Consider the following 57,671-nt stretch of genomic DNA (forward strand, 5'->3'; position numbering starts at 1 on the left):
TGTCCGTTAGTTCTTGATCTGATGGTAAATTTTCCGCATTTCACGCAACCGGTCGCGCTTGTTTGACCGTCTGGCGCACACCCATTGGAAGCCTTTAGCCCGAGGCTGGGACGACGATTGACGGGTCGGGAAGCTGCGCGCTCCCGAAATTGCCTCAAACAAAAAGGGGAACCTAAAATGCGCCATTTCGCTGCACTGGGTTGTCTGACGGCTGTCGTTTTGTCCATTCAGGCCGCGCCGCTGCCCGACTCGAACCGGCCGGCACCCGGCACGGAGGCAGCGCGTTCGGCCCGCCTAGTCGACCGTGACGGCGACCGGGTCTCCGATGATCTGCAGGCGCGGATCGCGGCGGCACGGCCAGGTGACCTCGTCCGTGTCGTCGTCACGTTCAGCGGCCCGGGCACTGCGGCCACGGCGCGGCAGGCGGTCGGTGCTTTCACGCTGGACCGCGAATTCAGGATCATCCGCGGATTCTCCGCCACCATGACGACCGCCCAGATAAGGGCGCTGGCGCAGCAGCCTGGCGTGCGGCGGATCGAGGAGGACTTCACCGTTTCGACCAAGCTCAACGCCGCCCGCGCCGACTTCGGCACGGAAGCGGCACGCGCCAGCTTCGGGGTTGACGGCGCCGGCATCAAGGGTTGCATCGTCGACACGGGCGTCGATCCGAACCACGAGCAGCTTGACGCGCGACCGATCCCGTTCTTTGATGTCATCAATGGACGGACCAGTGCATATGATGACCACGGCCACGGCACCCACGTCGCGTCGATCGCCTTCGGCGACGGCACGGGCGGCTCGGGCGCCGCCACCTACAAGGGCGTGGCGCCCGGCGCAGCGATCTACGCGGCCAAGGTGCTCGACCAGTCCGGCTCCGGACTCGAGAGCCAGGTCATCGCCGGCATCGACTGGTGCGTGTCCCAAGGGGTGCGGATCATTTCCATGAGTCTGGGCTCCAGCGCGCCGTCAGACGGACAGGACTCCCTGAGCCAGGCCGTCGATGCAGCGGTGAGCAGCGGTGCTGTCGTGGTGGTGGCGGCCGGAAATTCCGGCGACGAACCAGGGACGGTCGGCTCGCCCGGGGCCGCAGCGCAAGCCATCACCGTGGCGGCATGCGCGGAGTGGTCCGCTCCCGCCGGCGCGCCCAACCATTCGGACGGCATCTACGTGACGCCGTTTTCGAGCCGGGGACCGACGCTGGATAGCCGTGTCAAGCCGGACATCTGTGCACCCGGACTGACCATCACGGCTGCAGAGGCCGGCACGGTCAGCGGTTATGTAACCTACAGTGGCACCTCCATGGCCACGCCGTTCGTCTCCGGCATCGTCGCCCTGGCGCTACAGGCGAATCCGATCCTGTCGCCAGCGGGCCTGCGGCAGAAGCTCGAAGCCACGGCGCAGGACCGCGGCCCCGCCGGCAAGGACAATGATATCGGCGCCGGGCTCCTTGACGGCTACGCCCTGGTGGCCAGCGCCAAGGGGGGCACCAGCTACCAGCCGACCGTCTTTCCGACGTATCGCAGGGTCACCGGCAGCGTGGCGAATCATGGTCAGTGGAGCTACACGTTCTCCATCGCCCAGGCTGACCTCGGTGTTCCCATCGGTGCCATGGTCACCATTAACGGCCAGGCGAAATGCATCCTGCCGCTATTGGGCGGCTGCTTCGCCGCGCAGTGGGATCCCGATCTCGACGCCCGGCTGCTGGACCCCAATGGCGTCGTGCTGTCCGAGAGCCTGTGCATGGCCGGCGTCGAATGCGGTGGCATCGGCCGTCAGGAAACGCTGCACGCACTGCCAACCGTGGCCGGGACGTACACCATCCAGGTGTCCCCGTCCGAGGACAGCGTGAACCTGGGCAAGGGCGGCAGCTTCGCCCTGGACCTGTCGAGCGGCCCTCGAGCCGACATCGCGAGTCTGCCCGTGGTGCACGTGGGCGGCCTGAGCGCCAGCAGCACCGGAAACAAGACGGGATGGACCACCACCGTCACGGTCACGGTGCACGATGCCAGCCACAACCCGGTGCCGAACGCAACCGTGAGCGGAACCTGGAGCGGCGGCTACAGCGGGAGCTCGGCCTGCACAACGGGCGCCGGCGGACAGTGCATGGTCACGAGCGGAACGATCTCCAAGCGAAAGAACAGCGTGACCTTCGCCGTGACCAACATCACCGGCACGCTCACCTACCAGGCCAGCAGCAACGACATGACAAGCGTCACGGCGACAAAGCCGTGATGCGTTCGCGCGCGGCTGCGACCGGCATCGCTTCGATCTCAGCCCTGACCGCGTTCCACAGGTCGTGGCTCAGGTAGCGCGTGATCCGCGGCCGGGTCGGGGGCGCCCCGGCGAGCGAGCGCGAGCGGATTGCCGGCCAGGTAGCCGGCTTCGGTCAGCCACGCGAACACTCGTTAAGGATAGCCAGCGCCTGGCGCACGCAGGGGGGCGCGAGCTTGCCTTGGCTCGTTTCCCAGGGATTGGCCAGAACGATGCCGACTCCTTCACCCGCGCGATTCCTGCCTGGTACGGACCGACATATACGATTGCACCGGATGTCCTGCCGGGCCTTCACTCCCCGGTGACGACTACGATCAACTCCGTCCTGGCAATCTGGTCCGTGGAAGTCGCTCTGCTTCTGGGCATTCTGCTGGTTGTTGCCACCGCTTTCCGCGAACTGCGTGACCGGTTTGCCGCTGGAACCAGGGATGCGGTCGCCGGGGCGTTGCTCGCGTCGGTCAACACCGCTTCGGAGTACGGTTTCGGAGGTGTCGTCGCCGCGTTGCCGGGCTTTGCTGCTGTCATCGGCACGCTCGGGAGTATCCCCAACCCGCTTGTAAAGGTCGCGGTGTCTGTCAGTGCCCTCGCAGGCATGACGGGTTCGGCGTCGGGCGGGATGAGCATAGCCCTCGCTGCGATGTCAGATCTGTTCGTGAAAGGTGCACAAGCCGCGCAAATCTCGCTCGAGGTGCTTCACCGTGTCGTGGCAATGGCGAGCGGAGGCATGGATACGCTGCCGCATAACGGTGCCGTCATCACATTGCTTGCAGTGACCGGTCTGACGCACCGGGAATCCTATCGTGACATCTTTGCGATCACGATGATCAAGACGCTCGCCGTATTCTTCGTGATTGGTCTCTATTACTCATTCGGTGTGGTCTGAGAGAGGACTCACGGCTGTCGCCCGAGGCAGCACGTGCAAGCATGCACGTTCATACTTTCAATGAATCAGGAGCAAACCATGGATCAAAAGGTCGCCCTAGTTACGAATGCCTCTGGCTACGCCGGTCCGCCTGCGGTGGCCGCATTGCTGCAAGCAGGCTTCCGCGTTTTCGTGGAAGACGACACATTCACCGTCCAGGATGGCTGGAACAAGTTCGTCGCCTCGCATCCGGGCGCAGAACTTCTGAGCGCCGAAACGCCTGAGCTCCTGCTCGAGGCATTGTGGCAAAAAGCGGGTCGCGTCGACGCCATCGTCAGCAATGACCATTACCCGGCGATACACCGATCCTCGACCGATGTATCGCTGGATGACCTCCGGCAGACGCTCGAAATGCTCGTGGTCCGGCCGTTCGCACTAGTGAGGGCCGCAATCCCTCATTTCAAGGCCCAGGGCGGCGGGAACGTCGTCATGATCACCTCATGCCGAACGCATCTTCCGATGTATGGCGCGGCAATTCCCGATGCGGCCAGGGCTGGAGCAAATGCCCTGCTTCGTTCTTTCGCCATTGAACTTGCCCCGCTCAATATTGCAGTGAACGCAGTCGCCCCAAACTTCCTTTACAGCGAAGCCTACTACCCGCGCGCCGTTTTCATCGACGCCCCGGCCGGGAGGGAATACGTGAAGTCCGAGGTACCTGTGGGTCGACTTGGTCATCCCGAGGAAATCGGCGATCTGATTCGGTACCTGGCATCAACCCAGTCTCGCTTCCTGACCGGTGCGGTGGTCGATTTCTCCGGTGGATGGCCGGCAGCAAAGGTCCGCCCCGGGAGCTGACACCAACCTTGTACCGTAGCCAGGCCCGCAATCATTTTTTTACAAATCCCGCAGCCAAGCCCGCATACGATGCACCAGCAGGTCAGCGCGCCCGTAAAAAAGCAGGGCTACCATGGCTGGCGACGTGAGGCGCGGTTCAGGCGACGACAGCTTCCCGGCTGCCGGTCAAGCTGCACAATCCGAGCTCCTCGGGCGTAAACTCCGGGCCGCGTATTGCCCCGAATGCCTGAGCCGCAGCCAGCGTCCGGGTCGGCGCTTCGTTCAGGCGGTCTGGGCCTTGCAAGCGGAACGAGACCGGCGACAGGGGGCCGAACAACAGCGCGCGTTCGAGCTCGGGCCAGCGCGCCAGATCGGGCTCCACGCCGATCTGGCGTGCCAGCGAGACCGCAAGATCATGTAGCACTGGCTGTTGCCCGCGCTGCCGCATCGCCCGGCACGCCGCCAGCCCCTGAGCCATCTGTGTCGGCGACGGCATGGGTGCCAGGCCGGCCAGCGTGTAGGCAATCCCATGCGGCCAAGATCGGCGAGGATGCGGCGTGGGGACAGCATACCTGGCTGGAAGCGTAGAGCCGAGATCAGGCTGGGCGTCAACCTCGGAGGCGCCCCCGATGGTGCAGAAATACTTCTGGCTTGCCGCGCGGGTCGCGCCTTATGTCTTGCTGGTCCAGCCGATACGATGCCGCTCCTGCGTAGCTTCGTGTCGCGCATCCTCTTCGCTGTGCAGGTAGGCGCTGGTGGTCGCGATCGAGGCATGGCCAAAATTGTCGCGCACAAAACGCAGGTCGACCTGCTGATCGGTCATGTGCGAGCCGGCGGTGTGGCGCAGCCAGTGCGCCGAGGCGCTCGCCAGGACATCGGCCTGCGCTTTCCATTCGGGCCCGCGCGCGCGCAGGCGCGCGGCTGCCATGGCGAACACTTCCTTCAGCACCAGGTGCAGCGCCCCGCGTGACAGGGCCTTCTCGCGACCCTCGCGACCCGTCTCACGGCCGATCACCGGCAGCACCAGCGGACGCGTTTCCCCAGGCTGCGGGGTCGGCGCCAGGCCGTGGGCGCGACGGTAGCGCGCCAGTTCGGCGACCAGCTCGTCGGAGGCCGGCACCAGCCGGGTCTGGTTGCCCTTGCCGGTCACCTCCAGCCACCAGCGCTCCACGCCCGAGCCGTCGCGCCGACAAAAGAACGCCCCCATGGGGGTGCTCGTTAGTTCCGACGCGCGCAGCCCGCCTAGGTAGAGCACCGTCAGCACCCAGCGGCAGCGCGCCGCATGCAGCCGCTCGCGCTCGGTGCCAACCGGCATCGCCTCGACGGTTTCCTTGACGGTCGCCCACAGCTCGTGGCTCAGGTAGCGCGTGATGCGCGGCTTGGTGGGGGCGCGCCGGCGCCGGGCCAGCGCGAGCGGGTTGCCGGCCAGGTAACCGGCCTCGGTCAGCCAGGCAAAGAGCGCATTCAGGATGACCAGGGCGTGTCGCACGCTGGCGGGCGACAGTGGCCCGGCAAACGGGCGCCAGTCGGGGTGGCTGCGCGCGAGCTTCTTGCTGCCGGTCAGGACCCAGCGCGCGGCCGGCTGGGGGGCGGCCAGGAAGCGTTCATAAACGAGCAGGTCTTCGTGCGTCAGTGAAGACAGTGGCTTGCCCAGTTGCAGCACGGCCCACAGGATCAGTCGCTCGACCTCGCGGCGGTAGGCGGAGAGCGTCGCCGCGCTGTCGGTATAGCGCGCGAGCCAGGCGGTGACGGCGGCGAGGTCGTCGGTCGCGGCAATGCGGGTGGCCGTGGCCGGTGCGCGGTTGCTGCCGGCCGCGCCGGACAGCGCCAACGGCAGCCGCAGCTGCTCCAGTGGCGTGGGCAATGCGGTGAGGAGGCCGGACACAGGCGGGCAGGGCGGATGGGCGGGCGATTCCAAGGTCGGGTCAGCGTGGGAGGCGGTTCGAGCTGTTATTATAGACATAAGCGCAGTTATGTCTAAAGTTATACGGCAAACGTTAGCTATTAAACGTAATACGTAGTAATATATATAGTCACATAACTCGCTTTTTCGCGATGCCGGCTGTCGACCTCGATCTGACCGACGCCACGCTGCAGGCTGATTTGGCCGAGCTGCGCGGGCGCTTTCCCGAGACCCGCGCGCTGTATCGCGAGGTCTGCGGCCTGCTGTTCTTCCGCTATGGCGTCACGCCCACCGCCAACAAGCTCTACAGCCTGGTGCGCAGGGGCAGCATGGGCACGCCCGCCGAGGTGCTGCAGGCGTTCTGGCAGGAATTGCGCGGGCGCACGCGCGTCACCATCGACCATCCCGACTTGCCGGAGGCGTTGAAGGACATCGCGGCCGGGGCGGTCCAGACCATCTGGCAGGCGGCCAACGAGGCCGCCACCGGCGAGCTGGCCACGCTGCGCGCCGAGGCCCGCCATGCGGCCAGCGCCGCCGAGGCCGAGCGTGATGCCGCGCGGACCGAGACCGCGGCGGCCCGGGAGGAGGTGGCCGCAGTCTCGGCGCAGCTGGCCGAGGCGCGCGACGCGCACGCTGCCGTGCAGGCGGAGCTGGCCGCGCAGCGGCAGGCGCACGCGGCGACTCAGGCCCGGTTGGAAGCGGGGCGGGAGGAACTGGACGCCGCCGGGCGGCAGCTGGCGGAGCTGCGCACCCAATTCTCGACCGAGCTCGAGCGCGCCCGCGAGGCGGTGGCCCTCGCGCAAGAACGGGCCGAGGCCAGCGAGCGGCGGAGCCTGCGTGAGCTGGACGCGGAGCGTACCGCGCGCCAGCAGAGCGAGCGCACGGCCGAAGCGTTGCGCGGCGAACTGGTGGCGGCGCGCAGCGAGGCCCGCGACGCGGCCGTGGCGCAGGCCGAAGTCCGCGCCCGGCTCGAAGCCCAGGCCGCGGCGCTCGCCGATCGGCTCGCCAGCGCCGAGCAGGCGCAGCGCAAAGTGGCGCACGACCTGGACGCGGTGCAGGCGGCGTTGGCCGCAGCGCAGCGCCGGGCCGAACGGGCCGAGGCCGAAGCGGCGCTGGCGCGCCAGCTGCTGGCAGAATTGCGGGTGACGCCACCCGGGCGGGGGGACGGTGGTGGCGGGCGGCGGCGCAAGGCCGGCAGCCCGGCGCCGACCGAACAGGCGGCGCCACGCGAAAAACTGGACGACAAGCAGGACGGACAGCAAGAAAATGACAGGCAGGGCGTGCCGACGGCCGCTTCCAACCCGGATGACGGCAGCGACAGCAGTGACGACAGCAACGACAGCGCCAATGACAGAAATCAATGAGCGGGCCGCGGCGATCCGCTGGATCCAGGCGGAGATGGCCGACTACGGGCTGACCATGGAGGAGCTGGCAGCGGCGGGGTGCTTCGATCCGCCGCCCCCTCCGCCGCCGCCGCTACCCGCACCAGCGCCACCGCCAGTGGTGTGCTACCGCAACGCCGCGGGGCAGACTTGGGACGGGCAGGGCGACATGCCCGACTGGCTGCAGCGGGCGGCCAATGCGGGGCAGTCGGTGGAGTTTTACCGGGCCGGATAGGACTTAATATTATCCCCGCTTCAACAGCAGACCGGTCTGGGGCCGTACTCCTTTTGATAGCGGATTCCCCTTATCTTGGCTTGGCCCAAACTACTCGCAGCTTCTTGGTCGTATCGGACAAATATCACAATCTCTTAGCAATATTGTGACAGAATCCCACTGTCGCTGACAGTGACGTCCGTGCTAATTATTTGGAGATCGATGAATGGTAGTCGCTGGTGTCTTTTTGAAGGCAAACCTCGCTCGAATCGTTGCGCTCACCGGTACTCGAGAGTCGCATACATTAGTTGGCAGTCGATTCAATAAACTCGAACTCATCAAAAATCCGTCACAAGATGATGTCGAGGTCTTCGTGCAGGCGCTCAGAGCTTTTTGTGCTGAGCATTAAATAGACAAAATTGTGGTAAATCGTAGGGCAACTTCCGGGCAAGGCGCAGGTGGGGCAGGAACATTTCTGATTGAGGGCGTTCTGCTTGCCACGTCGCCCGCGCCGCTAACCTTTGCCCACAATGCGACCATTGCGGCGACTGAGCGGAGGGAGAATGGACGTAAAACTAACCGCCCCGCTACGGCAGATATTGGTAAGGCGTATGACCTGGCTTACGAGGGGTTGAATTGATCCATGGCTCTTGATATTTCAAATTTGCCACAAGAAGCCATCAGCGCACTAAAGCAATTTCCAGAGTTTGAGATCGCTTCATTCAACGACTCTGGAGCGAACGGATATGTACTTATTGGCCGGCATAGCGTGCTCCAAAAGGAAGTTGCTATAAAGATATATTTCCACGGGGAGAGTGATATTGATCAAGAGCCAACGATTATTGCAAAGATAAATCACGAAAATGTCCTGAAAGTATACGACGCAAGAAAAGTGGGAAAAGATTGCTCATATTTCATGACGCCAGCGGCCAGTGAAGGTGATCTCGCAAATTTCCTAGATACGTATTTTATTTCACTTCCTCTGGCTCATAAGCTGCTATGCCAACTTTTATCTGGAATTGCGGCATTGCATATGAGTCCGAATTTGCTTGTGCATCGGGATTTGAAGCCCGAAAATCTGTTGGTTCATAACGACAATCTCTTGATTGCTGATTTTGGTTCAGTTCGGCGAATCGATGAGAAAACGGGTAGTGCACCGGCATCGAAGCACAGCATTTTGTATAGACCGCCTGAAGCTTTTGGTGAGGACTCATTCTTTAATTTTTCCTCAGATATCTACCAAGCCGGACTTATTGGATTTTTGTTATTTGGTGGGTCCTTGAGCAATGATTTGCTTAGTTATTTGACAAAAAAACAAAAATCGGAGCTTACTGGTATTCAGGGTGGGTATGAGCTATCCATTTATGTGGATTCTTGCATCGAAAAAAAAGTTTCACGCGGAAATTTGGCTGACTTTTCTACTCTTCCTTTTTACATTCCAGCGGCCATTAAGCGCACATTGAGAGCAGCCATTTCTTCCGCCGACAAAAGATATTCCAGTGTCAGCGAATTTCTCGCAGAATTATCTCGATTAAGAGGAAATATGCCAGATTGGTCGACCCGACGTGAGGGTGTTCTGCTTCGCAATTGGAATGGACTAGACTACCGAATTCCGCACGACGAAGTCGCTATATTGAAGTGCAAATCAGGAGCCGAAAAGTATCGCTACGACAAAAGTTATAATTGTGGCAGCTATGCTGAGCTATTCGATCAAATGAAGGAGCGACTCGGGCTGCCATGACCTATTTATGGCACACGCCGGCCCTCGACCTCGATCTGACCGACGCCCCGCTGCAGGCCGACTTGGCCGAGTTGCGCGCGCGTTTTCCTGAGACCCGCACGCTGTACCGCGAGGTCTGCGGCCTGCTGTTCTTCCGCTACGGCGTCACGCCCACCGACAACAAGCTCTACAGCCAGGTGCATGGGCAAGCCCGCCGAGGTGCTGCAGGCGTTCTGGCAGGAGCTGCGGGGACGCACGCGCGTCACCATCGACCATCCCGACTTGCCGGAGACGCTGAGGGACATCGCGGCCGGGGGCGGGGCAGACCATCTGGCAGGCGGCCAACGAGGCAGCCACCACCGAGTTGGCCACGCCGCGCGCCAAACCATCGAGTGGGGTCAGGCGACGCTGGCCGCGGAGCGCCAGGCTCACGCGGCGACGCAGGCGCGGCTGGAGCCGGGGCGGGCGGAACTGGACGCCGCCGGCAGGGAGCTGGCAACTGCGTACGCAATTCTCGACCGAGCTTGAGCGTGCCCGCGAGCAGGTGAGTGGGCTGAATAATCAGCGTAGTGTCGACTTGCGAGATTCCAGCCGTCGCCTTGGCAACTACGCTGATCCATTTGAGGCGGGTTCTCAGCGTTGAAGGGAGGACCGGCCCTCGCTCATGGGAAGTTGGGTGTTCTGTTGCGGAGAGGCGACCGCTACTCATTGAGTGCGGGTCGAACCTCTGGAAATGGGGCGCGGATGTTAAACTGAAGGCAGTCAACCGCCGTCACATGTGCTGTTGACGACACGGCTTGCAGCGCGGATATCAACGGTAGCGGGCAGCGTCAGTATCAACACGCCACATTCCGGAGGAAGTTCGCATCATGGCCAGCGCAGACCAGATCAAAGCGCTCGTAAAATCGCACATCGATCAGGACGATGGGAAGTTCTATTCGATTGCGATGCAGGTGGCTGCCCATGAGGCCAAGGTGGGGCATGGCCGATTCGCCGTAGAGCTGCGGGATATGGTCGACTCGGCCAAACAACGGGCGGCGCGGCCGACGGCAGGTCAAATAGTGCCCATTGCACGCCCGCGTGGCGAGATTGCGAATCTCCTCCATGTGAGCTACCCGTCGAACCGACTGGCGGATATGGTCTTGGATGACGGGGGGCGCGAGCAGTTGCAGCGGATACTGAAAGAGCAGCGCATGCTTACGCGGATCCGCGAGCACGGACTGTCTCCGCGTCGCAAGCTGTTGCTGGTCGGCCCCCCTGGTACGGGGAAGACCATGACCGCTTCGGTCCTTGCCGGCGAACTCGGGTTGCCGCTGTTCCTGGTGCGTCTCGATGCGCTGATTACCAAGTTCATGGGCGAGACGGCCGCCAAGCTCCGGCAGGTATTCGATGCCATCTCGGACGTGCGCGGCGTGTACTTCTTCGACGAATTCGATGCGATTGGTTCCCAGAGAGGCATGCCGAACGACGTCGGGGAAATCCGTCGGGTGCTGAACAGCTTCCTGCAGATGATCGAGCACGATCAGTCAAACAGCCTCATTATCGCTGCCACGAATCATCCGGAGATCCTCGACTACGCGCTGTTCCGCCGCTTCGACGACGTGATCGAATATCACGTCCCCAGCGTAGCGCAATCCGCGTTGTTGTTGCGTTCCCGACTGGGCTCGTTTGCGCCGAAATCCTTGCCGCTCACCGCGCTTGCCGAGACGGCGATGGGGTTGAGCTATGCGGAATTGCGCCGGGCGGTCGACGAAGCGATCAAGGAAGCGCTGATGCACGACGAGCCGAAGATATCGACGGAGGCGCTGGAAGCTGCGCTGGTCGAACGGAAGAAGCTGAACCAGAGACTGAACAATAAGAACTCGCAACCACATGCCGGTCCCGCCGCAAAATAAGCGTCGCCATTTACTGCCCACGGGCACATCCACTTCTTCTCCATTTACTGCACATGCCGCCAATGGCCGCGGTCGGCCTGTCGTTCCCGACTTGCCACGGCAGCAGCATGGACAAACGCTCCAGGCGCAAATCGAACGGCTTCAGGCGGTCGCTGTGGCCGCCCATACCGAACAGGCTGCCCTGGGCCTCTCCAGCGGCCTTGGCGTCCAAATCCAGTTTGCAAGCCAGCCCAATGTTGAGCTTGCAGTGCAGAGCCTCAGCGCCGAGCGCGGCAACCCCCGGAGTCACATCGAGCTTCTGAGCGTACGGCAGGACGGCGAGCAGACTTTTGCCAGCGTGTTCGTCCCCGAGGGGAAGCTCGCGCATTTCGAGGGCTATGTCGCGGATTACCTCGGCGAAAAGAAGAACAAGGCCGGCGGGCCACTCGACCACAAGCCGCTGATCAATACCATTGCCGCCATCCAGCCGATCGAAATCCGCACGCTCTGGACCGACGAGCCCGAGCTCTTGCCAAAAGATCAGGACGAAGGTTTTTGGTGGGAGGCGTGGCTGCCGGTCCGGGGTAACCGAAACGCGGTCATTGGCGATTTCAAGGCGTTGATGCAGCGTGCCGGCTGCCAGGTGCCCGACAAGCAGACCGATTTTCCCGAGCGTACGGTGGTGCTCATGTATGGGAGCCAGAACCAGGTCAAGACCTCGCTGCTCTCCCTGAACTGTGTCGCCGAATTCCGCCGCGCCAAGGAAACGGCCGACTTCTTCGATACGATGGGCGTTGAAGAGCAGCGCGATTGGCAGCAGGATCTAATCCAGCGGACGCATCTCGCTGCCGCCGAGGATGCTCCGCGGCTCTGCCTGCTGGATTCCGGAGTGAACCGCGGTCATGAATTACTGGCTCCCCTAATGGCCGAGGATGACATGTACTCGGTCGAGAAGGATGGTCGGACCGATGACGAGGCGAATCACGGTACGGGCATGGCGGGCCTCGGTGCATATGGCGATCTCACCGAGGCGATCGAGTCGAACGCGCCCATTGCGATTTACCACCGGCTCGAGTCAGTCAGGCTGCTGAAGGAGGCGGGTGCGAACGCTGGCGAGCCTGAGCTTCATGCGCAGCTCTTTGGTGAGGCCGTCTCCCGCCCGGAAATTTCGTACCCGGACCGCAAACGCATCTTCTGTTCGGCCGTCACGGCATCGGACTACCGAGATCGGGGCCGCCCCTCTTCATGGTCGGCCAAGGTCGATAGTCTGGCCGCAGATGCCGACAACGAAGGACAGTTTCCGCGGCTTTTTGTACTGTCGGCAGGCAATACGAACGATATCGATGCGTGGAACGCCTACCCGGACAGCTTGTCGACGAATCTGATCCATGACCCCGGACAAGCCTGGAATGCCTTGACAGTTGGGGCGTGTACCGCCAAGACGACTGCGCATGCAGGCTACGAAGCGATCGCTGAAGAGGGCGGCTTGAGTCCGTATTCGACGACTTCGGCTGCCTGGCAAAGCGCATGGCCATTGAAGCCTGATGTCGTCATGGAGGGTGGCAATGTCGCGCGCGACAATTTTGGTGCCATCGGCATGGACAGCCTGCAGCTGCTGTCCGCCCACCATCTGCCCCGTGAACGAGTCTTCACCACGTTCAACGCGACCAGTGCCGCAGCAGCCCTGTGCGGAAAGCTCGCCTCGGAAATTGCTGCGGAATATCCTCAGATGCGGCCGGAAACCATTCGCGCCCTGATCGTGCATTCGGCGGAATGGACGGAAGGAATGCGCAAGGCGTATCTGCCTGCGGCGCAACCCGGCAAGGCGGCCTATGCGCGTTTGATCAGGCATTGCGGATGGGGCGAGCCGTCATTGGACCGCGCGCTCTGGAGCGCGTCCAATTCGCTGACACTCGTTATTGAGGATGCACTGCGGCCTTATAAAAAGGAGCGCGGTGTCGGTCCCGCTTCGCGGGAGATGAACCTACATGCGCTGCCGTGGCCGCGCGAGGAACTGGAGGCGCTGCAGGGGCTGCCTGTCCAAATGCGGGTTACCCTTTCCTACTTTATCGAGCCCAATCCGTCAGCGCGCGGAAGCGTTTCAAAGTATCACTACCCGTCCCATCGTCTGCGTTTCGACGTGCAGCGCCCGCTCGATGCGACGACGGAAGCGTTTGTGGCACGCGTGAACGCTGCCGTCGAGCGTGACGATGAGGATCCTCTAAACGCTGCGGACGCGGACTGGTATCTGGGTGATCGGCAGCGCCATCGCGGCTCCCTCCATCAGGACGTATGGGAAGGCACGGCTGCGGAACTGGCGAGCCGGGGGGTCCTCGCCGTGTATCCTGCACCGGGATGGTGGAGAACCCGCCCGGGACTGGAACGCTTTGACAGCGTGGCCAATTACAGTCTGATTGTTTCCATCAGGACCGAGCAGAATCAGGTCGACCTCTACAACGCAATCGCAAACCAAATCGCAATAGTAAACCAGGTGTGAGAAGACGACGCGACTTTATCGCTGATTGGCTGCTCGTCCGAGTCAGCCATAAAGGCGTTGAGAAGGCCGGCCAGGTGTTGCGGAAGTTTGTCCGCCGCCTTCTGAGTAACCAATCCCGCAGTAACCAATGTACGCCGGATAGTGCTACCGCTGCCCCAAGCTGTCGAGGAATACCTGTCGCTTCTGGATCGCGATGCCGCGCCGTTGAACCTGCGGTGTCGACGCGCAGATTTTGCAGAATGCAGGTGATCCGGCGGCACTGGCGACGCGTCCTTGTTCCCGAGCACTTGACGCTCGGGTAATTGCACAATGTCATCCAGGTCATACCTCAGGGCTTGCGGAGCGAACGCAGGAACAGGTAGGTCAGAAGTATGCGAGATGGGGTCTTCTGAACAAAGAAGTAAGGCTGCGGCCTGCCTCCGAATCCCCTGAAGAAGCGCTCGACCGGCTCCAGCACCGAACCTTCGAAGTCAAACGTGCGCGCCACGCCAGAGGCAAAGCGGATGGCGTCCCAAATGCACAGGCTGCTAGCGCCGCTGGTGCGCAGCTTCGGGTCCGAGCCGGCCATTAGGTAATAGGCGACTTGTCCGTCCCAGACCAGATAGACGCCTGCATGACGGTAGCCCTGTTTATCCACGGCAATGAAGATCTTGCGGGCCCCTCGCGCCGCGCATGCAGCGTCCAGGCGGCGCACGTAGTCGTCGGTATATGGCAACGGCATGCGTTGCCGGGTGAAGACCTGCCGGTTAAGTTGGATGAACTCATCGATACCGAGGTCGTCGCGCACCTGCAGACCATGGCGGGAGCCCGCTTTACGGATTTCGCCCCTGATGTTGTGCTGCATGCCATTCCAGAGCGCGGCCGTATCCGACAGGTCATCGAGCACGTACGTGTACTTGGTGGTCTGGCGGAATCCCTTCCAGGCAAAGGGCAGCCAATTGGTCTGGCTGGGATCCCAGTGCTGTTGGAAATGGTCGAACCGCGGCAGTTGCCCAATCAGTTCGTCCATCAACTCCTTCTGTTGACCCAGCATCCTCGCCGGCTTTCCCGCCATCGGTGCCAGCCACGGTCCGGCCATCTTGGCCAGCGCTGGCTGGGCGATTACTGAGAACCCATACAGGCGCCGGGGGGCGTAGGGAAGGCTTGCGACCACCTGTCCACCGCGTTCCACCAGGGCAACGCCCCAGTTCCCGGGACCGGCGGTGGCATCCAGCCACCACGCCTGGCTGAACAGGGGAATATTGGCCGTATTGCAAAGCTGACGGTATCGGCGTTGCGCCGCGTCGCCCCCAGTGTCTGTGTCAGGGATCTGCTTGACTGAATCAGCGGGCCCACTTGCGGCTGGTGCATTAGGATCAGCATAAGGTTTGCGCAGATCGTCGAACATATCGGGTGGCTTCCTCGAAAAGTTTCCGGCCCGTCCTCATGCCACGCACCTTAACTTCGGCGAGCGGTAGCCCGCGCCTGAAGCTGAAATGACGATACATTGCATTCCCACGCAGACGACGAGGCGTTGGTGTATTAGGCAACAAAACCATATGTATGAGCTTGCAAGCAGCCAACCATAGGGAGCTCAATATGTCATGGCGAAGAGAGGGCTCAGTGCTCACAACCATACTTAGCCCGGCAAGTTCGGTTTTCCATGGTACGAGTGAAGCCGTGCTTTTGGATGGACCTTGACCCGCAAGGCTTCGCCAAGAAGCAGCTCTGGTTCCCAACTTTGGAGGGGGCGGTCGCCGCAGGCTGGGCGCTGGCCAAGCGATAGAATGCAGAACTGCACATAGATCGACACGACGTAGCCTTTTCCAATAAGGAACGGAATGTCAGAAACAACCAATCAGTCCGGAACCGCTACCTGGTCGTATGAAGAGCTTACGGCAATCACGGAGGAGTCCCTCCGCCTTCTTCTGGAGAAGTCCCACGGGGACATCTCCACTGGTCGCCGGGACGAGTGGGTCGCGTATGGCCTTTATCTTGGGTGGTCAAAGCAGACTGAAGGTCGAAGGAAGCGTGAGGACGATGAGCGGCTGTACAAACTTACCCTGCGATTCAGGGGCGCAGGTTAGACGGACTCCAACCTGGAGACATCGCTGACATAAGCGCTAAGGGTCGCTCCCCCGAAAGGCTTCCAACCTCTGCGACTATATGTCCGAAAATACATCACCCAATTGTGGTATGAATCCGGAAGCATGGGTATACTTGCCTCCGGGTACACATTTCATGTTGTCCCACATCCCGTTGAACCCCCGGTCCCCCGGGGGTTTTTTTCGCGGTATCAGAATGCTGACCGGCCCGAGCGGCTGCGATGAAGTAGTCGCGATTGGCAGCACGGCTGTAGAGGCTTGGCTGGGCTGGATTGACCTTGGTTAGCCTTGGATTTGCGAGTTGCGAGTTATGCAAGGCCCTGATTTATAAAGCGTTATCGGCCACGCACGATGCGCCGAGGTGCCGTTCCGTTGTCTTGCAGACATTTGTGTGTCCTCACGCTGCGTTTCCTAAATGAAACTTAGGATAGTGCTGTGTGTGCCGCGAGCAAGTTACGGCCGGCATCAATGCCATCGGTGCCGTGATCCAGAGTGCAAATCAAGCAGGCGAGGACAGAGCCGGACGCGTGCGCTAGCGTCGGACGTTGGCGTCAGGGACGCAAACAGAGTGAACATATGGCACACCCAAAGCAGCTCACTCCTCGAACATGGAACGGCGCTGAGGGCGCTCCCGGACTGTAGCTAAATTTCACCTGACAGGCTTGGATGGCCGTGATTGGCTTCCGGTAACCTTTGTTTTGCAATTTGCGAGTTGCGCAAGGCGCTGATTTATAAAGCCTTCTAGTTTGTCACCAAAACTCGTTGCGATGGCGGCGGTGATGGGTGCGGCGCTTGCGGCGGTGGGATCGGCAATTCGAGGATGCGCCATTGGCGCAGCGGCTGGGTCAGGTCGTCGGCGAGTAATAGCCTACGATCATGCCATGTCAGATGCCAGCTGCTCTCCATGATATGCTTGTGCTCCCACTTCATGGGCCTGGCTCATGGGGTGATCCAACAGGCGCTCCAGCATGTCCTAGAAACAGGCATAGGGCTCGATCAGCAAGTGAATCTGCGCGTGGTCGCCTCGCGAAACGTCTGGCTTTTCCTGCGAAGCTGACACCAGCTGGCCGGGTTCCCGATAAAGGACGCGAACTTGTCGAATCAAGCATCAAGGCGCTTCAAAGTTCATGTTGCTCTTGGGTCCATCAGCATAGTCGATCGACATTCCCTATTTGAGATCGAGATCCCGAATCGGCGGCGGATACTCGAAAGCCATAATGGCCTCCAGGTTTCCGCTAGCGGTTGTCCTAAACACTTCAATAAGGAAGCGACGCCCGTCGTGATGCACGCCACTAACGTGGTAATAAACACGACCCTTCCACTGCGTCAAGCCGACCTCGAGTGGTAATTTAACACCTAACCGGCGCGCATAGTTGTTCAAACGAGGATCGGAAACTAGATCATTAAGGTTGCCCATGTCGCTCAGCGCTGCGCCAATTGGCGATCCAAAGAATCATAGTTCGATACAAACCGACATGCAAAAATCGATAAATGTCTTTCAGGTTTCAAATCGATCTTGCAATTTCTACATTCGAACTTTTGCAGTCTTTGCATGATTTTCATAACCAGGAGCCACGGGCTGACCAACGAACAGCTGCATATGTCAGCATTTGCGGCCGGCGTTCAGTGAGAGCTTACGAGGCCGTCTTACAGTTCTCCCGCGAAGCAAACGAAATGCCACAGAGGTAGTTTCGCTTGTTCGGACAAAGAGCCGGAGTTTATAAGTGGAAGCGCTGGTGCAGTCAGGCTGCCGCTTTGATTGCTCGCAGCGTGGCGAAGTATGCCTTATCCGGGATCTGGTCTCCAGACTGGAATAGGGTCGTCGTTCGTTGTACCAGGTCACGTAGTTCGCGATAGATCCGCGCGCATTGCTGACCGAGTCGTAGGCTTTCAGATAGACCTCCTCGTATGCTGCGCCAAAGTCGTTCGACGAACACGTTGTCGCGCCAACGGCCCTTGCCGTCCCTCGACAGCTGGATGCCGCGGCCAAGCACGGCGTCGGTGAACTGTGCGGCGGTGAACTGGCTGTCCTGAACGGTGTTGACGATCTCCGGCGTGCCGTATTTGGCAAAGGCCACCTCAAGCGCCTCGACAGCATGGCCACTCTCCAGTGTGAATCGCCAGACCTGACGCCTTCGGCCCCCGCCAAGAAGACACAACTGGGGGCCCGCAGCTTTTTGACTTTGCCGATTCGCTTCACTAGATTCGAATCAAACGATCGAGGAACAAGCATTGATGGCACCGAGCGAGCCCCGAAGTGGCGCTTGGTGTACATTCAGAATGCAGGGAAACAACCATAGGACAACAACCATGACCCCCTGGGAAATTCAAGGTACCGAGCTGATTAACTGCAATTGCTCATACGGTTGCCCTTGCCAGTTCAACGCGCTACCGACCCATGGTTTTTGCGAAGCCATGGGTGCGATTTCGATCAGCAACGGCTTCTATGACGTCGTGCGACTCGACGGCGTCAACATCGCGGTGGTGTTCAAATGGCCGGGTCCGATTCACGAAGGCAAGGGCAAGTGCCAGCCAGTTGTCGACGAACGGGCTAGTCCGGAGCAACGTGATGCCGTTCTGAAAATCATGTCGGGTCAGGATACCGAGCCATTCGCAACGATGTTCTCTGTTTTCGCGTCGACGCTCGAACAGGCTTACGATCCTATCTTCACGACGATCGATTTCGACGTCGATGTTGATGCGAGGCGCGGCCGAATTCATGTCGAGGGGGTATTCGACATCGTGGGAGAGCCGATTCGGAATCCGGTGACGGGCGCCGAGCATCGCGCTCGAATCGATCTGCCGCTCGGCTTCGAATACGAGATTGCCGAAATCGGCTCGGGGACGAGTCGCTCGCAAGGCAATATCGCGCTGAATCTCAATAGCACGTACGCGCAGTTCGCACGACTGCATATGAACAATAAAGGTCTCATCCGGCATCATACTGCCACATGAGCTGCATCGAGAATTTCCTCGGCCGTGAGCGCGTAATCACAGCACTTGGTATTGTTGCTGTTATCGTGTCGTCGTGGTACTACTTGTGGACTGGTGCGGGAACGGGGATGGCTGCACTCGACATGACGGCAGTCGCATTGTTCCCGCATCGGCTGGCAGATGGCGGCAGCATGGAAATGTCGCTAGCGACCGTGGTCGTGATGTGGTGGACGATGATGATCGCAATGATGACGCCCAGCGCTGCACCGCTTATCTTGCTGTATCGGCGCGTCATTCGATATTACGGCGCGCCGGAATCGAGATCACTCGTTCCGTCGATGCTTCTTTTGGCTGGCTATCTGACTGCTTGGCTTGCGTTTTCGATTTGCGCGACATGGCTGCAGATGATCCTGCAGCCCACCGGGCTTATCTCCGCCATGATGTTGTGGTCGAAGAGCGCGGTCCTTTCTGCAATCGTTCTTGCTGCAGCAGGTTTCTATCAGTTCACGCCGCTCAAGCGCGCTTGCCTAAAGCAGTGCCGTTCGCCGGCGAATTTCCTTACTAAGCATTGGCGCTCGGGAGTCGCGGGAAGTTTCCTGCTCGGCATGCGTCACGGGGCGTACTGCGTCGGCTGCTGCTGCTTGCTGATGACGCTGTTATTCGTGGGCGGGGTGATGAACGTCTTGTGGATCGCGGCGCTGTCGCTGATCGTTTTCGTGGAAAAAATCGTGCCGGGCGGCGATCGGCTCGGCCGCGTGCTAGGGGCGGTGTTGATTGCCTGGGCCGGTGTGACGCTGCTGGCATGAATGACTGTAGATTCGCCTCGACAGGTGTCAAGCCAAACAACTATGAGCAAGATTCTGCTTGAATCGACCCTCACTTGCCCGCACTGTGGCTGCGTAAAAAAGGAAGTTATGCCTACGAATGCATGCCAGTTCTATTACGAGTGTGGCCACTGCGGTGCAGTTATGCGGCCGAGGCGGGGTGACTGCTGTGTATTCTGCTCGTACGGAACAGTGAAATGCCCACCGATCCAACAGAAAAAAGGATGCTGCGTCTCGCTTCGCGGGGCGTGAACTGGCTGGAGTTCAGGAATAGGAGTAGATGACCCTTGGTCTGAGAGTGCCACATGGATAGAGAAAGCGCCGCGTGGCCTGTGCTCCCCTGGTTCACATAATGACAATGACTCCAGGAATCGCAGGAGCGTCTCGGGTGGCCGGTACCGAGCTCGCTGCCCATCTAGCGGATTCATTTGAGCGCGCTCGTTCTTCATCGTCAGGCTTCGGCCGAGCAACCATTCAATCTCAGTTGCCCTGACGCCGGACTGCAACCATCACCATGGCAGGCGAATGAGTAGTGCCAACAAGGGATCCAGCTTGATGTGGGAAAAAAGAACCCGCCGGAGAGGCGGGCAGTTCAAAGGAGGTAAAGTGAAGGATATAACCTTCGATTCCAGCATACATGGAACGTGGGCCGGCGCGCTGTCGGATTGTGTCTGATTACGCTGGCGCCCCATCTCATGAAGGGACTGCTTGCGACGTCTCATGCTATCGCATGATTTCGTCTGGCAAGATGCCTCGAAGACCTTATGCTGGAGGTCGCAGGAAAGGGGCCAGTGACCTTCGCTCGACTCGCCTTGAATACAGGCGGTCTTCTGGTTAAGGCCCACGATGGTGCCGATGTGCTCGTGCAAAGGCTGATCGGTGAGGAGACGGTATCGCCGAGCAGGAAGTCTGCGCGCTGCGCTCGTTGCGGTGAGGGCGGTATGCGTGCGGCGGTGGCTGCGGCGTCACGGCGGCGTAGGAAAAGACCGGGCCGGCGCGTTAAACGTCCCCGACCACAGCATGGATCAGATGGTCTGCGATGTAGCGACAGTCATGCCGATATGCAAATTGCTGGTGCGGTTGATCATTCGGTCAGATACTTAGGTGCAGGGCAGCAAGGATGTCCATGATGCGCAATGTAGCGGCTAGCGCGGCGGCGCCAGTTTTGTGGATCTGGCTGACCGGGCGAGATGGTCGATCGTCTACCGTTCATCTAGAATCGCACGAGTCCATTCAACTTGCCTTTCAGCGATCTGCCGATGAGCGATTAACAAAAATAATTCGATGACCCAGTCCGCCACCGCTCATTACTTCGTCGAAAGCCCCAGTACAGGAGCCTTGGTGCTCGGCGCGGTCGGTGTCGTCTTCGGTGATATCGGCACTAGTCCGCTGTATGCACTAAAGGAGTGCTTCAGCAAGGAACACGGCATCGCCTTCAGCCCTGATGCCGTGCTGGGCGTCATCTCGATTCTGTTCTGGGCCATGATCATCGTGGTCTCCATCAAATACGTGGTGTTCGTCATGCGTGCCGACAACGACGGCGAGGGTGGGGTGTTGGCGCTGATGGCGCTGGTGCTGCGCACCGTGGCGCAGCGCTCGAGGAAGGCCAAGATCCTGATGATGTTGGGCATCTTCGGCGCCTGCATGTTCTATGGCGACGCCGTGATTACGCCGGCGATCTCGGTCCTGTCGGCAGTGGAGGGACTTGAGATCGCGGCTCCCCAGCTTTCGCAATTCGTAATACCAATCACGCTGGTGATCCTGGCAGCGCTGTTTCTGATCCAGCGCCACGGCACCGCAGCGGTTGGAAAGCTGTTCGGGCCTATCATGACGACGTGGTTTGTTGCCTTGGGAGCGCTTGGCATCCTCAACTTGGTCCAGGCACCGGAGATTCTGAAATCGATCAATCCTTATTACGCCATTAGCTTCTTGGTCGAGCACGCCCTGCAGGCCTTTATCGTGCTGGGCTCAGTATTTCTGGTGCTGACCGGGGCCGAGGCGCTATATGTCGACATGGGCCACTTCGGCGCGCGCCCAATCCGCATCGGCTGGTTCGTCCTCGTAATGCCGTGCCTGATATTGAATTACTTCGGCCAGGGCGCGATGCTGCTGCACAACCCGGCCGGCGTGGAAAACCCGTTCTTCCTGATGGTGCCGGAACTACTCCAGTTGCCGATGGTGCTGCTAGCGACCAGCGCCACCGTGATTGCCTCGCAGGCCGTGATCTCGGGTGCTTTCTCGTTGACCAGCCAGGCGATCCAGCTCGGCTTCGTGCCGCGCATGCGCGTACTCTATACCTCTGCCGCCGAAATCGGCCAAATCTACCTGCCGGTAGTCAACTGGCTGTTACTGGTGCTGGTGATCGGCGTGGTCATCTCGTTCAAGAAGTCGGAGAACCTGGCTGCGGCTTACGGGATCGCCGTGACCACCACCATGGTCATCACCACCTTTCTGGCAGCGGTATGCATGCGCAATGTGTGGAAGTGGGACCCGGCGCTTGTGGCGGTGCTGGGCACTAGCTTCCTGCTGGTAGATCTAGCATTCTTTGCCGCCAACCTTCTCAAGATCGCCGAAGGTGGCTGGTTCCCACTGCTGTTGGGCAGCGCTGCATTCTTTATGCTGATGACCTGGTACAGCGGACGCAAGCTGCTGCGCGCGCGCAGCCTGGAAGATGGCATTCCACTGGAGCCGTTCATTGCCGGCCTGCTGGCGCACCCGCCGCATCGCGTCGAGGGCACCGCGGTATTCCTGACCGGAAGCATCGACACGGTGCCGGTGTCACTACTACATAACCTTAAGCACAACCGCGTGCTGCACGAACGTGTGGTGTTCCTGACCTTCGTTACGCGCGACATCCCCTATGTTGATGACGACCAACGCGTCAGTTGCAAAGACCTGGGCGGTGGCGCCTTTATCCTGAAGTCAGAATACGGCTTCAAGGAAACGCCGGACGTGCAGAAGGTGTTGGACCTGGCTGACCGCAAGCTCGGCATGCATTTCGAGTTGATGGAAACGTCATTCTTTATCGCGCGTGAATCGGTGATCCCGTCCAGGCTTCCGGGCATGCCGATGTGGCGCGAAAGCTTGTTCGCCTGGATGCATCAGAACGGGGCAAAGCCATCGGATTTTTTCCAAATTCCTGCCAACCGTGTGGTCGAACTGGGCACCAAGGTGGAGATATAAACGAACCGCCTGTATTAGTCTATTGCCGGGCGCTACATACTTAGTGGTCAGATAAGACGCTAAATTAACCTCACAGCGAATGCTCGTCACCGAACAGATCGCTCCGCATCCATCGTCGATTTCCTCTCTCCGCGATGGCCGGCAACGAATGCGGCGCCATTCAGTCCGCGCGCCGACGTATCGGGTCAGCCACCGGGTAAAAGGGGTAAAAGCGTGCGCGTGCCCTCGGCATTGGCGCGCTCGGCGGCAAAGCGGGCCAGCACCAGCAGCGCCTCGCGATGCCGGAAGAACAGGGTCTCGGGCACCACCACCGCCTCGAACCCTATTCGATCGCCATAGCCCTGCTCGATGCCGGCGTGCCCACGGCGCGCTTCCGCATCGACGCGGTCGACGTTAGCGCCCGTGCGCTGGCGCGCGCGCCATGGCGAGTACGGCGGCAACGCCTTCCGCAGTGGCCCGCTGGATTTCCGTGACCGATATTTCACCGCCGGCCCTGCAGGCTACGCGCTGGACCCGCGCGTGCGTGCGCAGGTGCGGCTGCCAATTCACACCACGGTTGTTACCGATAGCCCGTCAGCAACTGCTTCATGGCCCGAAAGGCCGTAGCGCGGTCATCGCCGAGCAGAAAAGCGTGGACGCCCAGTTCTCGCCAGTGCTCGCACTGCCCGATAGCGCGGGGGATGGCACAGAAAGGCACACCACGCGCCTGGCAGGCTTGCGCGATGCGCTGGATTGCGGCTTGAACTGAGGGATGCTGCGCATCAGCCGGCACGCCAAAACTTTGCGACAGGTCGATCGCGCCTTCGAGCACCATGTCGATGCCCGGTACAGCGACAATTTCGTCAATGGCGTCTACACCTTCCCGGTCCTCGATCATGGCCACCACCATCAGCTCCCAGTTGGCCCGCTGGAAGTAGGCCGGCAACGTCAGCGTGCCGAAGCCGGTCGTCCGGCCCCCAGTAATGCCGCGCGTGCCGAGCGGATGGTAGCGGGTACTGTTGACCGCCAGCTCGGCCTCCGCCCGACTGCGCACGTGGGGCACCACGATGCCCTGCGCCCCGGCATCCAGCACGCGCAGAATGATATCCGGCGCCGCCCGAGGCACTCGTACCAGGGCAGTGATGCCGGCGCATTCCGCGGCACGAATCATGTTTTCCAGCGTCTGTGGATTTACCCCAACGTGCTCAAGATCCAGGATCACAAAGTCGAAGCCGGCATAGCCGATCATTTCGGTCACCAGCGGCAATGGCAGGGAATTGAGCAGCCCGAACACCTCGCGCCCGGCAGCGAGTGCGGCCTTTAGCCGGTTAGGCTGCAGCATGAGCATCCTCCGCAGCAAGGTAGCAGTGCTGCGGGTGCGGGTGGCGCAGGAAGTCATGGTGCGAGATATGCCAGGCGTAGGCGCCGGCATACGGGAACACCACCATGTCTCCGGCACGCACACTGTCCACCGGCGCGTCCTGCGCGAGGACGTCCTTCGGCGTGCAGAGCTGGCCGACCACGCTGACGCGCGCGTCCCGCACGCCGGGGCGGGCAAACGGATAGCGCCACGACTCGACCGGCAGCACCCGGAACGGGTGGCTGTGCCCTTGCGCATAGGGCGTGCGGAAGTGGTGCGTGCCGCCGCAGGCCACGACGAAGGCGCGGTCGAAGGCGTGCTTGACGTCGATCACTTCCATCGCGTAGTAGCCGCAGAAGGCGGTGATATAGCGCCCGCATTCAAGGCGCACGGTCAGCCCGTCGCGCTGCGCCGACAGCGCCGGCAGGCCTTCGGCAAAGCCGGCCCAGTCGAACTGCCGCTCGGGCTCGCGGTAATTGACGCCGATGCCGCCGCCGACGTTGACCTGGTCCAGCGTGTCGAGCCCGTATTCCGCGCGCCAGCGCCTGACCTGTTGCAGGTAGGCGTCGAGCAGGCGCAGGTGGGCGGCGGCGTCGAGCTGGTGCGACATCAGGTGGAAATGGAAGCCGCGCAGACGGATTTCCGGGTGTGCGCGCAGCCACGCTAGGCACGCGGGGAGCTGATCTCCGGCGATGCCGAACGGAGTGGGCTTGCCGCCCATCATCAGCGTGGTGGCCTGCAGGCCTTCAATGGCCAGGTTGACGCGCAGCAGCACCGGGGCGGTGACGCCGCGCGCGCGCGCGAGCCAGGCCAGGCGTTCGAGTTCATGCAGGCTTTCCACGTGCAGCGCCTCGACGCCGAGCTCCAGCGCGCCGGCCAGTTCCGCATCGGTCTTGCCGGGGCCGCTGAAGATCAGCGGCACGTCGGCAAAATGCTCGCGCACCCAGGCCAGTTCGCCGCCGGAGGAAATCTCGAAGCCGTGCGCCAGCGGCGCCAGCGTCTGCAGGATCGGCAGGTCGGAGTTGGCCTTGATCGCGTAGAACAGCTCGAAACCCGGCGGCAGGCCGCGCGCGGTGGCGGTGGCATGGCGCCGCAGCGCCTCCAGGTCGTAGACGTAGGTGCTGAGCGGGGCGCTGGCGTTGGCAAGCGCATTTGCAAGCGCGTTCTGCAGGTGGTCGGTGACGCGCGACCAGCGCAGTTCGGGGGCGGTCATTGCCATGCCGCCTCCACGCCGGCGAAGGGAATGGGATTGGCGACGGGCACGTAAGTCGAGGCGCGGTCGGCGCGCTGGAAGAAGCGGTTGCTGAAATTGGTCTTGGCCGGGAACGGGCTGCCGGCGAGCAGGCCGTTGATGCGCCGGGCCGAGGCCGCGTTGCCGTAGCGATGCTGGTAGGTATGCAAGTGATGGCGCACGACCGACCACAGCCGCGTGGTCATGGCCGGGCGGCTGCCACCCAGCTGGGCGATGACCTCGCACAGGTTGTTGACGAACAGGCAATAGGCGACGCGGTTCCAGCCCTGTTCTTCGTCGTACCACAGCGACGACCGCGCGCGTTCACTGAGTTCTGGCATGGAAGACGCGGGATGGCACGACGGCGTCAGCTTCACCCCCTCGAAGTCGCGCAGGAAGAGTTGCGCGGGCAGGTCCTGGCGCAGGCCCAGCACCACGTTCTGCAGGTGCGGTTCGAAGATGACGCCATGCGCGAAGAAGAGATGGAAGACCGGGTAGAGCAGTTGCGACACATAGGCGGAGAACCAGCGCTCGGTCATGGCATCCACCGTGGTCCCGGCCTGCGCGGCGAGCGCCGCCAGCAGCCGCTGCATGCGCGCTTCGCCGTAGTAATGGTTGCCGAACAGCGAGCCGGCCAGCAGCGGCACGCAGTCGGGCGCGCGCAGCGTATCCACACTCTGGCGCAGGATCAGGCCGAAGCCTTCGATGACCTGGCGGTTCTGCTCGGTATCGGCGTCCTTGAGGTCGACCGACAGGAAGGCCGGCTCCTCCATCAGCGCCAGGCCTGGGAACAGCCGCGCCAGGTCCGGCAACAGCGGACGCAGCACGCGGTTGACGTGCATGGCGCTTTCCAGCTCGTACCAGGCGTTCTTGCGCACGCAGTTGGTAATGCGGATGTTCAGCGACAGCTTGTAGAAGTACGGGTTGCCGGGCTGGTACAGGGTCCGGATCGACGAGGTGGGAAAGAAGTCCGCGCCCTGCGTGCCCAGGTCCTGCAGGCGGCCGCTCGCCAGCGCATCGTGCACCAGCGGATGCTCGCGCAGGTAGCCTGCCTGCCAGGGGTGGACCGGTACCGCCACGCGGTCGGCCGGCACGGCGGGGGCATTCGCTGCGATCAACTGGTCGCAACTGGCGTCGCGCAGCGACTGCTGCGCGATGTCGCCGCGCGGCACCGCGAACCATGCCAGCGGAAAGCGGGTGCGCAACTCCGGCGAGTAGCGCAGCAGGTCATCGTCGGAGAAGCCCTGCCGGCTCTTCGGCGTGGGGTGGAACGGATGGCCGAAGGTCAGCGATTGCTCGGAATCGATATAGGCCTCCACCGGATCGGCAGGAATCGTGGCGGGCACCGGCACGGACAGCACTTCCGTGCTCACGGCGACGCTGTTGCGGATCTGCTCCATCAGCTCGGTGTTGGGCGGCAGCTCGTGCTGCTGCGCCATCTCGCGCAACAGCAGCGCGGCCAGCGCTTCCCAGTCGAGCAGTGCCCACGGCTTGTTCTCGGCCTTGTGGAATACCGGCGAGAGGTAGCGGTAGTTGCCGGTCAGCCAGGCACCGCCGACCACGGACAGCAGCCGGCCGTGGATATGCGGCAGCTGCACTTCCAGCACTTGGGCCGGCTCGCGCTGCAGCGTCATGGCGATGGTCGCGGGCCAGTCGTTGTGCCCGGCGGGCGGGCCGACGCGCAACTGGCCGGCGGGGGCCGCGACCTCGCGGCAGTAGCAGTTCAGCAGTGTTTCCTGGCAGCGCCGCGCGGCGGCCAGTTCCGCCAGTTCCGTCAATACGCGGCGCGTGCCGGCATGTTCCATCTTGGTTTGCACTTGCATTGTCTTGTGACCTCGTTCTCGGGAGGGATCAGAGTGCGCTTATGCGCTGTCGGGCGGTAAGGAGCAGGTAGGCGACGGCCGGCGCGAGCAGCGCGGCGCCTAGCAGGTAAGGCGCGCGCTGGCCGGCCAGGCTGACTGCCGCGCCGGCGCCAAGCCCGGCCACCACGCCACCCCATTTGGAACTGCTTTCGAACCAGCCGAAGGTGCGGCCGGCGTTGCCGGCGTGCACCACGCTTGCGACCAGCGCATGCAGCGCGATAAAGCCGGCCGTCATGGCGATGCCCATCAGCAGGCGCCAGGCCACCAGCGCCGGCAGGCCGAGCGGCGCCGCTTGGGCCAGCAGGGCGATCACCAGCGTGCCGTAGGCGGTGGCGAGCAGCCCCAGCGACGGGGCCAGCCCCAGCCGCCGCGACAGCAACGGTGCCGCGGCCAGGTACACCAGGTGGGGCAGGCCGAACAGCAGGCCGGCCGTGGCCGCGGAGATGGCAGGCATGCGCTGCTGCATGTCGGGGATGAAGTACGGGAACGTCACCACGGTGGCGAACACGAAGGCGAACTGCAGCACGTAGATCTGCCGCGGCGTGGCTGGCGCCGATACGCTTGCGCCGCCCGCGCGTGTTGCCGGGCGCTTCGCAGCGCCGGTGGCTTCGCCGGCAGGCAGCCATGCGATCAGCGCCGCGGCGGCCAGCGGCAGCAAGGCCAGCCAGCGGTACAGCACGATCGGCGATTCCGCCCCCATCCACAGGCCCAGGCAGGCGGGCGCCGCTACCAGCGCGGCGCGCGCCGACCACTGCATCGCCGTCAGGCTGCGCGTGAGCGTGGTGCCGCTGGCGACCGTTGCCAGGTAGGCGTTGGAGGCCGAGAACGTGCCGCCCAGCACGCCCTGCAGAACCAGGGCCGCCAGGAACGCAAACGAGTTGGTCGCATAGCTGGCCAGCAGGAAGCTTGCCGCCAGCCCCAGTTGCGCGCGCATCAGCAGCGGCTTCTTGCCGAAGCGGTCCGCGAGCCGGCCCCACCATGGCGCCGACAGCGCCGCCAGCAGCGTCGGCACCACGTAGAACGCGCCCGCGAGCCACGGCACGTCGTTATGCAGCGAGCGCTGCAGGATCAGCGCGAAGAACGGCGGCATGCCCAGCGCCGCGAAGGCGGCGATGAAATGGCATAGCATCACCACCGCGACCACCTGTCGCGTGCCCGCGCTCATGCGGCCACCCGCAGGAAGTTGGGCGCGCGCTTGCCGTAGAACTTGTTGACGTCGGTTGCGCCGGTCTGCGCCTTCTCCACCAGCGATGCAGCGGTCAGCAGGTACTTGAGGTGCAGGCGGTCGTCGTCGAGCAGCACCTGGCGGGCGAAGCCGGTGTCTTCGCCGGCGGCGGCCAGGTCGGCAAGCACGGCCGCCACGTGGTCCCGCACGCGCGCGTAGCCGGCGGCCGGATCGGTGCCACGACGCTGCGCAAGGCCTTCCACCAGCGCCGCGATATTCAGTTGCAGCGTGATGGTGACGAACATCTGCGCCAGCGGCAGCGCCTCGGCCACGCCGATGCGCTGGTCTTCCAGGCCGTCGAGGCGGGCCGCCAGCGCCGGCCAGCGGCGACCGAGCGTGCCGCGGTCGATGCGTGCCGCATCGTTGTCCTTCAGCAGCAGGCGCAAGCCATCGTCGGAGTAGACCAGCATCGAGTTCTGCTGGTTTGACTCCAGGGCAATGCCGTAGCGCAGCCATAGCGTCAGGTGCAGTTGCAGCGTGAGCGCGAGGTAGGCGTCGAACCAGGCATCGAGATCGCCGCCATGGTAGCGGCCGGCGAGTGCCTCGGCCACGCAGTTGCCGCTTGCGGTCTCGGCGAGCAGGCCGGCCACCGACACCACGGTGGCGTTCGCCAGTTGCTGCTCGGGGTAGCGGCGCAGGATGTAGCCCAGGAACGGTCGCTGGTCCACATGGGCGCCGTTGGCTTCATCGGTGAACAGCACCTGTCCGTTGAGGCCCGGTTCGCGCCGGACGATATCGCCAAGCAGTGACTGGATGCGATGGCCGTCGCCGATGGTGCTGGGCTTGATGGTGCGGATGTTCCTGGCGCCCAGGGTGCGGATCGTGAGCGGCAGCTTGACGTGCCACGCGGGCGCATCGAGCAGGACCAGCGAGCGCACCGACAGGGTGGGCGACACGCGCAGGTATGTGCGCGGCGCGCGGATGACCTGGCAGTCGAGCCCGGCTTCGGCCATGAAGCCGTCCAGATGGTGCTGCCATACGAACGGATGCACGGGCACCAGCGCATGCGATGCGGCGAGCGCGGGATCGAGGCCGACATCGGCGAAATCCGGCCAGTTCGGCGGCAGCGCGTCGCCGCTGGGATGATGGCGCTCGCGCGGCACCGCCAGCCAGTTCAACGCGAATGCGGGCTGGAACTCGGGCGCGTAGCGGGCGAGATCGCTGGCGGCAAAGCCCAGCTTGGCGCGCGCGGTGGGGTAGTAGGGGTGGTCGAGGAAGCCCGCGACGCGGTCATAGTGCAGCATGCGCTGGTCCCATGCCGGCAGCGCGTGGCCGTCTGCGCTGTGCGGCTGCGCGAACCAGCGCGCGCGTTCGGCCATCGAAGCCTTGCGGTGCTCGACCGCCGCACGGCATTCATCGGCGTAGGCGGTGAACAGCCGTGCGTCTTCGGCAGGAAGATCGCCGGCAAATGCGGCCAGGATGGCATCGACGTCATGCAGCGCGGCGAACGCTCCGGCGTCTTCGCGCAGCAGCGGCGGGCGGGTCAGGCGCCATTCCTGCATGTAGCGGGCGGGCGTTACCGGGATCCACACCGTCCCGGCGCCAAGGTGCGCCACGCGCAGCCACTGCTGGCCGGCGTCGAAACCATGCGCAGTGGCGGCGGGTATAGCGGCAGTGTCGCGTAGTTCGCCGCGGCTGGCGCATGCGCGGACATCTTCGCGCAGCAAGGTGTCGACGACACGAACGCAAATATAAGCCGCATCCGCATCCGGCGCGGCAGAGAGCCCCGGTTCTTCAGGCAGGCACGCGGTCATTGTGTGATCTCCCAGGCGAGCTTGCTACTGGCCATCTCCACCGCTGCGGCAAGACCTTTGAGGTCGGGACCGCTGCCGCGCAGCACGCCCAGGTAATCCTTGTTCGAGTTGGTTAGCTGAATGGCGTCGCCCACCTTGCGCAGCGGCTGGTAGGTCAGGCGCACGCCGTCGCCTTCATGCTGGCTGTGGCACGGCGCATGCCTCAGCGTGCCTTCGGCCTGGGCCGTGAAATATCGGATCCAGGCCGCCCGCTTCGGTACCTCGAGCGCCGGCAGGGCTTCGCCCAGGTGCAGGCGCAGGACCTGCTCGAACAGCGGGAACTGCAGCGTGTCGGACAGCAGGAACTCGCGGTAGTCGCCGATGCTGCGGTAGTTGATCTCGATGAGGCGCGGGCCCTTCGGGGTCAGCACGTATTCCGTGTGGCAGGCGCCGAAGCCGATGCCGAAGCGGCGGATGGTGTCCAGGACTTCGGCCTCGACCGACGCCGGCAGGCCGGTGCCCCATACGGCTTCCAGTTCTACGAAGTACGGCGGCGGCGACAGGGTCACGCGGAAGCCGCCCAGCGCGCGGATCTCCTTGCCATCGCCGAGCGTCTCCAGCGTGTACAGCGGGCCCTCCAGGTATTCCTCCAGCAGCAGCGCCTGGCCGGGGTGCCGGACCCAGATCGCGCCGCAATGCTCGGCCAGTTCGGCGTGGCTGCGCGCCAGGCTGACCTGCTGGCTGGCCACGCCTTCGCGCGGCTTGACGATGCACGGCATCGGCACATCGGCGAGGGCAGTCAGGCCGGCGGTATCGCAGACCACCGCATGCCACAGCGTGTCGATGCCCGACTCCGCCAGCCGCCGCCGCATTTCCGCCTTGTTCTTGGCGGCGTAGGTGGTGCGCCAGTCCTTGCCCGGTAGGCCGAAGTAGGCCGCTGCAATCGCCGTGGCCGTCTGCAGGTGATCGCTGTTGGAAAAGACTGCGCCGGGCTTGCCACCTCGTCTGGTGATGGCATCGATGGCAGCCAGCGGATTAAAGACATCGCACGGAACAATATCATCCGGGTAGGCGGGCAGCCCTGCGCTAGCGAAGTGAGCGCGATGGGCATCGGCGCAATCAGTCAGCATGACCACGGACAGGCCTAGTGCTCGTGCGGCAGGCAGAAAACCTTCGTTAATGGGGGCAGTAGGGACGTGGGCGAGTACAAAGATCTCTTGCATCGATATGTAGCTTTATGAGAGATGTTGCAAATACAAATTGCAATGATTCGTATTACTGTCGATGGGTGAAATTTCGTCGCGGCCATGCGTTGATTGAGGTTGCCGGAGCTAGAGAAGGGACGGCCCTGAGAGCCGCCCTCTAGTGGCTTATGGCCTTACGACAAGTTTGTACTGCGGTGTGGATGCTTTACATCCGGTACCGCAGCGTCGCCATCACGCTGCGCGGGGCACCCGGCATGTTCAGGTTGGAGCTGGTGCCATGCGCCGACACGATGTAGCCCTTGTCAAACAGGTTGTACACGTTCAGCTGCGCCTCGAACGCGCCGCGGCGGTACCAGGCCATGGCGTCGGCGGTGACGTAGCCAGGCAGCGTCACGGTGTTGAGCGGATCGGCATAGCGCGCGCCCACCAGGTTGAGGCCTGCGCCCACGCCGAAGCCGTGGCCCAGGTCCTTCGTCACCCACGCGTTGCCCGAGTGGCGCGGCGTGATGGTGGCGCGCTTGCCCTGCAGCGCGGCGGTGGACTTGGTGATGGTGGCATCCAGGTACGCGTAGCCCGCCAGCATGCGCCAGCCGCCGCCCAGCTCGGCCGCGCCGGAGATCTCGATGCCGTCGGTGCGCTGCTCGCCGATCGGCAGTAGTGCCGTGTTGGTGGCGTTGGCCACCTTGATGTTGCTGCGCTCCAGGCGGAACACCGAGATCGTGGTGCTGGCCTTGCCGTTCAGCCAGTCGTACTTGGCGCCGACTTCAGTGTTGTTGGTGGTCTCGGGCGCCAGGTCGGCGTTGTTGGCCGCCAGCGCAAAGGCCTCACCCGACGGCTGGAACGACTTGCTCCACGACACGTAGTACGACTGCGCCTTCGACGGCTGCCACACCAGGCCGGCGCGCGGACTCCAGGCGGTGTCGGTGCGCGACAGGTCGCGCTGGCCTGCGATCCGGTTCCTGGTCTCTTGCTGGAAGTTGTCGTAGCGCACCCCCACCAGCGCCTTCCACTGCTCGCTGAACTTGATCATGTCCTGGGTGTAGAACGCCAGGGTGTCGAACACGCCCAGGTTCGAGGTGGTCGGGTTGCCCGGCGCCTTCAGCGGCAGCGTCATCAGCACCGGGTTGAACAGGTCGAACACTGCCGGGCGGCCGTTGGCGCCGAGCACCGGCTTGGTGTTGTTGACCTGGTCCTTGTTCTGCTGCCCGATCTCCATGCCGTACAGGATCTCGTGCTCCATGCCCAGGAAGGTGGCCTTCTGGGTCAGGTCGGTCTGGTTGAACCAGCCATGTTCCTCGCGGCGGACATTGCCGTGGTTCATGGTCAGCGTGCGCGCCGCTTCGTTGACCGCGGAGGTCAGCGTGTTGTTGCGGTCCAGCGAGTAGTGGTAGTAGCGCGTGGCGTTGCGGATCGACCAGTTCTGGTTGAAGCGGTGGTTGATCGTGGCAGTGCCGGAGAACACGCGCGACTGCGAGTAGTCGGCATCGCGCGCATTGGCCGCGCCGTAGTAGCGCGAGGCCGGCACGTCGACCGGGCGGCCCTGGTAGGCCGGGATGCCGAAGTCGGTGACGCGGCGGTCTTCCAGGTAGTCGGCCTGGAACAGCACGGTGGTCTCAGGTGCGACGCGCAGCTCCAGCGACGGCGCGATCGCCTTGCGGTCCAGGAACTGCTGCGAGCGATAGCTGTTGGCCTTCTCCACGGCGCCGGTGATGCGGAACGCGGCGGCGCCGTCGGCGAACACGCGGCCGACGTCGGCCTCGGCGCGGCGGTCGGCCCACATGCCGTAGCTCAGCGCGAAATCGGTGACGTCGATGCCAGGCTTCTTGGTGACGCGGTTGATCAGGCCACCGGCCGAGCCACGCCCGTACAGCACCGCCGCCGGGCCCTTGACCACTTCGACGCGGTCCACGTTGGACAGGTCGCGGAAGTACAGCGCGTCATCGCGGATGCCATCGACGAACTGGTCGGCGATCGCGGTGAAGCCGCGGATCGAGACCTGGTCGCGCTGGCCATCGCCATGTGAGAACGACACGCCGGGCACGTTCTTCAGCGCGTCCTGCATCGACGTGGCGTGCTGGTCGCGCATTACCTCGGCGGTGACCACGTTGACGGTCTGCGGGACGTCGCGCAGCGGCGCTTCGGTCTTGGTTGCGCTGAGCGCGTTGGGCGGGTTGTAGCCGGCGCCCAACTCACGGCTGACGTCGGCCTTGACGGTGACCTCGGGCAGCTGCGCCGCTGCAGTCGGTGTCGCCTGCGACCAGGCTGCCATCGGTTGAAAAACGAAAGTCCCCGCCACCGCGGCGCAGATCGGGTGAAGCTTTATTCTCATTCTTCGGCTCATGTTTTGTAATGCTTCGTAATATTTTTTGCAAACGCGACGCATTATCATTTGCGTTTGTTGGAAGGTCAACCTTTTCTTGAACCAATTGGGGCCGCCGTCGTAATCTATGGGCGGACTTGCATAAGAGCCTTATGGAGCATATCCACCCGACCGGAAGAATTGCAGGACTCGGATTGTGGCCAAGTGCGCGCTACGGGGGGCGGACTCGGTTCAAGGTGGAAAAAGCTGCGTGTTGCGGGGGCGGATTGGCCGTAACGCCAGTTCGCGAGCGGATACAAAGGCTTACAACGCTCTCAACCGCGAGGGTCAACCGTGAAAACCCACTGCCGTTACAGGAGGTAACCAGCTTTAGTTTCTGCACATACCAAACAGGACGAGGACGCTCTAAGGTATTGGCAGCATTCGACGGAATCGCATCATGCAAAAGATCTTGGCAGTTTGTGCAATTGCAGCCGCGTCAATACTCGTGTCAGGTACCGCCCAGGCAAGGGTGGACGTGGGAATTGGCATCGGTATCCCTGGTGTCGTTATTGCTGCGCCGCCGCCCCCGGTGTACTACGAACCGGCCCCTGTCTATGTTGCACCACGCCCTGTAATCGTGGCACCCCCGCCCGGTTATTACGACGACGATTGGCAAGCGCGCGCCTGGCGCGAGGAACAGTGGCGTGAACAGCGATGGAGGGAGCGTGAATGGCGAGAGCGCCATCGCAGGTGGCACCGCTGGCATGACGACGATTGACGCTCCGGAGCGCTGTACTTTTGACGCGCCGGCGCTGTACTTGGATGTCAGGTCGCGTGCCAAAGACAGTGGGCGCCTTCAGACGAGATGGCGATGTCGCCGACGGCGGGCAGGAGGGTCCGATAAACCATGGCGGTGGTCCCGATTCGAAGTCCCAGGGCGCCTACTCCAAAGCTGGCGAAGGTCGCCGAGATGACCCGCCACCCATTTTGTATATGTCTGGACGCAGCCAGTAGAGGGTTCGAGCCTACATCAGCCGCCCGGCACACGGCACCACGGTACGCATTCACCAAGCGGTAGCCCGCGTAGACCTCCTGAGAATTACGCACTGCATACGGCGCCTCGTCAACAGAAGGGCCTCTGCGGCCAGCCACAAGGCCCCTCTAACAGAGACTTACTTTGCTTACGTCGAGTCCTTGAGTCCTCAGCGGGCAGTGCTTGATCCAGTCGCTGAGCCGCTTGCGCTGCCGGCTGAGCTAGAGCCCGTGCCCGACGCGCTAGATTGAGGGCTCACACTTCCGGAGCCGGATAGTGATCCGGTACCACTGGTGCTGCCCGCGGCCGTACAGCCGGCCAAAGCGCATACGATTACTAGTGCGAACGCAGTCGAGGTCGTCTTTCTCATCTTGTGCTCCGTTTATTGGGATCGGGCTCCACGGCATCGTAAGCGCGCGGTGATCCCGTCTTGACGACAGCGCCGCGGTCAGGACTGCGGGAGTTGCCAGTGATGAGGCAGAAGCTCCTCGAGGCGACTTGCGGGCTGCGTTGGCAGTCGTGTGAGAACGTCTTTGAGATAGGCGTAGGGATCGTGACCGTTCAGCCTGGCCGACTGAAGGAGGCTCATGGCCGCAGCAGCGCGACGGCCTGCCCGAAGCGATCCCGCAAAGAGCCAATTGCTCCGGCCGAGAGCAACCGGACGGATCTGGTTTTCGCACCAGTTATGCCGGCTCCCCGATTATGCCGCGTCGTGCACGCGCATGACGGTGGGTATGGCCTTTCATGATCGCTGTGTCGGCATAAACATATGATGTCTCAGGCTGGCTAATGCGCTGGCCAGGAGAGATCAGATGAATGCAACACGCACAGTCAGCGAATCCGGCGGGCTGCCGGCCCATCACATCGATGCATTTCTTGATCGTCTACGGACGGCACACTATTCCGAGGTATCGCTTCGCAAGAAACGAAGAGTCCTGTGCGTGTTCTCCGGGTGGATGAAGAACAGGAACATTGACCTGATCGATCTCGATGAGTCTGTCACGGCTCGTTTTATGAATCGCATGATCGACGCTTCAAGAGACCGCGTCCAGCGTGCGCGTCCCACCTTACGGCAGTTTCTTGCCTATCTGCGCGCGGAAGCCATTGTGTGTTCGCCGACGTTGGGCGGCCAGTCCGAGATTGCGCGCATTTATCGCCGATACCTGGACCATCTGAGGCAGGATCGTGGACTCGCGAAGAACTCGCTGCTCGTCTACGGCCCCTTCATTCGCGACTTTCTCGACAGCCACTCGGCCAACGACGGAACGATATTGGCAGATGCATTTTGCGCCGTAACGATCCGAGATCATTTCCTTACCTACAGCGAAGGTCGATCGGCGGAGTACACGCGGCTGATGGCAGTTGCGCTTCGCTCGTTCTGCCATTTCCTCTTTCTGCGCGGCGATACGGCCCGAGACCTGTATGAGTCAGTGCCGTCAGTTCGTAAGTGGCGACAGTCAACTGTACCGACGTTCCTCACGCCTGAGCAGCAAGAAGCTCTCATTGCGTCCGCAGACCGGTCGACTCCGACTGGGCGCCGTGACTACGCAATCCTGCTGTTGTTGGCGCGGCTCGGTCTACGTGCCGGAGAAATAGTTGCCATGCAGCTCGACGACATTCACTGGCGTTCGGGGGAACTCGTCGTTCATGGCAAGGGGCAGATGGTGGAGCACGTCCCCCTGCCATCGGAGGTCGGAGCAGCAATCGCTACATATCTCCGCGATGGTCGCGGAGCAAGTGCATCGCGGCACGTATTCCTTCGTAGATTGGCACCTCGGGTTGGTCTGGCGGGACCGGCGGCGATTGGCAAGATTGTTTGTCAGGCCTTCGCACGTGCAGGTTTCCGCCCCGCGTGCCGTGGTTCCGCACATCTGTTCCGTCACGGTCTGGCGACGACGATGATTCGCCACGGGGCCTCGATCGCAGAAATAGCTGAGGTCTTGCGGCACCGCTCACCGGACAGTACCGCGATCTATGCAAAGGTCGCGTTCGAGGACCTGCGCGGGGTCGCGCGCTCGTGGCCCACGGCGGGAGGTGCAATATGACTTCGATCCGTGACTCCCTCGCTCGGTACGTGGCGGTCCGCCGCGCTCTCGGGGCATCATTCTATGAACCTGCATTGGCACTCGGTCATTTCGTTGATCTTCTGGAACATGAAGACGCAGAGTTCATTACTACCGATCTGGCTCTGCGCTGGGCGATGACGCCCGCACTCGTCGAACGCGCCACCTGGGGGCGGCGCCTCTCTCAAGTGAGAGGATTCGCCAGATGGATGAACGTCATTGACGGTCGAAACCAGATTCCTCCAGCAGGACTCCTGAGTGCCCGCAGACGGCGCAATGCCCCGCATATTTACACGGAGCAGGAAATTGATCTGCTTATGACCCGCGCCGCTCAACTGCGATCCCGAACCGGCATGCGAGCACTGACCTATTCGACGCTCATCGGGCTTCTTGTAGCGACGGGCCTCAGGCCAGGCGAAGCGCTTCGGCTCGACCGGTCCGACGTTGACCTCGTCAGCGGGATACTCTCCATCCGGGAATCGAAGTTCGGCAAATCGCGCTTTGTTCCTGTAGCAGAGTCGACCCGGGTGGCACTCGAACACTATGCCAAGAAACGCGATCAACTCTGTCCTTCACGATTGAGCGAGGCGTTCCTGGTTAGTGAGCGCGGCAAGCGATTGAAGGCCGGAACTGCACGAAGCATGTTCGTCAGAATGTCGCGCGCTGTCGGTCTGCGATCGGCGACAGAGGATGGGCGCGATGGTTACGGCCCGCGCCTCCAGGACTTCCGGCATAGCTTCGCGACGGGAAGGCTGGTCGAATGGTATCGCGCCGGTCTGGACGTAAGTCGAGAACTGCCGAAACTTGCCGCCTACCTCGGGCATGTCAACATCGGTCTTACGTACTGGTACATCGAAGCGGTTCCTGAGTTGCTTGAACTCGCGGCAGCCTATCTCGACAAGGACTGTCCGGGAGAACGGCCGTGAGCGCCGCCAGCCTCCCAGCCCTGGTTCAGCGCTTCTTCACCCAGCGCCTGCTCGAGCAGCAAGGTCTGAGTTCGCATACGGTGGCAAGTTACCGTGACACGTTCCGGCTGCTGCTGGCGTTCGCCACTAAGCATATCGGGCGCGCGCCGTCAAAGCTCCGAATCGAGGACTTCGACGTGTCGTTGATCGAGGAATTCCTGCAGCACCTCGAACACGGCAGAGGCAATTCTGTGCGCACACGCAACACGCGGCTTGCCGCCGTGCATGCCTTCTTCCGGTTCGTCGCAGTCAGCGAGCCTGCGTTGTTTCTGCAGTGTCAGCGCATTCTTGCAATCCCATCCAAACGCTGCGAGCACGGCCCAGTTGAGTTTCTGACCGAGAGCGAGGCCGCCGCTCTGGTAGGGGCGCCTGACGTACGAAACTGGATCGGCAACCGCGACCGAACGCTGCTTCTTGTAGCGGTTCAAACGGGTCTGCGCAATAGCGAATTGACCGCACTCCGGCGTCAGGATGTGACGCTCGGCACAGGCGCCCACGTTCGTTGCCTTGGCAAAGGCAGAAAGATGAGATGCACTCCGCTGCGACCGGATGTAGTTGCCGTCCTGAAACAGTGGCTGCTGTATCAACCAGGCGAACCAGGTGATCCGGTCTTCCCCAGTTCGCGCGGTGGTCATCTCAGTGCCGATGCTCTTCAGCGACTCGTTTCGCGCAACGCTGAGATCGCGCGCCTCTCGTGCCCCTCGCTGAAGAAGAAATCAATAACGCCTCATACGCTTCGGCACACGGCCGCGATGAGCCTGATGCATCACGGCGTCGACCTGACCGTGATCGCGCTCTGGCTCGGCCACGAGTCCTCCGAGACGACTCAGATCTATTTGCACGCCGACATGCAACTCAAGGAACGCGCGCTCGCGCACACCACCGCGAGCGGTGTCGCGCCGACACGCTACAAGCCTCCAGATCCGTTGCTCGCCTTCCTGGAGGCTCTTTGATAATGCCGACAATCGGAGCGATCGGGAACAGAGATCCGCCCAACCGTCGTGTGCGTGGATTCATGACGCGGCATAATCGGGGAGTCGGCATAATCCCTGCGAGAACGCGATCAGGCCATTCGTGATCGGACGGAGAAACTTCCTCTTCTGCGACACCGTGGCCGGTGCCAACGCCAGCGCAAGTCTTTACTCACTGGTGGAAACCTGCAAGGCCAACGACGTCGATCCGTATCAGTATCTCGTTGCCTTGTTCAAGGCGTTGCCACACGCACAGACCGCCGACGACTACGAGGCTCTGCTGCCCTGGACGCTCAAGTCCTCAGACGCCTAGCGGATACCGCCGGCGGCCGCAAGGGACGCCCTCAAAAGACCGCTTACCTAGATCCTATGCAGCAGGGGTGAGATCGACGAACTGATACCTAAAATCAGCGAGTCGAGGGTTGCTCAAAGGAGAGCATCATGCGCACAGATCAGGCAGATAGATCACACCCAGAGGAAGTTGTGCTGGCGGTGTCACTGGAACTGGCTACCGCGAAGTGGAAGGTTGCACTCCAAGGATGGGGTAATCGTCCTTTTCTTGCAGATTGATACGGTTATCAATCAGCCCAGAGTCCCTTGTTGGCGTGGCGTTGCAGCCCATTCGTTGACCTTATTGCGGCCATCCGAGCACTTGTCGTACAGTTTTGACCCGAACGACACCCCGAAAAGTGTAGATGTCGGCATTTGCGTATCGCTACGTTGGCAGGGAAGAGTTGCCTGCCCGCTTGACAGAATTTGACCTACGGCAGTTTTTTCAGCTCACCAGTGCTGACATCGCGGCAATACGGGAGCGGTTTCGGGCCGACAGATACGCCGCGGTCGGCCTACAACTCGTTTGCCTCCGGGCCTTCGGTCGGCCGTTGGACCGGTTTGCTGCCGTTCCGCGAAATCTCCTTCAGTACGTGTGCGAAACTTTTTCCGTGCCGCTGTTGTCGATTGCCAGTCTGAAGACGCTGTACCAACGACGCCCGACGTTGTACGAGCATCAGCAATGGGTCAAGGAGCACCTTGGCATCAAGCCGTTCGATGACACCAGCCAGGCCGCTTTGCTGGAAATGCTCCGCGTGCAAGCTGCCGCAGCGGCAGACGTGGATGAGCTTGTCACCACCGCTCAGCGATGGCTCTACGATCGCTGCCGCCTCATTCCCGGCCAGCGCCAGATCACCGACATGGCACGGCATGCATTTTCCGCCTACGAGGCGCAAATGCTCGCAGCGGTTAACCGCGCAGTGCCGGCGGCCACGCTGCAGCACTGCATGGAATCCGTCCGCAGTCCACGGGCTGACGGCTCTGCAACGCACCTCGAGTGGATCAAGGCGCCGTCCAGGCGCAACGGCCCCAAGAACCTCGCTGAAACGCTGGACAAGATCCGCTACCTGAAGTCCCTCGCTGTGCACGAGTGGAATCTGGATGACATCGCTTTGCCCAAACTGCGTGCCTATGCGCAGAAGGTGCAAGCAAGGCGTCCGGCCAAGACCAAAGCACTGAAGGAGAGCACCCAGGCGCTTGAACTGGTGTGCTTTCTACGGATGAGTTTGCTGGAACTCACCGATATCGCGATGCACCAGACTAGCCGACGCAGCCAGGATCTGTTCCGACGCGCGGCCAGCACGGCGCAGTCGACGCACACCCGCTCCGCCGTGGAAGACAGGCAGCAGGCGCTCAAGGCCAAGGCCGTCCTGCAAGACAAGAGCAAGTCGACCGAGCAGCGAGTGGATGAAGCCCTGAAGCACCTTGCCGTCGTCACCGACGCGGCGCATTCGAGCTTTGCGTCACACGTGCGCGCGGCGCTGACCGGTGACCATCAGCGGATTCACGCTCTGCTGTCGGGCCTGGAAGGCCTGGAATTCGGCGGCAGGGAGGACGATCCCGGCTTTGCGAACCTCAAGGCATGGCGCGACCTGCAGACAAGGAAGCTCAATGCTCTGCCAGAAGACTTTACCGAAAGCGGCGTTGGCACGGCGTGGCATGACCTCGTCCATGATCCTGACCCAAAGCGCGGCTATCAGGCCTTCTCTGCCTGCACGATGATGTCGCTACGAAATAGCCTGCGTCGGGGCAGCGTATGGATTGACCACTCGATGCGCTTTCGTGATCGCGACCAAATGCTCATCCCTGCCAAGGAGTGGGAGCGCGACCGTGTCAAGTATCTCGGGCTATTGGGCCTGCCAGCCGCGGCTGATACCTACATCGAACAGCTACTGGATACGCTTCGTGCTGGCGTGGCTGCTGTGGCCGAGGCCACCGCTAACGGCAAGATCGAAATAGGAGACGATGGCATGCTTCACCTGCCGGCGATTGTGCCGCTGGAGCAGGACGATGAACCGCGCCGCACACGCGACTTGATCTACAAGACAATCGGCGATGTGCAATTGCCGGACCTATTGCTGGAGGTCGACGCCTCGACCAATTTCAGCGAGGTGCTGCTCGGGCACCGGGCGAAGTCCGTGCCCGAACTGCTGTCGACCTACGCGGCGTTGCTCGCCCATGGCACCGAGATCGATGCCAAGGGCATTGCTGCGATGATTCCCGGCATCGACACCGCCCAGGTGTCACTTGCCATGCGAGGGCTGGAGACCCATGGCCGTTTGCGCCGGGCCAACGAGGTGGTGGCTGAATTTCAAGGAAAGATCCCATTAGCCACGAACTGGGGCACCGGGCAGAAGGCATCGGCCGACATGATGTCGCTGGACGTTTCACGACATCTGTGGATCGCTCGTGTTGATCCACGTCGACGCACCTACGCGACCGGCATCTACACCCACGTGCTCGATAAGTGGGGCATCGTCTATGACCAACCGATTGTCTTGAACGAGCGTCAGGCTGGGGTGGCCATCGAGGGCGTAGAGCAGCACAACCGCTGCGAGGACCGTATCCGCCTGTCGTTACTGGCAGTGGACACGCACGGCTACACGAACGCCGCGATGGCCTGGGCAAAGGGCTTGAGTTTCGATCTATGCCCGCGGCTGCGCGATCTGTCGGAGCGCAAACTGTATCTGCCTGCAGAGTTTAAAGTGCCAGAAGGGATCGAGCGTGTCACCACGAAGCGCTTGTCCTTGAGAGCCATACGCCTGGGTTGGGACGATTTCCTACGGGTGCTGGCATCGATCCGTATCGGCCGCATTAGCGCTGAGCTCGCCATGCAACGGTTGGGCAGCGCTGCCCGGACCAACAGGGCACACAAAGCTGCCGAGCATCTCGGCCGGCTGTTGCGTAGCATCTTCCTGTGCGACTACGTGACCATTGAAGACTTCCGCCGCGAAATCCATACGTTGCTCAGCCGAGGGGAGTCGGTGCACCAGTTGCAGCGCGCGATCCATGCTGGCCGGGTGCCACACGAACGCGGCCGGCGAGGCGATGAGATGACGGCGATCTCGGGGGCGCACGCGCTTCTGACCAACATCGTTCTGGCGTGGAATACCCACCGCATGAACGATGTCGTCGAGCGACTTCGCAAGGGCGGCACGAACATCGAGGACGCTTGGCTGCGCCGCATGGGGCCGGGGCATTCCGGGCACATCAACTTCCGGGGGATCCTCAGCTTCGGTGTCGAGCGCTACATTGACGCGCTGATCCGAGGCAGTGGCGCAACAACCCGACGGGCTATGGCATAACTGCCATCGAACGCCGCAGAGCAAAATCTGCCACAGATTGGCACACCGCAGTGGCTCGAGGCCGAAATACGGCAGTACCTTCGCAGCGGCAGCTACGACAGCAGCTTCGCAGGCCGGCCAGGCATACTGGCGAGACAGTGCCTGCCAACCGCGTACCAATCCGCAAAGAAAGGACGGTGCAGCGCGAAACGAAGAACCGCTAAGTCATTGTTCTAGAACGTCTTTTTAAGCCTGACCGTATCAATCTGCTGCAAAAGGACGATTACCCCACGATGAGCAGGCGCGCAAAACGGTCATCAACCTGCGCGACCAGTTCAACAGCTTCCAGGACACGGCGACCCAGCGAATTGAGCAGAACAGCCGCACCACGCTCGACCTGCAGAACCAGCTCGAAGGTCTACGCCAGGAACTGGCGCGGCTACGCGGCCAGAACGAAGTGCTGCAGAACACGGTGGCGACGCTGCAGAAGCAGCAGAAGGACTACTACGCCGATCTGGATGCGCGCCTGAAGAAATTCGAGCCGCAGCACGCTTCGGTCGAAGACCGCCAAGGCACGTCGCAGCCGGGCGAGAAGCCCGAATACGATGCCGCGCTCAAGCATTTCCAGGCGGGCGACTTCAAGAGCGCCGGGAATGCGTTCTCGTCGTTTATCAAGAAGTATCCGCAGAGCCCGTACCTGCCGCTGGCCCAGTACTGGCTCGGCAACTCGCTCTACGCGCAGCGCGACTATAAGGGGTCCACCTGGGTGCTGCACAAAATGATCGATGCCAACCCGAGGCATCCCAAAGTGCCGGACGCCATGATCGCGGTGGCCAATAATCAGCTCGAGTCCGGCCAGAAGGCTGCCGGGCGCGAAACGCTGGAACAGGTGGTGGCCAAGTATCCCGGTACCGAAGGCGCGCGTGCGGCGGACAACCGGTTGAAGACGCTGAAGTGAGCGGGGCGGCTTCCAGCAAGCCGCACCACGCGCCGAAGGCCTGCTTTAGGTGGATTTTCAGATTCTTACGAACCCTACATTTTCCGGAGTGTGGGGTCTACGATGACCCTGAAAAGGTCCTGCCGGCTGGCTATACGGGGGGATCGTGCTTTCGCTGCAAAATGATACGCCTGCGCACGAAATTCTCGTTTGAAATCAACAATTTGCACACAACGACTTTCCCACGAAAAGCTCTGTGCATAACTCGTTGATACAGAACGGTTTTCTTGCTGAAACCGTGGCAATCAGCACCGAAAGCACGATAACCCCTTATTGGGGGTACGATCGCTGGTCGGCGGCTACGCCCGGTTTGTGGAGCACTTGATGGCGACCTTTGACGATCTGATGGATGATGCTGCCCTGCGTGGCAAGCTGCTTCTCGCGATGAGGAAGGCGCTCGTCGCTAGATTCGAAAAACTGGATTGGATTGACCTTGGATTCGAGCATGAAATTGGCATTAAGCAACGGATCCTTCAGGGTAGCCAGTTCAAGAGTAATGACGACTATCCCGATCTTGTGCATGACTTGCTGGTGCGCTTGTATAGCGAGAAGCCCGCGGTGCTGAAAGCGCTGGTGCTGCATCCGCGCTTGCAGTCGGCCATCGAGGCCGATGTGCCACAGGTGGTTGCGGCCGTGAGCGGGACGCCCCATGTCACTGTGGCGGCCGCAGACGCTGAGTCGTCGAGCGAGATCGTGGTGCGCGCGCTGCGCGACGCGGAAACACTGATTCGGTCCGGTGGCGGCGCCGAGAGCGCTGTCGACCGGCTGCATACCGCCCTGCATGGCTATCTTCGCCACGTCTGTTCGGAAGCGGGCTTGTCTTATGCGGACGGTGCGACCATCGGCGACCTCTTCAAGCTTCTCCGGGAACGGCATCCGGCGTTTGCGAACGACGGCCCGCACAAGAAGGAGGTCGATCGCATCCGGCGTGGCATGGGCCAGATCCTCGACACGCTTGGGACGCTGCGTAACCATGCCAGCATGGCGCATCCCACAGAGGCGCTGCTGGCGCGCGTGGACGCGGAGTTGACGCTAAATGCTGCGCGCACCGTCTTTAACTATATCGCGGCCACGATCGCGTGACGTCACCCGGCCTGTACCGCACCAGTATGCGGAGCCACATTCGCGCTGGCGCGCGGTGGGTGGGGTTGGTTCAGGTAGGTTCTGGGCGCCGCCATGCCCAGTAAATGGATAACAATTCAGGGAAGATATGTTCTTGGCACTTGAAAAGCTGTTGGGGGACGATGCGAAGCGCAACAAGGCCTTTGCAACCTTTGCAAAGGTACTCGAAAGGCGGTTCTCGGAATCGGACTGGGCCAGTTTCGGGCACGAGCACAACATTGAGGAGATCTATGGCAACGACCATCTCCTGCGGTCGGCCCAGTACGGGAACTCGGACTATAGGCTGTGCATCTTGCGAACGCTCGAATTCCTTTTCGATGACTACGCCAAGGCGCTCAAGGCGTTGCTGACCGATGCGTCGTTGCACAACACGCTCAAACGAGAGGACCCGGATCTCTACGCCATTGTGACGGATGAAGAGGTCCCGCATGTCCCCGCGAAGAAGCCACGCCGTTCGAAGCTGGAGGTGGTCAGGAAGGCTTTGCATGATGCGGAGACGCTGCTCGCATCCGGTGGCCCCACGAGTGCCGTGGATCGGGTGCATACGGCGCTCCACGGCTACCTCAGGGAGGTCTGCGACAAGGCCAAGCTCTCGTACGGGGCGCAGCCGACAGTGACCGAGCTCTACAAGCTGATCCGCACGGAGCACCCGGCTTTCGATGCAAAGGGCACCCATGCCGAGGCGATCAAGAAGGTTGCTAACGGTATGGCCAGTACGCTCGATGGGCTGAATACGTTGCGCAATCAGGCCAGCGTCGCGCATCCGAACGAAGATCTGCTGGACGATGTCGATGCGGGACTTGCCGTGAATGCCGCGCGCACTGTATTCAACTACGTGGCCGGTAAGGTCGGCGACTGAAGAGCCTTCTAGTGTGCAAAAAAGCCGGCGGGGCAGGGGATCTCGGCGCGCGGTGCGAGTCCAGCCGTGGCCGGCTGGGGTGGGTTGGGGTTGGTTGCTGGTTGGTTGGGAATGCCGGCGAGTGGTCCCGGAAGGCATTTTTGAGGGACCGTGGAAGGTGAGGGGAAGCGAGATGGATCTCGTGAGCGAGAGTCCGTCTGGCGAGGGGGCGACCTGACGGCGCGCCGGGCAATTGGGCGCGTGGCGCGCCGTGGGTTAGGTTGGTGTGGCTGGTTGAGACACCACGCTCGTCCAGCGTATTTACGGCTTCAGGAATAGCGAGATCGGCACGCATGGAGATACAGACCATTAGCACGCAAGACGGCGTCACGCGGATCGATCGACGCGATTCCGAGCCGAGGATCCGTTTTTCACCGTTCCATGGCGATACCAATGCCGAGGCGTCCGAGCGGCGTGCGGCTGCCATCTTCGGCCCGGTGGAGATTTGTGACCCGTGGACGAGTGCGCCGCCGTCGCCGGAGCAGATCGCCCGCATTGTGGTCCTTCATGGCGTCTATCGGCCTCCCAAGACGTTTCTTCCGTCCTCGCCATTCCAGCTCGTGCCATCCGAGTTTTTGCGGGTCGCCAAGCAGCGGCCACCCCGGCAGCCGGGGGCGTCCGCCTCCGCGTTTGCGCAATGGATCTACTCGCTCTACGCCAGTAGCGAGGGCAGTGACGATGACCGCGAGAGCGGTCTGGCGGCGGAGCCCGAGATTCTCGCTTTCCGGCATCGCGCCTTGCGCCTTGTTGATGCCGACTATCTGCACCAGCAGCACGCGGCGTGGGAACTCGCGCATTGTGGCCTGCACCACGGCGCTGACACGATGGTGTCTTACTTCCATCTCGATGACCTGCGGGTCAACGGGGAACCGTTGCGCGCGTCCCCCGATCTCGTGTATCGCCACAAGACGACCGGTGAGGTGATCGTGGTGGAGATCAAAATGTCGAGGATGGCCATTCCGAGCAACCTGTGGCCCAACGTCTGGGGCCAGCTGTGGTGCTACGCGCAGCTGCCGGTGGTGCGCGCAGCCAGTCGGGTGACCGTCGTCGGCGAAGTATGGGCGGAGCGATCCGAGCATTCGCGCGGGCAGGGTGACGATTGGCAGCGTTTGCCGCCGTATCTCTACCTGCGGGCCTCTGTGCGCCGCGATCCGCGCGAGGCGGTCTACGATCGCTTCTTCCGGGCGCTCTTTGACATTTATCGAGGCGCTGGCGGCGGGCGATGATCTCGCGCCTTTATCGGCGATGGGGCGGCCACTGACAATTCAGGGATGGGGAATCGGCACGAATGGAGACACCAATCACTATTTCGCGTGGTGGGCTTACGCGGACCTAGGGGTCATCGTACCTTTGGTGCGAAATCTGGTGCTTGGAAGCTGGAAAGCTGCTTGCCGCAAGGCTTTCCAGATTACTTCGCGCCGCCCGTGAGGATCGAACTCAAGATCCCTTGACCCCACCGCCCACGGGTGGGACGCGTTCATTTCAATTCGTCCTTCTCGAGCAGATTGATACGTTGTTGCTCCAAAAACGCTTGTGATTCAAGAGCTTGCAGAAGAAGCAATTTCTCAAGCGAAGCGAACCGGAAAGCCTTGCTGGAAGCAGCTTCCCATGGACCGTTACATTTTGCACGTTTCGAACGTTTACCCCTGATGCGGGGACGTCTCTGGTGATCACCGCCGCGCAACACCGCCCAACCGATGCTCCCGTTCTCCGCACAGTGTAGCGACGCCCTTATGCGATCATGTGCCCTTTACCGTCAGTCCCCCATTTGTCAATGACTCGCTTGCGCAAAATCGAGATCCGCCACTTTCGCGGCATCCAGCATTTCACCTGGTGGCCGGGCCCTGGCCTCAACGCGTTGATCGGACCTGGTGACGCGGGCAAGTCGAGCATTCTTGACGCCATCGATCTGTGCCTGGGCGCGCGGCGCACCGCGCAATTCGGCGACCATGATTTTTTCCGCATGAATGTCGACCAACCCATCGTGATCGAGATTACCGTGGGCGAGCTCGACGACGCGCTCAAGAACTTTGAGGCGTATGGCCTGTACTTGCGCGGCTTCCGGGCGGAGGACGGCGCCGTGCTCGAGGAGCCTGACGCGCACTGCGAGACGGTGCTGACGATTCGACTGACGGTCCAAAGCGACTTGGAGCCGCAATGGCAGTTGATTTCCGAGCGCGCTGCGGCGCAGGGGCTGACCCGGCACCTGGCCTGGGCCGACCGGCTTCGGATCGCGCCTGGCTGGCTCGGCGCAAGTGGTGATCAGAACCTGAGCTGGCGCCGCGGCTCGGTGCTGAACCGGCTTTCCGACGAAAGAGCGGATGCGTCGGCGGCGTTGGTGCGCGCCGGACGCGACGCGCGCCTGCGCTTCGGTGATGAGGCTCAGAATCAATTGGGGCAAGCGCTGCAGCAGGTGCTGGCCACTGCCACCGAGCTCGGTGTGCCAGTCGGTGGCGAGGTCAAGGCGTTGCTGGATGCCCACGCCATTTCGGTGACGGGCGGCGCGATTGCGCTGCACGACGCCGCAGGCGTGCCGCTGAGATCCCTAGGGCTCGGCTCGGGCCGATTGCTGGTGGCCGGACTGCAACGGGCCGCCGCAATGGAGACCTCAGTGGTGCTAGTCGACGAGATTGAGACCGGACTAGAGCCGCATCGAATCTACAGGTTGCTCGTTACCCTGGGGGCCAAGGAACCGGCACCGCCGCTACAGGTGTTTCTGACCACCCATTCGCCCGTGGTGGTGCGCGAACTCTCGGGCGCGCAACTCTACGTGCTGAGGCAACGCGATGGCGTGCATGTCGCGCATTGCTGCGGAACCAGCGACGACGTGCAGGGCACGATGCGCCGACACCCGGAAGCGCTGCTGGGAAAAAGCGTCATGGTGTGCGAAGGCGCAAGCGAAGTTGGCCTGGTGCGCGGACTGGACCAGTATTGGTCTGGCTCGCCTTCCATCTCGACGTTCGGCGTGGTCCTGGTCGACGGCTCTGGATCGTCCGCCGTGCAACGCGCCATGGCGTTCCAAGCGCTCGGCTACCGGGTGGCGCTCTTGCGGGACAGTGATGTGCCGCCCAAGGTGGACGAGGTGAGTTTCAAGGCGGCCGGGGGAGAGGTATTTGCTTGGCGTCAGCCGAATGCGCTGGAAGACGAGCTGTTTCAATCCCTGGCCATCGAATCTGTCACCCAGCTTTGGCAACTGGCCAAAGAGAAGAAGGGGGAGGATCTGGTTGACGCGCACCTCCGGTCAGCGAGCGGGAACAAACTCACTTTGCCCGAAATCGAGAAGCAGCTGTATGTGGATAGGGTGATCACTAATGAAGCGCGGCTCGCTCTCGGCCAGGCCTCACGCAATAGCAAGAATCCCTGGTTTAAGAGCGTTACGGCCATGGAGGAAGTTGGCTTCACAATTGTCGGGCCAGGGTTCGAGAGCGCTGAGCCCGCCTTTGGCACTGAGGTGGCTAAACTGTTCCAGTGGTGTCACCACCATGGCTAATTATGACCTTGACCTTCTTGAACTAGCCGGCGCGCGGGTAGAAGCGCCGGCCGGTTGCGGCAAGACGCAGATGCTGACGAATGCCCTAATGCGTCACGGGCAATCCAAGCCGATCTTGTTGCTCACCCACACCAACGCGGGCGTGGCCGCGCTGCGCAAACGTCTTGAGCATGCTCGGGTGGACCCGAGCCGATACCGGCTCGGGACTGTGGATGGCTGGGCGATGAAGCTGGTCGCGACGTTCCCGGCGCGCGCGGGCATCGACCCGGCGCTCCTTGCCGCCCTACGGCCCGACTACAACGCCATCCGCGAGGCCGCGGCACGGCTGCTGGCGGGAGGTCACGTGGGCGACGTGCTGGCGTCGAGCTACGCGCGCCTCTGGGTCGATGAATACCAGGATTGCTCGGTCCGCCAGCACGCCATTATTCAGGCGGCTTCGGCATTTCTGCCAACCTGTGTTGTCGGGGATCCGTTGCAGGCAATCTTCGGTTTCGGCGGCGATCCGCTGGCATCGTGGCAGGACGACGTGTGTCGACATTTCCCGAGGCTCTTCACGCTCGATCGACCTTGGCGCTGGATCAATGCCGGTGCAGAGGTCCTCGGTCAGTGGCTTTTGCAGGCGCGCCAGGTCTTGCTGAATCGGCAGCCGATCAACTTGGCGAGCGCGCCCCCCGCCGTGCAATGGGTGCAGCTCGATGGTTCGGCTGGGGATCACGCTCGCCTTCTCCAGGCAGCTGGCACCGCGGCGCCGCATCGGGACGGCACGGTACTCGTTATCGGCGACAGTACCAGTCCTCAGAGCCAGCAACGGATGGCAAGTCTTGTGCCGGGAGCCGTCACGGTCGAAGCCGTGGACTTGCGCGACTTGGTTGACTTCGCGACCGGTTTGCAGCTGGCAGCTCCGGAGGCGCTCAGGCGCGTCGTCGAATTCTGCGGCCGGCTGATGACCGGGGTCGGCGTTGCCGCACTGCTGGAGCGAGTGGAAATCCTGCGGCGCGGCACAGCACGGCGAGAACCGAGCCTGGCCGAAGCCGCCGCGCTAGCGTTCGAAGCCGAACGCTCGCTACCCGCCGTCAAGCGGCTCATTGAGGCAGTTCGCCAGCAGCCGGGGACACGAGTCTTTCGCCCTATTGTGCTGCGCGCCTGCTTGACTGCGCTCGACACCTCTAGTACAGGCGGCACGACGCTGCAGGAAGCCGCGATTCGGATTCGCGAGCAGGGCCGCATGCAAGCGAGAGCGCTGCCACGGCGGGCGGTGGGTAGCACGCTGTTGCTAAAAGGACTGGAGGCACACGTCGCGGTCGTTCTCGCTGCGGACACCTTGAACGCGTCAAACCTTTATGTCGCCCTGACGCGGGGCTCGACCCAACTGGTGGTGTGCTCACGCACTCCGCAACTGCTGGGACGTTGACCTCTCGGGAAAGGACGTGGCGGCCGTAGAATCGCGGATTCCTTTGCCTGCAATGCCAATAAAAAAGCCCTGCAACAGCAGGGTTTTTTTATTGAGCAAGCGCATCTACCAATCGTCAGCGACGTGCGCCGGCGTAGACGCTGAAGGGACCGTGTTCGGCTTCCCACTTGCGAGCGATCTCGGCACGCTTTTTCAACGCCTCCACGCTCATTTCCGGACGGGCGAACAGAGCGCGCACGCGCGCGACGGCGGCCGAATCAGCCTCGTTCGGACGTCGAACCTTTGCAACAAGTCGAGGAGCGTTTGCCTTGCGATCCATGGTGCCGTTCCAATGTGTTGCCGAAAAGTGCTTCGGCATTATCTCGGAATGTACATCCGTATGCCCTCGATTCTACCGGGTTTTCGCCGGCCGTGCCATCATGCTCACCGACCGACCGACCAGCTTGGCGGTGCGGTAGCCGTGCTGTTCATAATAAGGCACAACTTGTGCGAGTGGCTTATCAATCACTATCTGCGCCGAGTTGAAGTAGGCCGCGATGACATCAAGGATAACGTCGATGGCCACAAAGCCACGGCCCTTTAGGAAGTCGTCGGTCTTGTCTCGCTCCAGGAAGAGTAGCTTGGTCAGCAGGCCGCCCTTGGAAACCCGGATCAGACTAAGAATGCAAACGATATCGCGAGTTCGAATGCCGATAAAGCAACTTTTTGTCGCCGAGCTGCATTTTTTCCGCGCGCCCTCCCAATTTAGCATCGGCTGGCTCGCCCACCCTCGCACGACTTCTGGCACGGCCGACGTATGAATAATTTCTGCCCGCGCGGCAGGGTCCTCGAACAGAGCATGTAGCGCTTCTTCCACCTCGTCCAGCGCCTGTTGTACCTGTTCAATGAACCTCTTGCGGGCCTCAGATCGTGCTGACATAAGTCTCCAAAGTTAGCCGCCGCTTCGAAGCGCGGTGCCGTCGGGAATGGATTCTAACGAAGGAAGTGGGGCGGCTCGTGACGAATAAGCAACAGCTCGCTACGTTGGAAATTGCGGGCTTTTTTCGTCAACTTCAGCTCGCACGCTGCAAGCACAGAGCGAAGAGCAGGACAAAGAACAGGGTACGCTCCTCCCTCAACCCGGATGACGGCAACCGTGGCAACGACGGCAAGTGACAAAGAGCGGGCGGACGCGATCCGCTTGATCCAGACCTAGATGGACGAACGCTGAACGAGTTGGAGGCGGGCGGGGTGCTTTGATCCGCCGCCACCCGCCCCTCCGCCGCCGGTCTGCTACCGCAACCCCAGGGCATGAGCTGGGACGGGCAGGGCGAGATGCCCGATTGGCTGCGGCGGGCGGTCAATGCCGGGCAGAGCGTGGAATTTTTCCTGGGCCGAGAGTTGCAACCGGCTCTCCAACTTAAGGAGTCAGATTTCTGGCTGAGGCCGCTCCCGCGCAACGGGGATACAATATGTTGGGAGAATGAAGAATCCCATCACTACATATGGTATAAATGCGAGATGTGCGGACTTTGCTTGGGACTGACCCTGAGTGCAGATTTCACACGCGTGCCGCCTTAAGCGAGGAACAGTGTCTCTGCCGGACCTTCCCTTTCCATACGGTAAGCTTCAATTCCGACCAATCACCCGCGTGAGCGAAGCTTCGCGTGTTGTACTGGTGGGGCAAGTCTGTTCTCCTGTCTCACTCGCGCGCTTTAATGCGCACGTAAAGCTGCTTCCGGAGAAGGAATTCATTGCGGAGTCCGCGTGCGCGTGGCTGGCCAGACAGGTGGGACTGCCCGCGCCCGAAGCGATGTGGATCTGCGTATGCCGGAGCGCCTATCCAGCCGCGTGGCCGTATGGGGACGAGGACGTGCACGTCTGTTTCGGCACCCGGTCCATAAGTAATGCGCTACCGCTTAAAGTTGAGTCTTCCACCGCCGGCTGGCTCTTCCAGCAAGATCGGGTCCTGCTCATCGCAAAGATCGCGCTTTTCGATGAGTTAGTTGGCAACGACGACAGGCATCAAGGCAACCTCTTGCTAGGACCAACTGGCAACATTCTAGTGATTGACCATGAGCGAGCCCTTGGTGGAACCGCTGCTGGGCTCTTCTCCAGTGACCTGATAGGTCCTAATCATCTTTTGGAGCTTGTCAGGGAGCTGCCTGCGAAGCAAAGGGCGGAGCTTAAAGCGCCACTTCTGCAGTTTGCGACCGCTTGCGCCGTTGCGGTTGATCGGCTACCGTTCGACCAGATCGCCGAAGCCAATCCGACGCTTAAAGAGGCGGCCAAACGATTCTTAGCAAAGCGCGCCGCGTCCCTGCACGACGTAGTGCTTCGGACTCTCGGCGTACCGGGTCTACCAGGTATTTCTGAAGTCCCCCTCCGATCCGCACCGCTATGAACCACCTTGTGTTGCACTTCGAACTGAATACACCTGCATCAGGCGTGGTCAGCGGCCAGGCTCGGCTCGCCAATCTTGTTTTCGAGGCTTCCGGTGAGGCGTTGGCCATCGCGGTGCTCGGCCAATACTCTGATTGCACCCCATTCGCGCGAGTGGTGACGCCGAAAATTCTTAAGTGCCTGCCCCAGGAACTAGGTCATGCATGTCATACCTTCGGAACCCTACTGGTTGCTGACTACCTATCTTGGTCCAACTCGGGTAAAGAGTTCGCCGACTGGCGCGCTCCGCTAGGTGGTATCCGTTTGGGAGAGCCTTTTGACATTGATGCTGAAGACGAAGAGGGAGTGGTCGTCAGAGCTCTTGATCGCTGCTCTTTGTATAGAGGACGCGTCGACTTGGCATCGAGAGCCGAGGAAACTGACCCTAGGCCTATACATGAAGCGCGCTTCGCCAAATCGGTGAAGGATGAGGTCTTGTCCGTGGCGCCCACTCTTGCACAGGGATTCAACAGAAGCTTCAGCCTAACTGGGACGACATCCGGCTTCTCCATAGACTATGTCGGCCACGCTTACGCTACTTGCTACGCTGCCATTAATCCGAAGGCTAAATCCATGGTAAGAAACAAGACGGCAGCGGCTGCTCTCTGGCGGCTTGCGCGCGCACGTGACGCTTTTGGATTTGCTACGCCGGAATCCATTGAGTTGACGGCTTGGATACCGGCGCCTGGGCAACCCATTTACTCAGACAGCGAGTATGCGGAAGTCAGCGATATTCTCTATGAACTGAGAGAACAGGCTAAGCGAGAGGATCTTCAAGTCTTTTCCGCTTACGATGCAAAGCGTGCTTGTAGCCGATTGCTTGCAGAGGAAGCCTTGACACATTAAAGCGTTGCCTTCTGCTAGCAGCAGTTTCATGTAAGAAGCAACTTCGTTCGCAAGCTAATGTTTTTTTTGGGTTGGATAGCCGGCCGCGCACGGCTGACGGAGCGCCGACATCGAACTGGCAACCTGTGCATCGACTTGCTGCTCGTCCACTAGGCCGAGGACCTTTGCGCCTAGGTGCTATTTTTGACGCATGCGCGGCACGAAGCGATGTGTGATTTTGGTAATTTTCGGACGGAAGGAATATGGCCGGTCATCCCAATGTCCCCGAGCGAGCCCATGTTGGTGTCGAGCTGAGATTGACGTCATGGGCTGGTTGGCTCAAGCGCGACCACCGCGCCACATGTTCGAAGCTGGCGAGCGCAGTAGCGGCGCTCGCCGACTAATACTATGAGGTCGTCAACTTGGTACGCCAGAAGTCCAGAACACGATGAGCCAATTCCACAACTTCAATCTTTCCGCTTAGGGTCAGGCCGTTGTCCTCAACAAGCAGCACGTAGACCTCCTGCTCGAAGTACCCTGGCTCGACGTATCCGTCCTCCGCATAGCTCTCGTCCACAACATCCTCAATAAGGTCGTGGCGTGCATTGGTTAATTCAAAATGTTTTAGGCCATCTGCAATGTGGGCGCAGATTTTAAGTACAGGGTTTCCTGACCGCTCACTGACCAACCCTGCCCAGTCGGCGATATGGTGAGCTGTGACAAAGAAGTTGAAAGCAATCCAAGCGTCCTGTGGATTGGCCTCTAGTTTCGCGAGGTCATTTTCTGCCTTGAGCAAAAGATCACGAGCACTCCGAAGTGCCAAGAAACCTGTCCGAGAAGGGGTGTAGTGAGCGATGACGTTTGGCTTGACCATTCGTTTTCCTATTATGGTGTGCGAGTCCTTTGTGGGGTAGTCGTACTTTTTGAGCAAAATCTGGCACTAGCCAACCGGAGAGCCGACTGCAGCAAGGCTTTGTGGCTACACTCACTTTGTAACGGCAGGCGTTGTGGCAAGCCCTTGATCCACATTGATTTTTGGAGCCAACCGCCAGATTTCGCACCAAAAGTACGATCACCCCCCAACGAGCTGCGCGCCTCTTTCTTTTGTCCATCCGCAGTTCGTGATCTCGAGCGCTTTTTCCTCAATCCGCAGTGGGGCTCCCCCGTCAATGAGAATATCGGCGGCGGCACACTAACCTATCGCGCTGTGCAAGACCCTCGCGCACCGGAGCGGACATTCTGGCGCTTCACTATCTACGGTATCGTCATGGGACATGCGCCTGGGCGACCGGGCGTGCGGGCGGATGCGATCTATGGCGTCTCAAATCCTCCGCGAGAATGAGAGTGCTGGCGCCGGGGCAGGTGCAAGCCAATCGCGGCCAAAATTCAGCCGACTAGCCGATCAGGGGCGCAATGGAAACAATCGACGGTATCGATTTGAGCGGCTTCACGCCTGCGGTCACCATCAAGAGTCTCCACAACACCCGTTGCACCCACGTACCCACCGCAGCGGGCGTCTATGTCGTTGTCCGCACAGAATCTACCGCCCCGAAGTTTCTCTCAGAGAGCCGGGCTGGATGGTTCAAGGGGCAGCATCCCAGCTATCCGGAACACATTGTTCGAGATAATTGGGTAGAAGGCGCCACGGTGATCTACGTCGGGAAGGCCTGCGGGCGCAACGGTCTTCGCCAGCGAGTGCGCCAACTGGTGGAGTTCGCCTACGGCAAAGCGATTGGGCATCGCGGTGGTCGACTGCTTTGGCACCTCGCGGAGTGGGAGGATTTGCAAATGCACTGGATGGAGTGCCCAAGCTTGGCAGCAGATGGCCTCGAAACCGAGTTGATCGGACAGTTCCGACAGATGTATGGCGATCGCCCGTTTGCGAACATGACGAAGTGATAGTCAGACATCCGCTACGGTTCCGTGTGCCTTCTAATTAGGAACTGTTGGCGGCGCTATGCTGTTGAAATGGCACAAGGCGACCTGGATTGATACCGCGAACGGCGTGATCTCAAAGTCACGGTAGAGCCAGCCGCGGATCGATCAGCGCGGCGGCGAAAGGCGCAGCTGCGCTTCGTCGTAGGCCTTATGCGCCTCCGGCCAGGATAGAGGGTTGGCCGGGATTCCCAAAATATCTGAAGCTTCAGATATTTCGAATCCCGGCCGGCCCTCGCGGTCGCGCGGGAAGAGGTCGCGGCCATCTCGGCGCAGTTGGCCGAGGCGCGCCAGTCGCACGGCGCCGTGCAGGCGGACCTGGCCGCGGAGCGGCAGGCGCACGCGGCGACGCAGGCCCGGCTCGAAGCGGGCCGCACGGAACTGGAGGCGGGCCGACGTCAGCTGGAGACGTTGCGCACCCAATTCTCGACGGAGTTGGAGCCCGCGAGCAGGTGACCCTCGCGCAGGAACGGGCCGAGGCCAGCGAGCGGCGGAGCTTGCGCGAGCTGGACGCCGAGCGCACCGCCCGCCAGCAGAGCGAGCGCGCGGCCGAAGCGTTGCGCGGCGAACTGGCGGCGGTGCGCAGCGAGGCCCGCGACGTGGCCGTGGCGCAGGCCGAAATCCGCGCGCGGCTCGAAGCCCAGGCCGCGGCGCTAGCCGATCGGCTCGCCACCGCCGAGCAGGCGCAGCGCAAAGCGGCGCACGACCTGGACGCGCTGCAGGCGGAGCTGGGCGCGGCGCAGCGCCGGGCCGAACGGGCCGAGGCCGAAGCGGCGCTGGCGCGCCAGCTGCTGGCAGAATTGCGGGTGGCGCCAGCCGGGCGGGGGGAAGGTGGTGGCGGGCGGCGGCGCAAGGCCGGCGACCCGGCGCCGACCGAGCAGGCGGCGCCAGGCGAAAAACAGAACGAACAGCAGGACGACAAGCAGGGCGCGCCAGCCGCAGCCTTGAATCCGGAAGACGGCAGCGACAGCAGTGACGACAGCAATGACAGCAAAAACTGAGCGGGCGGCGGCGATCCGCTGGATCCGGGCGGAGATGGCCGACTACGGGCTGACCATGGAGGAGCTGGCAGCGGCGGGGTGCTTCGATCCGCCGCCTCCTCCGCCACCGCCGCCACCCGCACCAGCGCCGGTGGTCTGCTACCGCAACGCCGCGGGGCAGAGTTGGGACGGGCAGGGCGACATGCCCGACTGGCTCAGGCGGGCGGTCAATGCGGGGCAGGCCGTGGAGTTTTTCCGGGTCGGGTAGCGCCGCCGCTATCTCGGCTCGGCCGCGGATCGATCTGCGGCCGATGCCCCTTGTGATAGCGGATTCCCCGTATCTTGGCACGCCCCCTACAACCCGCGATCGATCGCGGCTGTCGGGCTATTGGCGGCCTACCGTGCCGACCCTCAGCCGACAACACTGGAACGCGTGCTTCACGTGGCCGTCCAGCACGATACGGGCATGGCCGGGTGCTACGGGCCGGGGCGACTGCGCAGCGTAAGCGAGTCGCCAGCACCGTCTGTACCGTTCAGTAGAGTGGCGCCAAAGTAGTTCCCACCAAATAGTGATGGGAACTACTTTGTCACAGTCACAGGAAGAACCAGTCGCCGGCAGTCGCAAAGGCCGGCCGAACCACAGCGAGGAATTCAAGCGGCGGTTGGCAGCCGCTGCGTGTGAGCCGGGTGTCTCGGTATCGAAATTGGCGCGCGAGCACGGCATCAACGCGAACATGCTGTTCACCTGGCGCCGACGCTATCGAATGGAGCAGCGCCAGGAAGCCGCGGTGTTGTTGCCGGTGACCGTTGAACACCCAAGCTCGCCACCCGGTCCGATGCCAATGAGTCCGGCCGCTGCGGTTTGCGAGCCGACGCCGCCGCACGGCGCCATTGAGATCCGTTTGGGCCGAGCGGTGATTCGCATTGAAGGGGCAGTCGACGCGACCACGTTGCGTACCGTACTGGACCGTTTGACGCCATGATCGGGTTGCCGGCGGGAACACGCATCTGGATCGCTGCAGGCGTGACCGACATGCGCTGCGGATTCAACGGGCTCGCCGCGAAGGTGGAGGCGACTCTGCAGGAGAGCCCGTTCTCCGGCCATGTCTTCGTCTTCCGCGGCAGGCGCGGCAACGTCATCAAGGTGTTGTGGTCAACGGGCGATGGGCTTTGCTTGCTCTCGAAGCGCCTGGAGCGCGGACGTTTCGTCTGGCCGCAGGCCGACAGCGGCAAGATCCACCTGACGCAAGCGCAGTTGTCGATGCTGCTGGAGGGGATCAACTGGAAGCAGCCCGAGCGCACCTGGCCGCCACTGTCGGTGTTGTAAACCTTGCGGCATGTGCGTAAACTGCCGCGCATGCCAATCGACCCCAGCGATCTCCCCGACGACATTGAGGCCCTGAAGGCCTTGGTGTTGGCACAGCGGGAATCGATCGCACTCATGGAACGGGCCTTGGCGGTCCGCTC

Annotated in this window: 42 protein-coding genes and 10 pseudogenes (1 of these 52 only partly in view); 37 read left to right on the plus strand and 15 right to left on the minus strand. The window is 61.9% G+C overall.

Features of this window, described 5'->3' with window-relative positions; all coding sequences use genetic code 11:
* The first annotated feature begins 177 nt into the window (after nucleotides 1-177).
* From AC1Q6V_RS24310 to AC1Q6V_RS24320, 3 genes and pseudogenes are all read left to right on the plus strand, one after another.
* Nucleotides 178-2,232 (plus strand): S8 family serine peptidase, encoded by a 2,055-nt coding sequence (locus AC1Q6V_RS24310; protein ID WP_037024422.1) that lies wholly within the window; start codon nucleotides 178-180, stop codon nucleotides 2,230-2,232.
* 214 nt (nucleotides 2,233-2,446) lie between these two features.
* A pseudogene (locus tag AC1Q6V_RS24315) lies at nucleotides 2,447-3,154 on the plus strand (GntP family permease); the annotation flags it as partial.
* A gap of 78 nt (nucleotides 3,155-3,232) precedes the next feature.
* Nucleotides 3,233-3,988, plus strand: a complete 756-nt coding sequence (locus AC1Q6V_RS24320) for an SDR family oxidoreductase (protein ID WP_010811870.1) — start codon at nucleotides 3,233-3,235, stop codon at nucleotides 3,986-3,988.
* Nucleotides 3,989-4,124: 136 nt separating this feature from the next.
* Here AC1Q6V_RS24320 and AC1Q6V_RS24325 read toward each other — a convergent pair whose 3' ends face one another.
* Nucleotides 4,125-4,463 (minus strand): hypothetical protein, encoded by a 339-nt coding sequence (locus AC1Q6V_RS24325; protein ID WP_176844256.1) that lies wholly within the window; start codon nucleotides 4,461-4,463, stop codon nucleotides 4,125-4,127.
* 174 nt (nucleotides 4,464-4,637) lie between these two features.
* Nucleotides 4,638-5,852: a tyrosine-type recombinase/integrase gene (locus tag AC1Q6V_RS24330; RefSeq protein WP_052181629.1), complete on the minus strand. Its 1,215-nt coding sequence runs from the start codon at nucleotides 5,850-5,852 to the stop codon at nucleotides 4,638-4,640.
* A 170-nt stretch (nucleotides 5,853-6,022) separates the two neighbouring features.
* On the opposite strand from AC1Q6V_RS24330, the gene AC1Q6V_RS24335 reads away from it, so the two are divergent.
* The 7 genes and pseudogenes from AC1Q6V_RS24335 (at nucleotide 6,023) to AC1Q6V_RS24365 (ending at nucleotide 13,557) form a co-directional block, all read left to right on the plus strand.
* Nucleotides 6,023-7,234 (plus strand): DNA-binding protein, encoded by a 1,212-nt coding sequence (locus AC1Q6V_RS24335; RefSeq protein ID WP_011154026.1) that lies wholly within the window; start codon nucleotides 6,023-6,025, stop codon nucleotides 7,232-7,234.
* A complete protein-coding gene (locus AC1Q6V_RS24340; protein ID WP_011154027.1) occupies nucleotides 7,218-7,487 on the plus strand; it encodes an H-NS histone family protein in 270 nt (89 codons plus the stop codon). Before AC1Q6V_RS24335 ends, AC1Q6V_RS24340 begins: the two co-directional genes overlap by 17 nt.
* A 205-nt stretch (nucleotides 7,488-7,692) precedes the next feature.
* Nucleotides 7,693-8,106 (plus strand): annotated as a pseudogene (locus AC1Q6V_RS24345) (DUF3010 family protein).
* A gap of 3 nt (nucleotides 8,107-8,109) precedes the next feature.
* Complete coding sequence (locus AC1Q6V_RS24350; protein WP_011154028.1) at nucleotides 8,110-9,207, plus strand: protein kinase family protein; 1,098 nt, start codon at nucleotides 8,110-8,112, stop codon at nucleotides 9,205-9,207.
* Nucleotides 9,204-9,787 (plus strand): annotated as a pseudogene (locus AC1Q6V_RS24355) (DNA-binding protein); the annotation flags it as partial. The gene AC1Q6V_RS24350 and the pseudogene AC1Q6V_RS24355, both read left to right, overlap by 4 nt.
* A gap of 268 nt (nucleotides 9,788-10,055) precedes the next feature.
* Entirely contained in the window at nucleotides 10,056-11,081 is a 1,026-nt protein-coding gene (locus AC1Q6V_RS24360; RefSeq protein ID WP_011154030.1) for an AAA family ATPase, read from the plus strand.
* Nucleotides 11,059-13,557, plus strand: coding sequence for a S8 family peptidase (locus tag AC1Q6V_RS24365; protein WP_011154031.1), 2,499 nt, complete (start codon nucleotides 11,059-11,061; stop codon nucleotides 13,555-13,557). The genes AC1Q6V_RS24360 and AC1Q6V_RS24365 overlap by 23 nt, the downstream gene beginning before the upstream one ends.
* 328 nt (nucleotides 13,558-13,885) lie before the next feature.
* Here the strand turns inward: AC1Q6V_RS24365 and AC1Q6V_RS24370 are convergent, their stop codons facing one another.
* A complete protein-coding gene (locus AC1Q6V_RS24370) occupies nucleotides 13,886-14,944 on the minus strand; it encodes a GNAT family N-acetyltransferase (RefSeq protein WP_011154032.1) in 1,059 nt (352 codons plus the stop codon).
* A gap of 2,439 nt (nucleotides 14,945-17,383) precedes the next feature.
* Nucleotides 17,384-17,755, minus strand: a pseudogene (locus tag AC1Q6V_RS24375) (integrase core domain-containing protein); the annotation flags it as partial.
* A 196-nt stretch (nucleotides 17,756-17,951) separates the two neighbouring features.
* Here AC1Q6V_RS24375 and AC1Q6V_RS24380 point away from each other — a divergent pair.
* From AC1Q6V_RS24380 to AC1Q6V_RS24400, 5 genes and pseudogenes are all read left to right on the plus strand, one after another.
* Nucleotides 17,952-18,596 carry a DUF1326 domain-containing protein gene (locus tag AC1Q6V_RS24380; RefSeq protein ID WP_011154035.1) on the plus strand — a complete coding sequence of 215 codons (645 nt, stop codon included), beginning with the start codon at nucleotides 17,952-17,954 and terminating at the stop codon, nucleotides 18,594-18,596.
* The gene (locus AC1Q6V_RS24385) at nucleotides 18,593-19,381 is read left to right on the plus strand and encodes a DUF2182 domain-containing protein (RefSeq protein ID WP_011154036.1); all 789 of its coding nucleotides are present in this window, start codon (nucleotides 18,593-18,595) and stop codon (nucleotides 19,379-19,381) included. Before AC1Q6V_RS24380 ends, AC1Q6V_RS24385 begins: the two co-directional genes overlap by 4 nt.
* Nucleotides 19,382-19,423: 42 nt before the next feature.
* A complete protein-coding gene (locus AC1Q6V_RS24390; RefSeq protein ID WP_082236118.1) occupies nucleotides 19,424-19,651 on the plus strand; it encodes a GDCCVxC domain-containing (seleno)protein in 228 nt (75 codons plus the stop codon).
* A gap of 1,032 nt (nucleotides 19,652-20,683) precedes the next feature.
* Nucleotides 20,684-22,582: a potassium transporter Kup gene (locus AC1Q6V_RS24395; RefSeq protein WP_011154037.1), complete on the plus strand. Its 1,899-nt coding sequence runs from the start codon at nucleotides 20,684-20,686 to the stop codon at nucleotides 22,580-22,582.
* 317 nt (nucleotides 22,583-22,899) lie between these two features.
* A pseudogene (locus AC1Q6V_RS24400) lies at nucleotides 22,900-23,122 on the plus strand (CheR family methyltransferase); the annotation flags it as partial.
* Nucleotides 23,123-23,141: 19 nt separating this feature from the next.
* Here AC1Q6V_RS24400 and AC1Q6V_RS24405 read toward each other — a convergent pair.
* The 7 genes from AC1Q6V_RS24405 to AC1Q6V_RS24435 all read right to left on the minus strand — a co-directional run bounded on the left by AC1Q6V_RS24405 (nucleotide 23,142) and on the right by AC1Q6V_RS24435 (nucleotide 33,506).
* A complete protein-coding gene (locus AC1Q6V_RS24405; RefSeq protein WP_011154041.1) occupies nucleotides 23,142-23,903 on the minus strand; it encodes an HpcH/HpaI aldolase family protein in 762 nt (253 codons plus the stop codon).
* On the minus strand, nucleotides 23,890-25,134 hold the full coding sequence (locus AC1Q6V_RS24410) for a type III PLP-dependent enzyme (RefSeq protein WP_041688643.1): 1,245 nt from the start codon (nucleotides 25,132-25,134) through the stop codon (nucleotides 23,890-23,892). Before AC1Q6V_RS24410 ends, AC1Q6V_RS24405 begins: the two co-directional genes overlap by 14 nt.
* Entirely contained in the window at nucleotides 25,131-26,975 is a 1,845-nt protein-coding gene (locus AC1Q6V_RS24415; RefSeq protein ID WP_011154043.1) for an IucA/IucC family protein, read from the minus strand. The genes AC1Q6V_RS24410 and AC1Q6V_RS24415 overlap by 4 nt, the downstream gene beginning before the upstream one ends.
* A 28-nt stretch (nucleotides 26,976-27,003) precedes the next feature.
* On the minus strand, nucleotides 27,004-28,179 hold the full coding sequence (locus AC1Q6V_RS24420) for an MFS transporter (protein ID WP_011154044.1): 1,176 nt from the start codon (nucleotides 28,177-28,179) through the stop codon (nucleotides 27,004-27,006).
* A complete protein-coding gene (locus AC1Q6V_RS24425; RefSeq protein ID WP_011154045.1) occupies nucleotides 28,176-29,993 on the minus strand; it encodes an IucA/IucC family protein in 1,818 nt (605 codons plus the stop codon). Before AC1Q6V_RS24425 ends, AC1Q6V_RS24420 begins: the two co-directional genes overlap by 4 nt.
* The gene (locus tag AC1Q6V_RS24430; RefSeq protein WP_454750305.1) at nucleotides 29,990-31,102 is read right to left on the minus strand and encodes an ATP-grasp domain-containing protein; all 1,113 of its coding nucleotides are present in this window, start codon (nucleotides 31,100-31,102) and stop codon (nucleotides 29,990-29,992) included. The genes AC1Q6V_RS24425 and AC1Q6V_RS24430 overlap by 4 nt, the downstream gene beginning before the upstream one ends.
* A 280-nt stretch (nucleotides 31,103-31,382) precedes the next feature.
* Nucleotides 31,383-33,506, minus strand: a complete 2,124-nt coding sequence (locus tag AC1Q6V_RS24435) for a TonB-dependent receptor (protein WP_041688647.1) — start codon at nucleotides 33,504-33,506, stop codon at nucleotides 31,383-31,385.
* Between the two features lie 430 nt (nucleotides 33,507-33,936).
* On the opposite strand from AC1Q6V_RS24435, the gene AC1Q6V_RS24440 reads away from it, so the two are divergent.
* A complete protein-coding gene (locus AC1Q6V_RS24440; protein WP_011154048.1) occupies nucleotides 33,937-34,257 on the plus strand; it encodes a hypothetical protein in 321 nt (106 codons plus the stop codon).
* A 703-nt stretch (nucleotides 34,258-34,960) separates the two neighbouring features.
* On the opposite strand, the pseudogene AC1Q6V_RS24445 reads toward AC1Q6V_RS24440, so the two are convergent.
* Nucleotides 34,961-35,200: pseudogene (locus AC1Q6V_RS24445) on the minus strand (transposase domain-containing protein); the annotation flags it as partial.
* A 124-nt stretch (nucleotides 35,201-35,324) separates the two neighbouring features.
* Here AC1Q6V_RS24445 and AC1Q6V_RS24450 point away from each other — a divergent pair.
* The 11 genes and pseudogenes from AC1Q6V_RS24450 (at nucleotide 35,325) to AC1Q6V_RS24500 (ending at nucleotide 50,043) form a co-directional block, all read left to right on the plus strand.
* Nucleotides 35,325-36,557, plus strand: coding sequence for a site-specific integrase (locus AC1Q6V_RS24450; protein ID WP_011154050.1), 1,233 nt, complete (start codon nucleotides 35,325-35,327; stop codon nucleotides 36,555-36,557).
* A complete protein-coding gene (locus tag AC1Q6V_RS24455; RefSeq protein WP_011154051.1) occupies nucleotides 36,554-37,501 on the plus strand; it encodes a tyrosine-type recombinase/integrase in 948 nt (315 codons plus the stop codon). The genes AC1Q6V_RS24450 and AC1Q6V_RS24455 overlap by 4 nt, the downstream gene beginning before the upstream one ends.
* Complete coding sequence (locus AC1Q6V_RS24460) at nucleotides 37,498-38,493, plus strand: tyrosine-type recombinase/integrase (RefSeq protein ID WP_454750067.1); 996 nt, start codon at nucleotides 37,498-37,500, stop codon at nucleotides 38,491-38,493. The genes AC1Q6V_RS24455 and AC1Q6V_RS24460 overlap by 4 nt, the downstream gene beginning before the upstream one ends.
* A gap of 88 nt (nucleotides 38,494-38,581) precedes the next feature.
* Nucleotides 38,582-38,824, plus strand: a pseudogene (locus AC1Q6V_RS24465) (transposase domain-containing protein); the annotation flags it as partial.
* Nucleotides 38,825-39,206: 382 nt separating this feature from the next.
* Nucleotides 39,207-42,146, plus strand: coding sequence for a Tn3-like element IS882 family transposase (locus tag AC1Q6V_RS24470; protein WP_011154060.1), 2,940 nt, complete (start codon nucleotides 39,207-39,209; stop codon nucleotides 42,144-42,146).
* A gap of 271 nt (nucleotides 42,147-42,417) precedes the next feature.
* Nucleotides 42,418-43,083, plus strand: a pseudogene (ybgF, locus tag AC1Q6V_RS24475) (tol-pal system protein YbgF); the annotation flags it as partial.
* Between the two features lie 363 nt (nucleotides 43,084-43,446).
* Nucleotides 43,447-44,205: an abortive infection family protein gene (locus AC1Q6V_RS24480; protein WP_011154062.1), complete on the plus strand. Its 759-nt coding sequence runs from the start codon at nucleotides 43,447-43,449 to the stop codon at nucleotides 44,203-44,205.
* 133 nt (nucleotides 44,206-44,338) lie between these two features.
* Nucleotides 44,339-45,103 (plus strand): abortive infection family protein, encoded by a 765-nt coding sequence (locus AC1Q6V_RS24485; protein WP_162166401.1) that lies wholly within the window; start codon nucleotides 44,339-44,341, stop codon nucleotides 45,101-45,103.
* Between the two features lie 332 nt (nucleotides 45,104-45,435).
* Nucleotides 45,436-46,368, plus strand: coding sequence for a hypothetical protein (locus AC1Q6V_RS24490; protein ID WP_011154064.1), 933 nt, complete (start codon nucleotides 45,436-45,438; stop codon nucleotides 46,366-46,368).
* A 548-nt stretch (nucleotides 46,369-46,916) separates the two neighbouring features.
* The gene (locus AC1Q6V_RS24495; RefSeq protein WP_011154066.1) at nucleotides 46,917-48,632 is read left to right on the plus strand and encodes an ATP-dependent nuclease; all 1,716 of its coding nucleotides are present in this window, start codon (nucleotides 46,917-46,919) and stop codon (nucleotides 48,630-48,632) included.
* Nucleotides 48,625-50,043: a UvrD-helicase domain-containing protein gene (locus AC1Q6V_RS24500; protein ID WP_041688652.1), complete on the plus strand. Its 1,419-nt coding sequence runs from the start codon at nucleotides 48,625-48,627 to the stop codon at nucleotides 50,041-50,043. Before AC1Q6V_RS24495 ends, AC1Q6V_RS24500 begins: the two co-directional genes overlap by 8 nt.
* 115 nt (nucleotides 50,044-50,158) lie before the next feature.
* Here AC1Q6V_RS24500 and AC1Q6V_RS24505 read toward each other — a convergent pair whose 3' ends face one another.
* Entirely contained in the window at nucleotides 50,159-50,362 is a 204-nt protein-coding gene (locus tag AC1Q6V_RS24505) for a hypothetical protein (RefSeq protein ID WP_136227930.1), read from the minus strand.
* A gap of 72 nt (nucleotides 50,363-50,434) precedes the next feature.
* Complete coding sequence (locus AC1Q6V_RS24510; protein ID WP_041688654.1) at nucleotides 50,435-50,962, minus strand: hypothetical protein; 528 nt, start codon at nucleotides 50,960-50,962, stop codon at nucleotides 50,435-50,437.
* A 204-nt stretch (nucleotides 50,963-51,166) separates the two neighbouring features.
* Between AC1Q6V_RS24510 and AC1Q6V_RS24515 the strand changes: the two are divergent.
* The 3 genes and pseudogenes from AC1Q6V_RS24515 to AC1Q6V_RS24525 form a co-directional block, all read left to right on the plus strand.
* A pseudogene (locus AC1Q6V_RS24515) lies at nucleotides 51,167-51,411 on the plus strand (H-NS family nucleoid-associated regulatory protein); the annotation flags it as partial.
* A gap of 262 nt (nucleotides 51,412-51,673) precedes the next feature.
* Complete coding sequence (locus AC1Q6V_RS24520; RefSeq protein ID WP_136227931.1) at nucleotides 51,674-52,426, plus strand: HipA family kinase; 753 nt, start codon at nucleotides 51,674-51,676, stop codon at nucleotides 52,424-52,426.
* Nucleotides 52,423-53,310, plus strand: coding sequence for a hypothetical protein (locus tag AC1Q6V_RS24525; protein WP_082236120.1), 888 nt, complete (start codon nucleotides 52,423-52,425; stop codon nucleotides 53,308-53,310). The genes AC1Q6V_RS24520 and AC1Q6V_RS24525 overlap by 4 nt, the downstream gene beginning before the upstream one ends.
* 385 nt (nucleotides 53,311-53,695) lie before the next feature.
* Here AC1Q6V_RS24525 and AC1Q6V_RS24530 read toward each other — a convergent pair whose 3' ends face one another.
* Complete coding sequence (locus AC1Q6V_RS24530; protein WP_041688658.1) at nucleotides 53,696-54,163, minus strand: hypothetical protein; 468 nt, start codon at nucleotides 54,161-54,163, stop codon at nucleotides 53,696-53,698.
* A gap of 144 nt (nucleotides 54,164-54,307) precedes the next feature.
* On the opposite strand from AC1Q6V_RS24530, the gene AC1Q6V_RS24535 reads away from it, so the two are divergent.
* The 7 genes and pseudogenes from AC1Q6V_RS24535 to AC1Q6V_RS24565 form a co-directional block, all read left to right on the plus strand.
* On the plus strand, nucleotides 54,308-54,631 hold the full coding sequence (locus AC1Q6V_RS24535) for a hypothetical protein (RefSeq protein WP_136227932.1): 324 nt from the start codon (nucleotides 54,308-54,310) through the stop codon (nucleotides 54,629-54,631).
* Between the two features lie 71 nt (nucleotides 54,632-54,702).
* Nucleotides 54,703-55,188, plus strand: coding sequence for a GIY-YIG nuclease family protein (locus AC1Q6V_RS24540; RefSeq protein WP_041688660.1), 486 nt, complete (start codon nucleotides 54,703-54,705; stop codon nucleotides 55,186-55,188).
* 258 nt (nucleotides 55,189-55,446) lie between these two features.
* Nucleotides 55,447-56,225, plus strand: a pseudogene (locus AC1Q6V_RS24545) (DNA-binding protein); the annotation flags it as partial.
* A complete protein-coding gene (locus AC1Q6V_RS24550) occupies nucleotides 56,209-56,472 on the plus strand; it encodes an H-NS histone family protein (protein ID WP_011154072.1) in 264 nt (87 codons plus the stop codon). The pseudogene AC1Q6V_RS24545 and the gene AC1Q6V_RS24550, both read left to right, overlap by 17 nt.
* 304 nt (nucleotides 56,473-56,776) lie before the next feature.
* Complete coding sequence (gene tnpA / locus AC1Q6V_RS24555) at nucleotides 56,777-57,187, plus strand: IS66-like element accessory protein TnpA (protein ID WP_082236121.1); 411 nt, start codon at nucleotides 56,777-56,779, stop codon at nucleotides 57,185-57,187.
* A complete protein-coding gene (tnpB, locus tag AC1Q6V_RS24560; RefSeq protein WP_011154074.1) occupies nucleotides 57,184-57,531 on the plus strand; it encodes an IS66 family insertion sequence element accessory protein TnpB in 348 nt (115 codons plus the stop codon). Before tnpA ends, tnpB begins: the two co-directional genes overlap by 4 nt.
* A gap of 30 nt (nucleotides 57,532-57,561) precedes the next feature.
* A protein-coding gene (locus tag AC1Q6V_RS24565) for an IS66-like element IS883 family transposase (protein ID WP_011154075.1) crosses the window boundary here: on the plus strand, nucleotides 57,562-57,671 show its 5' end (the start). Its footprint extends 1,444 nt past the window's final position; 110 of the gene's 1,554 nt are visible here — the first part of the coding sequence; it begins with the start codon at nucleotides 57,562-57,564; its stop codon lies beyond the right edge, outside the window.

The organism is Cupriavidus sp. GW823-FHT07B10 (genome assembly GCF_058794355.1).

Bases quoted from the DNA above. Each gene is read 5' to 3' on its own strand.
- AC1Q6V_RS24510 (WP_041688654.1), bottom strand. From the start codon at position 50,962: ATGTCAGCACGATCTGAGGCCCGCAAGAGGTTCATTGAACAGGTACAA.
- AC1Q6V_RS24410 (WP_041688643.1), bottom strand. From the start codon at position 25,134: ATGACCGCCCCCGAACTGCGCTGGTCGCGCGTCACCGACCACCTGCAG.
- AC1Q6V_RS24360 (WP_011154030.1), top strand. From the start codon at position 10,056: ATGGCCAGCGCAGACCAGATCAAAGCGCTCGTAAAATCGCACATCGAT.
- AC1Q6V_RS24450 (WP_011154050.1), top strand. From the start codon at position 35,325: ATGAATGCAACACGCACAGTCAGCGAATCCGGCGGGCTGCCGGCCCAT.
- AC1Q6V_RS24540 (WP_041688660.1), top strand. From the start codon at position 54,703: ATGGAAACAATCGACGGTATCGATTTGAGCGGCTTCACGCCTGCGGTC.
- AC1Q6V_RS24425 (WP_011154045.1), bottom strand. From the start codon at position 29,993: ATGACCGCGTGCCTGCCTGAAGAACCGGGGCTCTCTGCCGCGCCGGAT.
- AC1Q6V_RS24455 (WP_011154051.1), top strand. From the start codon at position 36,554: ATGACTTCGATCCGTGACTCCCTCGCTCGGTACGTGGCGGTCCGCCGC.
- AC1Q6V_RS24310 (WP_037024422.1), top strand. From the start codon at position 178: ATGCGCCATTTCGCTGCACTGGGTTGTCTGACGGCTGTCGTTTTGTCC.
- tnpA (WP_082236121.1), top strand. From the start codon at position 56,777: ATGGGAACTACTTTGTCACAGTCACAGGAAGAACCAGTCGCCGGCAGT.
- AC1Q6V_RS24525 (WP_082236120.1), top strand. From the start codon at position 52,423: ATGAACCACCTTGTGTTGCACTTCGAACTGAATACACCTGCATCAGGC.
- AC1Q6V_RS24385 (WP_011154036.1), top strand. From the start codon at position 18,593: ATGAGCTGCATCGAGAATTTCCTCGGCCGTGAGCGCGTAATCACAGCA.
- AC1Q6V_RS24550 (WP_011154072.1), top strand. From the start codon at position 56,209: ATGACAGCAAAAACTGAGCGGGCGGCGGCGATCCGCTGGATCCGGGCG.
- AC1Q6V_RS24430 (WP_454750305.1), bottom strand. From the start codon at position 31,102: ATGCTGACTGATTGCGCCGATGCCCATCGCGCTCACTTCGCTAGCGCA.
- AC1Q6V_RS24490 (WP_011154064.1), top strand. From the start codon at position 45,436: ATGGAGATACAGACCATTAGCACGCAAGACGGCGTCACGCGGATCGAT.
- AC1Q6V_RS24470 (WP_011154060.1), top strand. From the start codon at position 39,207: ATGTCGGCATTTGCGTATCGCTACGTTGGCAGGGAAGAGTTGCCTGCC.
- AC1Q6V_RS24495 (WP_011154066.1), top strand. From the start codon at position 46,917: ATGACTCGCTTGCGCAAAATCGAGATCCGCCACTTTCGCGGCATCCAG.
- AC1Q6V_RS24420 (WP_011154044.1), bottom strand. From the start codon at position 28,179: ATGAGCGCGGGCACGCGACAGGTGGTCGCGGTGGTGATGCTATGCCAT.
- AC1Q6V_RS24390 (WP_082236118.1), top strand. From the start codon at position 19,424: ATGAGCAAGATTCTGCTTGAATCGACCCTCACTTGCCCGCACTGTGGC.
- AC1Q6V_RS24380 (WP_011154035.1), top strand. From the start codon at position 17,952: ATGACCCCCTGGGAAATTCAAGGTACCGAGCTGATTAACTGCAATTGC.
- AC1Q6V_RS24370 (WP_011154032.1), bottom strand. From the start codon at position 14,944: ATGTTCGACGATCTGCGCAAACCTTATGCTGATCCTAATGCACCAGCC.
- AC1Q6V_RS24320 (WP_010811870.1), top strand. From the start codon at position 3,233: ATGGATCAAAAGGTCGCCCTAGTTACGAATGCCTCTGGCTACGCCGGT.
- AC1Q6V_RS24405 (WP_011154041.1), bottom strand. From the start codon at position 23,903: ATGCTGCAGCCTAACCGGCTAAAGGCCGCACTCGCTGCCGGGCGCGAG.
- AC1Q6V_RS24480 (WP_011154062.1), top strand. From the start codon at position 43,447: ATGGCGACCTTTGACGATCTGATGGATGATGCTGCCCTGCGTGGCAAG.
- AC1Q6V_RS24440 (WP_011154048.1), top strand. From the start codon at position 33,937: ATGCAAAAGATCTTGGCAGTTTGTGCAATTGCAGCCGCGTCAATACTC.
- AC1Q6V_RS24365 (WP_011154031.1), top strand. From the start codon at position 11,059: ATGCCGGTCCCGCCGCAAAATAAGCGTCGCCATTTACTGCCCACGGGC.
- AC1Q6V_RS24530 (WP_041688658.1), bottom strand. From the start codon at position 54,163: ATGGTCAAGCCAAACGTCATCGCTCACTACACCCCTTCTCGGACAGGT.
- AC1Q6V_RS24500 (WP_041688652.1), top strand. From the start codon at position 48,625: ATGGCTAATTATGACCTTGACCTTCTTGAACTAGCCGGCGCGCGGGTA.
- AC1Q6V_RS24350 (WP_011154028.1), top strand. From the start codon at position 8,110: ATGGCTCTTGATATTTCAAATTTGCCACAAGAAGCCATCAGCGCACTA.
- AC1Q6V_RS24505 (WP_136227930.1), bottom strand. From the start codon at position 50,362: ATGGATCGCAAGGCAAACGCTCCTCGACTTGTTGCAAAGGTTCGACGT.
- AC1Q6V_RS24415 (WP_011154043.1), bottom strand. From the start codon at position 26,975: ATGCAAGTGCAAACCAAGATGGAACATGCCGGCACGCGCCGCGTATTG.
- AC1Q6V_RS24325 (WP_176844256.1), bottom strand. From the start codon at position 4,463: ATGCCGTCGCCGACACAGATGGCTCAGGGGCTGGCGGCGTGCCGGGCG.
- AC1Q6V_RS24340 (WP_011154027.1), top strand. From the start codon at position 7,218: ATGACAGAAATCAATGAGCGGGCCGCGGCGATCCGCTGGATCCAGGCG.
- tnpB (WP_011154074.1), top strand. From the start codon at position 57,184: ATGATCGGGTTGCCGGCGGGAACACGCATCTGGATCGCTGCAGGCGTG.
- AC1Q6V_RS24335 (WP_011154026.1), top strand. From the start codon at position 6,023: ATGCCGGCTGTCGACCTCGATCTGACCGACGCCACGCTGCAGGCTGAT.
- AC1Q6V_RS24395 (WP_011154037.1), top strand. From the start codon at position 20,684: ATGACCCAGTCCGCCACCGCTCATTACTTCGTCGAAAGCCCCAGTACA.
- AC1Q6V_RS24435 (WP_041688647.1), bottom strand. From the start codon at position 33,506: ATGAGAATAAAGCTTCACCCGATCTGCGCCGCGGTGGCGGGGACTTTC.